Below are 55,909 nucleotides of genomic sequence, written 5' to 3'. Positions count from 1 at the left end.
TGAAGGGCACTCCGTGCAGGGGGCCGACGGACTCACCGCCGACGAGCTTCTCGTCCAGTGCGCGCGCATCGGACAGGACCTGTTCGCGATCGAAGTCGACGATCGCGTTGATCGCCGGGTTGACGCTCTCCACGCGCCCCACGAAGTGCTCCGCGACTTCGCTCGCGCTGATCTGTCCCCGGCGAACGTTGTTCGCGAGTTCGGTTGCAGTGAGCCAGGAAAGGTTGTCGGTCATGGTCGTCTCCGTGGATCGGTCCGGTCGAGGTGGCTCGACCATAGGAACCCGGTGATCCCGCCGACAATCGGTCAACTTACCGATATTTCGGACCGGCCGGTGCGCCCTACCGGCCCGGACGCCGGTGCGGCACCGGACCGGACACGATCATTCGCTGATCTTCTTCGCTCCCAGGATGTCCTGCAGCAACTCGATCGCCACGTCCTCCGGTTCCCGCCGCGTCGTCGGATCGACCGGGGTGGCGGCCTCGGCGAACATCTCCTCTTCGTCCTCGGGGGTGACGTCGGCGGGGCTGATCCGCGGCGGCTCGTAGCCGGGCTCGGGGCCGGGGTCGTCCGGATAGTCGGGCGCCTCGGGCGGTGGGATGTCGTCGACCTCGGGACGCGGCGGAGCCGGGGTGGCGGCCGGAGACGTCGCACCCGATTGCGGAGCGGGCTGGGTCTGCCGTGTCTGGCTGGGCCGGGAGAACCGCGGCTGGCCGGAGGCGCGCGACGCCGACTGTGCCGGGGTCGCTTTCGCAGCGGCGGGGGGTGTCGCAGCACCCTGGACGCAGGTCACCTCGAAGTCCACCCCGAACACCGCCCGCAGGGCGTCCGCGATCACCGCGGAGTTGCGCGGTTCGACCAGCCGCTTGACCAGCGGCGCGGAATCGTGGCCGAGGACGATGCGGCCCGCGTCCACGCTGCGGACCGTGGCACCGGACAGCATGACCTCGACGGTGCGGCTGCGCTCGCGGACCTTGCTGCGGACCTCGGACCACACCGCGCGGACGGCCGCGGCGTCGGGACCGGCGGCAGCGGCGGGCGCCGGTTCGGATTCCGGCGCCGGCTGTGGCCCAGGAGCCGGCACGGGCTGCGGTCGGGGTTCCGGCTCGCTCGGTTCCGGTTCCCGCACGACGGGGTGCGGTGCCGGCTCCGGTTCGGGTGCCGGCGCGGCGGGAACCGACGGTGGCGCCGGGACCGGCTCGGCCGCGGGCTCGGCGACAGACGCGGGCTCGGCGACAGGCGCGGACTCGGCGACAGGCGCGGACTCGGCGACGGCAGCGGGCGCGGGCGCGGCCCGTCGCTGGGAAGGACGCTGGAACCTGGCGGCCGGCTCGTCGGGCGCGATCGGCGCGGGCGCGGCCGGCGGGACCGCCCGCGGCGCGGCGCTCGGCGATGCAGCGCCCGGGGGAACGGCGCCCTGCGCAACGGCGCCCGTCGGCGCTGCCGCGATCCCGCTTTCGAGACGCTCGAGACGTTGCAGCACAGCCGATTCCGAATCGGACGCGGCCGGCAGCAGCATCCGCGCGCACATCACCTCGAGGAGCAGACGCGGCGCCGTGGCCCCGCGCATCTCGCCCAGGCCGGAGTGCACGATCTCCGCGTACCGGGTCAGAGTGGCGGGACCGATCCGGTCGGCTTCCTCCCGCATCCGCTCGAGCACGTCACCCGGCGCGTCGACGAGACCGCGTTCGGCGGCGTCGGGCACCGACCGCATCAGGATGAGATCACGGAGCCGCTCGAGCAGGTCGACCGCGAACCGCCGCGGGTCGTGACCGGCGTCCATCACCTTCTCGACGGTTCCGAACAGACCCGCCCCGTCGCCGGCGGCGAGGGCGTCCACGGCCTCGTCGATGAGAGCGACGTCGGTGACCCCGAGCAGCGCGAGTGCCCGGCCGTAGGTCACACCCTCCTCGCCGGCCCCGGCGAGCAGCTGGTCCATCACGGACAGCGAGTCGCGGGGCGAGCCCCCGCCCGCACGGATCACCAGCGGGTAGACGGCGTCCTCGACCGGCACGTTCTCCTGCGTGCAGATCTTCTCGAGCAGCCCGCGCATGACGGGGGGCGGCAGCAACCGGAACGGATAGTGGTGGGTGCGCGAGCGGATCGTCGGCAGCACCTTCTCCGGCTCGGTCGTGGCGAACACGAAGATCAGGTGCTCCGGTGGCTCCTCGACGATCTTGAGCAGGGCGTTGAAGCCCTGCGTGGTGACCATGTGCGCCTCGTCCACGATGAAGATGCGGTACCGCGACTCGGCCGGGGCGTAGAAGGCGCGGTCGCGCAGTTCGCGGGTGTCGTCGACGCCGCCGTGGCTCGCAGCGTCGAGTTCGATGACGTCGAGGTTGCCGCCACCGCCGGGACCGAGCGCCTCACAAGACCGGCACGTCCCGCACGGCGCCGACGTGGGACCCGCCGCGCAGTTCAGCGAGCGCGCCAGGATCCGGGCCGAGGAAGTCTTGCCGCAGCCGCGCGGGCCCGAGAACAGATACGCGTGATTGATGCGGCCGGCGTCGAGGGCGATGCTCAGGGGCTCGGTGACGTGCTCCTGACCCACCACCTCGGCAAAGGTCGCCGGTCGGTACTTACGGTAGAGGGCCACGCGCCGAGACTACCGGCGCCGACCGACAGACCGACCGTGTGGTTGCGACGAAGCGATGCGGGTATCCGACGGCCATGACCGAAACAAGACCGTTGGCCCTGGTGACCGGAGCGTCGAGCGGAATCGGCCTGGAACTCGCCCAACTGTTCGGCCGGGACGGCTACGACCTCATCCTGGTGGCCCACTCCGATGCGCTCGACGACGCCACCCGCACACTCGCCGCCACCGGCGCCGCCACGATTCCGGTGCGCGCCGACCTACGGACCGCGGCCGGCGTGGAGGAGGTGTGCACCGCCGTGACCGCCACCGGCCGGCCGCTGGCCGCCGCGGCGCTCAACGCCGGCACCGGACAGGGCGGCTTGTTCGTCGACACCGGCCTCGACGACCAGCTCGAGGTGGTGGACGTCAACGTGCGCTCGACCGTGCACCTGGCCAAGTACGTTCTCGACGGTATGACCGAGCGCGGCGCCGGCCGCGTGCTGATCACCTCGTCGGTGGTCTCGGAGATGCCGGGGCCGTATCAGGTGGTCTACAACGCCTCCAAGTCGTTCCTGCAGTCGTTCTCCGAGGGACTGCACGAGGAACTGCGCGGGACGGGGGTCACCGTCACCGCGCTGATGCCGGGCGCGACCGACACTCCGTTCTTCCGCAAGGCCGAGATGGCGGACGCGCCGATCGCTCGCGGGCCGAAGGACGATCCGGCGAAGGTCGCGCGCAAGGGGTACGAGGCGATGCGCGCGGGCAAGCGGAAGGTGGTGGCCAGTTCGCCCATGTCCAAGACCATGGCGGTCACGGCGGCGGTGATGCCGGATTCGGTGAAGGCCTTCCTCCACCGCTTCATGGCCAAGCCGGCGTCCGCGCCTCGGTAGGCCGTGTCGATCGAGGCGGTCTCGAACGGGGCGGTCTCGATCGGGGTTGCCGCGAGGCAGATCACGGCACGGTGGTCGCGGGCGAGCATCGCGATGCCGCGCCGCTCCCCGTCAGCTGGCGGGGTCGTACCCGAACGCGCGCACCTCCTGCGCGCAGCGGCACGCGACCGCGAGCTTCGCGGCCCATTCCAGTGCGGCCTCACGGGAAGGCAACTCCAGGACCGCGTAGCCGCCTCGGATCTGCGTCGTCTGCGGGTACGTGCCCTCGGTCACCGTGCCGTCCCCGTCGACCAGGACCGGCGGAACGCTCTCGTCGATTCCCCCGCCGAACACCCAGACGCCGGCGTCCTTCGCCTCCCCCACCACGGCGTGCGCCGCATCCGACACTGCCTGCATTTCCTCGTCGGGAACGACCATGGCGCCACTCGGGAACGAGATCAGGTACTTCGTCATCGCGTCGGCTCCTACTTCCCGGGATCGGACCCATCCTCGCCGATGCGGGCACCGCTGCGTACGAGACTCGCTCGCCCGCCCCCGTCGTGGCAGGTGTCAGAGATGGGGCAGCGCCCAGCTGAGGAACACCACGCCCGCGAGGATTCCGAAGATGCCGGTGAGCATGCCGACGAGCGCATCGAGAGACTTCGCTTCATCGGTGAACACGGTGGGCCGCCGGGTGGCGGCGATGCCGGTCCCGACGGCGGCCGCACCGAGCAGAATGCCGAAGCCGAACGTCCAGAAGGTCACGATCGAGAGGGCGCCGAGCATCAGGGCCAGATCTGCGCCCTTGTCCCCGACTGTCTCACGCAGCCTCGACAGTGCGGGGAAACCGAGACGGGAACGGTGCGGCCCGGAGCGGAAGGGAGTCTGCAGGACGGACATGGTCTTTCGAATCCTCGTCGGAGATGGCGGAACGGAATGCAGCAACCGGAGGCAGAGCCGTACGGAACCTTCTGCAGGACAAGAATTCCAAGATCTGCGACGGCACGGTGACCGACGCTCGGCGCGAGGGGACGGATACGACGCACGACATCTCGTATCGACCTCACCCCTCGGTCCGGCTGCTACGCAGCAAAGATTAGCACTCACCGACGGCGAGTGCTAACGCTGCCGACTCTGCTCGCTCCGGTCACCGATCCGGCTCCGCGCCAGTACAGTTCCTTCATGCGCTCGGGGAGGACGGCGAAGGTGTGGGCGGCGGCCCTGGTGGCCCTTGCCGCGACATTCGGCACCACCGGCACCGCCACCGCCGATCCGGATCCGGGCGCGCGGGTCACCACCGACGGCACGGCGCTGCGGCTCGACGGGCAGCCCTGGTGGCCGACCGGCTTCAACGCCTACCAGCTGGGCACGAACTGGGCGGTGAACTGGGGCTGCGGCGCCATGGTCGATCTGGATGCCTACTTCGGTGCCCTGCCACCACATTCACTCACCCGCTTCAACGCGTTCCAGGCTCTGGCCGTCGACCGGTTCACCGGCGAACTCGATTTCGGCCCGCTCGACGCCGTGTTCGCCGCGGCCGAGGCCCACGGCCAACTCGTGATCCCGGTCCTCGCCGCCCAGGACGGCGCGTGCGAGGACGAGGTGTTCAAGGACCGGCAGTGGTATCTGGACGGATGGACGGAACCGGTCGCTCACGAGCGCGCGGTCCTGAGCTTCCGGGACTGGGTGACCACGGCGGTGACGCGATGGAAGGACTCCCCTGCACTGGCCGCATGGGAACTCGTCGGCGAACCCGAGACCAGCGTGTGCACCGACGCCGCCTGCTCGTGGTGGCTGCGGCAGTGCCCTTCGGACGCGGCAGCCGTCCTGCGCGGGTTCTTCGACGTCGCGGGAGCACAGGTTCGCACCCTCGATCCGCGCACCCTGATCACCGCGGGGTTCACCGGCGGCGGGCAGTGCGGTACCCAGGGCGACGAGTACGCGACGGTCGGCTCGTCGCCGTGGGTGGACGTCGTCCAGTACCACGACTACGGCGCCGACGCGGTCCCGCTTCCGGGTGACCAGTGGAACGGTCTGGCACGCCGCATCGCCCAGGCCCAGCAGATCGGCAAACCACTCCTGGTCGCGGAGATCGGCGAGCTGGCGGGCTGGTGCGGCGCCACGGCCGACCGCGCCGAGCACATCGCCACGAAGATCGCGGGACAGAAGGCAGCCGGCACCGCCGGGGCGCTCATCTGGGCTTTCGTGCCCGACCCCCGGCCGGACTCCTGCACGTACGACGTCGGCCCCGACGACGAATTGTGGGGCGTGATCGAACAGTTCGGAACCACCGGGAACGCCGCCGGGTCGACCCCGGCCACCGGCTGACCGGCCACCGCGCGACAGCACCCCGTACGGTCGGCCGGTCTTCCCGGCTCACCGACATGGTTTGGCATCGCCCCGGCCCGGGTAAAGGAGGGCGATCACGGCCCGGCGTCGCCCTCACCGGCACCCGCCGGAAGGTGACACCGACAGGTATTCGCGGCCAGCACAGGAGGGGTCATGACACTCGACTACGACACCCGCAAAGAGCTCGACACGGACGAGCTGACCACCCCCACGCTCCCGGCGGTGACCGAGACCGTGGAACCCGACGACAGCGACATCGCCGAGTTCTTCGAACTCCCCGGCGCCGACCTGTCCGGTGAGGAGCTCACCGCCCCGGTCGTACCCCGGCGCAGCGACGAGTTCGTCTGCGACAGCTGCTTCCTCGTCCACCACCACAGTCGGCTCGCACTGTCCGACGACGGCGCGATGCGCTGCCGGGACTGCAGCTGAGGGATCTCGGCCGAAAGGACGGAACGAGAACGTTTTTCCGTTGAGGTGTATTCCTCGACCGTCCGGGGTAACAGTAGTCGTGACCACGCCGGCAACGGCGGGTGAAGACCGGAGGGGATCGGAAAGGTCCCTGAGCGAAGGGAAGTGGAGCGTGCTCGGACTCGGAATCATCGGGTGGATCATCATCGGCGGCCTCGCCGGCTGGATCGGCAGCAAGATCATGAAGACCGACGAGCAGCAGGGCATCCTGCTGAACATCGTCGTGGGTGTCATCGGCGGTCTGCTCGGTGGCTTCCTGCTCAAGCTCTTCGGCGTCGACGTCGCAGGCGGCGGACTGATCTTCAGCTTCCTCACCTGTCTCCTCGGTGCGGTGATCCTGCTGTTCGTGGTCAAGGCCGTCACCGGTCGCCGTCCGGTCACCCGCCGGTAATCTCGCAGTTCAGTCACCACACGCGCAGCGGCCTCCCGTCGTCCCAGTTCCGGGACACGGGGGGCCGCTTCGCTGCGCGAGCCGGATCCGCACCGGGCGTGTCGTGGTGTCGCACGCTGCGAAAAGAGGACTTTTCCGGCATGCTGACCGGGTGGATGGCGCGTGCGGTGAGCGCAGGGGTCACCCGGAACCGCGGCCGAGCGACGAGAGGGACACCGATGGACGACACCGCAGCAACGAAGGCACGCTCCGCTTCCGGGAGCCGCACCCCCCAGGAGACCCACGAGCTGTCCCAGGAGGATCTGGCCGCCGTCGTCGAGGCACTGACCGGGCGGCCGGCAGGCATGCCGGAGCCCACCCAGGCCCCGAAGCGACGCCGGTCGCCCCGGAAGAAGACCTGAATCGCCGGCCGACGAGCCCGCCGCTCCGGGCCGTGCGGCTCACTTCTTCTTCGCGGCCGCCTTCGAGGCCTTCTTGAACTCCCGGACCTCCTGCAGGGTCTGCGCATCGACGACGTCGGCGATGGACCGCCGCGACCCGTCCTCGCCGTACTCCCCTGCGGCTTCCCGCCACCCCGCGGGCTGCACTCCGATCTGCTTTCCCAGCAGGGCGAGGAAGATTCGGGCCTTCTGGTCGCCGTAGCCGGGCAGTGCCTTCAGGCGCTTCAGCACCTCCCGGCCGTCGGGGTCGCCGCTCGTCCACAGGGCCGCCGCGTCGCCGTCGTAGCGGTCCGCGATCTCGGCGCACAGTGCCTGGATCCGTTCGGCCATCGATCCGGGGAACCGGTGCACGGCCGGAGGCCCGGCGCAGATCGCGGCGAACTCGTCCGGATCGGCCTCGGCGATACGGTGCACGTCCAGACCGCCGAGGCGGTCGGCGAGCTTCTTCGGTCCCGCGAATGCGGTCTCCATCGGCACCTGCTGATCGAGGAGCATCCCGATGAGCAGGGCGAGCGGGTCGGCGGCGAGCAACGCATCGGCGTCGGCATCACCTACGAGGTTCAACGTCGGTGCCATGCTCACGATCCTCGCATCCGGCGGGTGAACCGCGCGACGATCAGCCGCCCAAAGCGAACGCCACCAGGAATCCGAGGGCCGTGGAGATTCCGACCCACCAGCCGCCCTCCCGGTATACCTCGGGCATCAACGAGTCGGAGACGACCGCAATCGTCGCGCCGCCGGCGAAGGCCTGGACGAGTGCGATGCCGGCCGGGGGCAGTGAGTCGGCATACACCGTCGCGAGCACCACCACGAGCACCAGCAGTGCCGCCGTGGTGCCCCAGATGAGCACGGCTCGCCGCCGATCGAAGTTCGAGCGCATCGACGCGGCACCGGCCACGGCCTCCGGCACGTTGCCGACCGCGACGGCCACCAGCAACACCAGTCCACCGCCACCGGTGCCGGCGAGCGTCACCCCCAGGGCGGCGTTCTCCGGGATGCCGTCGAGCAATGCCCCGAGCATGAGCGCCCACCCCAGGGCGGCGGCGCCGAGCCGGCGCTCGATCAGCCGATCGGCGACGACGTACATCGAGGCCCCGAGCAGCAGCGCACCGCCGGCGGACCACAGGCCCTGGTCCGCGAAGGCGGGCGCGAACAGTTCGGTGGACACCGCGGCGACCATGGCGCCCGCACCGAAGGCCATCAGCGCCGCGAGCATCGGGCGGGGCAGGTCGTACCGAAGCCCGACCAGGGCACCGGCGAACAACGGCACCGCAGTACCCAGTCCGTACCACAAAGCTGTCAGCACCGTGCCACTCTACGGCAGTGCGTACCACCCGCCCGACCGGCACCGACGGGTGCGTAGTTCACGAAATCTATTGGGCGGCAATGCGTATTCGAATATCGGGAGCGGGGGCCCCTACGTAGGGTGAACTCGCCCCGGGTCCGGCGGTCATTCTGCTTCCCCCGCGGCGATGCCCACGCGGTCCTGCCACGCAGCCTGCGCACCGGAGTCGCCCACCCGGTACACCTGAACCGTCGCGCCGACCCCGACGAGGATCGCGACAAGAGCGGTGACCACGGTCAGAGACCGCATTCGTCCGGCAGACATCGACCGACGCGAGCCTGATACGTGCAGGGCCACGACCAGTATCACCGCTACGAACAGCGCGGCGGAGACGAACGGCATGGTGTCACCGAGTTCGGCATGGGTGTGCAGCAGTGCGGTGCGATCGACCCGATCCTCCAGCGACTCGCCGGCCTCGGTCGTCAGCGGGGTCAGAACGAGCAGTGCGGTGGCCAGTACCGCAATGGGCCATACGAGCCGGATCCGGGCAGCGGGCCACAGGGCGGAGAGCACGACTCCGACCGCCACGAGCGGCACCAACACTACGATGGCGTGCACGAGAAGTATGTGCGCCGGAAGTCCGTTGATCTGGGACATGCTGCTCCTCGGGAGAGGGATGACCGGTCATCTACTACTTTCTCGATAGTAGCAAGCTGGCCTGAGAGGAGTCTGAAACCGATGGCGCGGCGCCTACGCGGCACCCTGGAGCGGGAGATCGTCGATATCCTCGCCGACACGGACGAGCCGCTCACAGTGGCAAAGGTGAACGAATTGCTGCCGGGAACACTTGCGCACACCACCGTGATGACGACGCTGGCCCGCATGCACGGCAAAGGGATCGTCGACCGGACACCGTCCGGACGAGGTTACGCGTATCGGCTCGCCGCACCGATCGAGACTCTCCCGGCTGCCCGAGCCGCCCGGGACATGCACCGGCTCCTCGACAAGTACGGCCGCCGGGCGGACGTGCTGGCTCGGTTCGTCGAGGAACTGACACCCGACGACGAGCAGATGTTGCTGAGGTTGCTCGGACGCGAAGACGACGAGCCGGACGGGAGGAGCAGCGAACCGTGATATTGCCGGTCGTCCTCGCACCACTCGCGATGGGAGCCGCGCTCGGCGTCGGCGCCGAGCGGATCGCGGCACAGGCACGCCCGGCGACGGCGGTCCGGCTCCTCCCGATTCTCTCCGCACTCTGTGCTCTGGCAGGGCTCTCGTCGGCGACTGCCGTGGCTCTGACGCTCGTCCGGTACCGGTCCGGCACGACGTCCGTCGCAGTCGCGGCAATCCTCCTCGCCGCCGCGCTGTGGGCCGTCGGCGCAGGTCTGCGGCACCTCTGGCACGTCGGGAAGAGTCTTCGCGCCGCAACCCGGTTCTGCCGAAACCTCGCCCGGCCGGACGGCTACCTCCTCGCCCGGAGCCCTGTCGCCGACGCGTACTCCGTCCCCGGGCGACGGGGCGGGATCGTCCTGACGACGGCCATGAAGTCGGCTCTCACGGAGGGTGAACTGGCCGTGTTGCTGGCACACGAGCGCGCCCACCTGAGGCACCACCATTCCCGCTGGATCCAGATCGCCGAGACGGCGGCCGTTCTCCATCCGCTGCTGCGACCGGTTCCCGACGTCGTCCGCAGGGCCGCGGAGCGATGGGCCGACGAGGAGGCCGCCACCGACGGTCGTCGCACGGCCGCCCAGGCCGTCGCCTCCGCAGCCCTTGCGAGAAGCCGCTCCCTCGAAGCTCATTCGTCCACCACCCTTTCCGTGGCGGGCGGCGACGTCGTCGAACGCGTGCGCGCACTGGTCGATCCACCGAAACTACCGTGGGCTCGCCCGATTGCCGCGATGCTGATCGTGGCGATCGCGCTGGTGTCGTTCTCCGCTCTGCGGACAACGGACGTGGTCCAGGACGTGATCGTCCCGGAACACGAGACACCCCACCTCGTTCTGCAGCGGTAACGGAGCGAACGACGCCGGTCGTTCATCCCTCACCGTTCTGCGGCATCCGCCTGCACGTCGAACCGTTCGTGATACCTCTGCTCCGCTTCCCGCAGCACCCTCGGACTGAGCCGCGCGTGCGGCTGGATGTCGATCACCAGCGGTTCCTGGTCGGGTCCACGTCCGACCATCGTTCCCTTGAGCAACCACAGGAAGCACCCGACGGCCGCGTCCCGCGTGGCGTACCTGTGCAGCCGCCGCGCCACCCAGTCCTCGACGGGTCGGCGCCACCACGGCTCAGGGGCGATGGGCAGGACAGCCCAACCCGGGAGGGTGACGTTGCCTTCAACATCGCGTGTGGGGCCGTCCGCGGCGTCCGCCGCCGGTCCTGGGGAACAGCGCAGATAGATGAGCGGATCGCCGGCGACAAGTGCAGCGAGCTGATCGAGGCTCGCGATCACCTGCATGTCGTCCGGATCCGGATACATCTCCTCCCGTGGCCTCATCGACGACCCCGGTCCGTCGGATGACCGCAGGTCCCGTCAGCGAGGATCCGGCGACCTGCGCAGGAAATCTGTACCGATACTTCGCGCGTTCCGGGTTCTGCATCCTGGCGATGGTGGCTCCCTCCGTCGACGGGTCCCTTCGCGGACGCTGTCCGGATACCCGCTTTCCTGTGCGCTGTTCCCGGTTCGTAGGCGATCGTGTCCTCCGATCAGTGTGCCCGGACAGGGTCCGACGGGGTGAATGCCGATTCCAGTGCGTCGGCGATCCGTCGGTGCCCGATCTGATTGGGATGGTCACCGTCGTCGGTGAGCAACGCCGTGGGATCCACGTCACCCGCGGGACCCTTGAAGGCCGTGAGCAGATCCACGTAGATGGCTCCCCGGTCCCGGGCCACGGCCGCGATGACGTCGTCGGCACGCCCGGTGAGCACTGCACTGTCGCCGACGAATTGCGGCCCGTAGAGCCGGCGGGCCACGTCTCCGTCGGGGAAGACGTTCCAGTAGCCCGTCACGAGCACTGTGGACCGGCCCTCGGTGAGCTCCGAGATCCTATCGAGCACAGCCGTGAGGGTGTCCTCGAGAGCGGGGAGGGAATCGGCGAAACATCCGAGCCCGTCGTCGCCACCGCACTCCCCGTCCAGATAGGTGTCGAGCACGGCGTAGAAGTTGTTGGCGCCGATCGTGACGGTGACGACATCGGCGGCACTGGTCAGGGCGGCCTCGGGACGACCGTCTGTGAGCGCGTCGAGCAGGTCCGCGCTGGTCCACCCGCCCACACCGAGATTGGTGACCTCGACGGCCGTCCCGTCGCCGCCGGTCGACAGGTGCTCTCCGAAGAGGTCGACGAACGAGGCGCACTCGTCGCAGTTGCTCGCTGCCGGGATCGAATCCCCGAGACCGACGAGCAACGCGGACGGAGCCGACGCGGCCACCGACGGTCGAACAGCCGGCACCGGCTCCGGCGTCGTACCCGGAGCATCGACCGAACCGCACGCAGCCGCGACGAGAACGCCCGCCGTCGCTGCCACGAGCGACCGGCACGCTCGTCTCGTCGCCCGGTCCACGAGTCCAGGGTAAGGACCGGTCGCGACGTCGAGGACGCTGCCTCCGGCCGAATGTGGACGCTACCTCCGGCCGAATGTGACATACGTTCGATGTGTCCGAACTGGTGTGACATTCGGCCGAGAACATCGGGACATCCGGGTCGTGACGGCGGAGGTCGCCGCCGACCCGAGTTGTCCACAGGGTTGTCCACAGGTGGTGGATATGCTCGGCCCCGGCCGTCGTGTGACAGCCGGGGCCGAGGGACAGAACTACTCGCCGGCTACTTCCCGAGGGCCTTCTCGGTCGCCGCGAGCAACACGCACGTCGCCACGCCGTCCATGGCGGTGGCGAGTTCGTCCAGCGACGGGAAGCTCGGGGCGAGCCGGATGTTCTTGTCGTCGGGGTCGTTCTTGTACGGGAACGCCGAGCCCGCCGCCGTCAGCGCGATCCCCGCGTTCTTCGCGAGGGAGATGACCCGCTTGGCGGTGCCTTCCACCACGTCGAGGCTGATGAAGTAGCCGCCCTTCGGCTCGGTCCAGGACGCCACCTTCGACGACCCGAGCCGGTCCTCGAGGATCTTCAGCACGAGCGCGAACTTCGGCGCGAGCAGGTCGCGGTGCTTGGCCATATGTGCCCGCACCCCGTCGGCGTCGCCGAAGAAGCGCAGGTGACGCAGCTGGTTCACCTTGTCCGGACCGATGGTCTTGATGCCGAGGAACTTCTCGTACCACGCCAGGTTCTCGGCCGAGCTGCCGAAGAAGCTGACGCCGGCGCCGGCGAAGGTGATCTTGGATGTCGAGGCGAGGACGAACATGCGGTTCGGATGACCGGCCTCGGCCGCCATGCTCAGGATGTCCAGGGCGGGAGCCGCTTCCTCGACCAGAGGATGCACGGCGTAGGCGTTGTCCCAGAAGATCCGGAAGTCCGGCGCGGCGGTCGGCATCGACGCCAGCTCGCGGGCGACGCGCTCGGAATACACGGCACCGGTCGGATTCGAGTAGGTGGGAACCGCCCACATGCCCTTGATCTGCGGGTCCGAGCCGACGAGCGCAGCGACCTTCGCCATGTCCGGTCCGTCGTCGCGCATGGGCACCGGGATCATCTCGATCCCGTACGACTCGGTGATCGCGAAGTGCCGGTCGTAGCCGGGCGCGGGGCACAGGAACCGGACGACAGGCTCCTGGGACCACGGGCGCGGCGAATCCACCGTGCCGTGCAGCAGCGACGCGACGATCAGGTCGTGCATGATCTCGAGGCTGGCGTTGTTGCCGGCGATCAGGTTCTCGGTGGGGATGTTCAGGAGCTCACCGAAGATGGCGCGCAGTTCGGGCAGGCCGCGCAGGCCGCCGTAGTTGCGGCAGTCGGTACCGGACGCGTCGCGGTAGTCGTCGGCCCCGGGCAGCGACAGCAACTCCGCGGAGAGGTCGAGCTGCTCGGGGGACGGCTTGCCGCGAGTCAGGTCCAGCGTCAGCTTCTCGGCTTCGAGTCGCGCGTAGTTGTGGGACTGGCGCTCGTGCTCTGCGACGAGTTCCTCATGGCTCATCAACCCAATCTGGGTTTGGGTAGGCATGCGGAAGGACCTTTCACCGCGCCCAACGGCACGGGCATCGGCATCGGAAGCTAGGGGACCCCGCGCACCCGGCAGAGCCCGTTGACCCTTGCTGCCTTCCGGCCCTGGGGGAGTTCACAGGATGCGCGCCGCGCGGGATCCATCGGCCAGTGTAGACACACATCGCCTGCGACCGTGAATCGACCCTGTTGCGCCCCTCCGAAACCCGCGGCGACCTCCCCGTTTGGCATCTACCAGGTCGTATTCGGTATGCTTCCCCACGGAGGATTCGCCTAGTGGCCTATGGCGCTCGCCTGGAACGCGGGTTGGGTTAACGCCCTCAGGGGTTCAAATCCCCTATCCTCCGCCACGGCAACGGCCCGTGATCAGTGGAAACACCGATCACGGGCCGTTGCCCGTTCGAGGGGCACACAGTTCGTCGTGCACACGGTCCGTCGGGCACACAGCCGCGCCGTCCGCAGTCGTCCGCTGCCGCAATTGCGGGTGCGGACGGCTGAACGAGGCGCGGCTGTCTACACCAGCTCACTCGCAGGCGACGCCGTCGCCGTCGCCGTCCATCTTCTCGCTGTACCCGGGCTGACCGGCGTACAGCGGCGCCGCGCCCGCGGCCCGCGCCTCGGCGCAGTTGCGGTACGCCACGGCGGGGGCCGGAGCCGGCTCCGGGGCTACCGACGGGACCGGTTCCGGGGCTACCGACGGGACCGGTTCCGGCACCGTGGTCGCGGCAGGCGCAGGTTCCGGGGCGGCGGCACCGCACCCGGCGAGGACGCGGACCATCGCGTCGTGCTCGGCCTGGGTCACCCACAACCGGTAGAGGGCCTTGACCTCGATCTGGCGCGCGACGTACGTGCACCGGTACGACCGGTTCGGCGGCAGCCAGGTCGCGGCGTCGCCGTCGCCCTTCTGCTGATTGGCAGCACCGTCGACGGCCTGCAGGTTGCGGGGATCGTTGGCGAAGTTCGCGCGGGTCTGCTCGTCGAGCTGCTGGGCACCCTTCTGCCACGCGTCCGACAGTGCGACGACGTGATCGATCTGCACGTCGGCGGAGGTGTCCTGGCCGCGACGGAAGTCGATGGTCGTGCCGGTGTAGGCGTCGTGGAGGGTGCCGAAGAGGACGACGCAGTCCCGGGTGGCGGTCTTGTAGGTGATGTCGACCAGATCGCGCCGCAGGATGTCGTTGCGGGTGTCGCAGCCGTTGTGGCCGCCGTCGACGTCGACGTCGTCGCTCCACGCCGGACCGAAGAGCTCACGGTCGTAGCCGGTCTTGGGCGCTCGGCCCTTGATCGGCAGGGTCGCGAGCGTGGCCAGCGCCGACGTGGCGGACGCGTCCGCCGGGAGGTGGGTCGGCGAGGCCGCAGGAGCCGGTGCCGGGGTGGTCGTCACCGTCGGGGTCGCGGCGACGGTGGGCGCGTGGGACCGGGTGCCGGTGTCCGTCGCCGTGGCGCATCCGGTCAGCAGCAGGGCGGCCGCAGCGAGTCCGGCGCTCCATCCCGGTGTGCGGCGATTCGGGGACGGGCGGGACGGTGAAGCGAACACGCTGGGTACTCCTGGGGACGGGATGCGGCACGGCAGCACCCTCCGCGGGGGACGGAAGGGCGTCTCCGGGAGGTCGCACCGGACATCCCTTTCGTTACCAGAGGTAACAGCACGGATTGATTACGATTCGTCCGTGGTCGGATACGGCAGACAACTCACGGCCCTCGCCGTCGCGCTGTCGGGCCTCGCCGGGTTCGTCGACGCACTCGGGTTCATCACCCTCGGCGGTGTGTTCGTGTCGTTCATGAGCGGGAACTCCACCCGGCTGAGCGTCGGCCTGGCCGAGGGCGCCTGGGGTCCGGCCGCACTCACCGCCGGTGTCATCGGACTCTTCCTCGTCGGCGTCGTCCTCGGTGGGGTGGTCGCGCAACTGTCCGACCGCAGCCGTCGCGCCCGCAAGACCGCCGTACTCGCCACGGTCTCCGCGCTCCTGCTGCTCGGTGCGCTCGCCCACACCGCGGGCTGGACGCCCGTCGCGGTGGTGGCGATGACCCTCGCCATGGGTGTGGAGAACTCGGTGTTCCAGCGCGACGGTGAGGTGAGCGTGGCCCTGACGTACATGACCGGGGCGCTCGTCAAGATCGGGCAGCGGCTCGCCGCCGCGATGTTCGGCGGCCCCCGCTGGACCTGGCTGCCGTACCTGGGCCTGTGGCTGGGACTGGTGACCGGCGCCGTCGGCGGCGCCGCGGCGCATCGGATGCTCGGACTGCACGCCCTGTGGATCGCCGCCGCGGTCGCCGTCGCGCTCACCCTCGCGGTGCGGCACCTGCCCTACCGGCCGTAGCGGAAGCCGGTTCCCCACGCGGGCAGCGGTTGTCGGTGCCGGCGCCTACGCTCGTGGGCCATGAGGTGGTATGTGCCGAGCACTCCCAGCGCGGACCTCGCCGAGCACCTGGTGTGCGTGTGGTCGGCGGTCTCCGACGGGCAGACCCATCTCCTCGTCCCGGACGGATGCATCGACGTCCTGTGGATCGCCGACGTCGGCATCCGCGTGTGCGGCCCGGAGACGTCCGCGTGGTCGTTCACGCTGCCGGCCGGTGTCGTCTCCGCCGGCGTGCGGTTCCGCCCGGGTCTCGCCTCGTTCGCGCTGCGCGCGTCGGTCGCGCAACTCCGCGACACCCGCGTCGGGTTGGACGACCTGCTCGGTTCGGCCGGAGCCAGACCGCTCGCCGACCGGCTCGACAACGCCCGGACCGCCGCCGAACGGCTCGAGGTGTTCCAGTCCGCGGTGCGGCGCTGGCTCGCGCAGGACCTCGCACCCGACCCGCTGATCGGGCACCTGCGGCGGGCGCTCTCCGGGCACTCGTGGAGCGTGGGCGCGCTCGCCGAGACCGCCGCGCTCACCGAACGTCAGCTGCAGCGCCGCTGCAACGAGGCGTTCGGGTACGGCCCGGCCACGTTGCGATCGATCCTGCGCCTGCAACGGTTCATGGCCCTGGCCGACGCCGGACCCGCGCGCGGACTGGCCGAGCTCGCCGCGGCCGCCGGCTACAGCGACCAGTCGCACCTGAACCGGGAGACGCGCAGGATCTCCTCCCTGACGCCCACCGCCCTGCTCGCCGGGGAGGCGCCGCGGTGGCACGGCACCGGCTCGGCCCTCGATGTCCGAAGTATCCAATCCCGCGGCGACCGGGCAACGGCAGAATCTGCCGCATGACCGAGACCCTCTCCCCCGCCCGTCACTACCGCGACCTCGCGGCGAAGTTCACCGCACGTGTCGAGGCCGTGCCCGCCGACCGATGGGATCACCCGTCGCCCTGCGAGGGCTGGACCGCCCGCGACGTGCTGCGGCACGTCGTGGACACACAGCGGCAGATCGTCACCGTCGTCGGCCTGGAACTGCCCGCCGGACCGTCGCCGGACACCGACCCGTCCGGAGCGTGGACCACCACCCGCGACGGCATGCAGGCGATCCTCGACGATCCGCGGCGCGCCGGACTCGAGTACGACGGCCACTTCGGCCGCACCACCCTCGCCGCGACCGTCGCGCGGTTCTACAACTTCGACCTCGTGGTGCACGCCTGGGACCTCGCCCGTGCCGCGGGTCTGGACGACACCGTCGACGCCGAGGACCTCGACTTCGTGGAGGCGACGGCGCGGGCCCTGGGTGACTCGATCCGGATGGAAGGGGTCTGCGGACCGGCGGTCGAGGTGCCGGCGGACGCCGACCGGCAGACGCGGGTGCTCGCACACCTGGGGCGTCGCGCCTGAGCGGCGGTAGCCTCGGGGCATGCGCGCTCCGGGCTGGTGGCTTCCGGTGTCGCTGCTGGCCGTGGCCGCCCTCCTGTCCGGCCCCGCCGAGGTCACCCCGCCCGTGCCCGTCACGTCCGTCGGCATCCCGGCGACGGGACTGACCACCGACGTCCCGGCGACGTCCGCGACGATGTACGCAGGCGTGACCGATTCCGCCGACCCGCCGCTCCCGCGCGCCGTCGGCGAGCGCGGCGCACCGGCGTCCGTCGGCAACGAGTTCGACGAATACCCCTATGTCCGCTACGAACTCGAATTTCCCGCCGGAACCGAGGCGGTGACGATCCGGTGGCAGGGCCGCAGCGTCAACCTCGACGACCTCGCCCTGCACGTGCGCACCGACCGTTCGTGGGGCGAGCCGCGGGCCGTCGCCCGGCCCGAGGTGCCCGGCGGGCCGATCGTGCTCGAGGCGCGGGTCACCGACGTCGCCGGCCTTCTGGAGATCATGGTGATCGACGCGCCCCGCCGCGACCGGAGCTTCCGCGACGCCACACCGGACCAGGCGTTCGCCGACCCGGCGGACTACGACTTCGCGATCCAGCACCTCACCGACACCCAGTACCTCGCCCGCGACGACGCCGCCGTCTTCCGGGACATGACCACGTGGACGGCGCAACAGGCCCGCGCCCGGAAGATCGCCTACGCCGTGCACACCGGGGACCTGATCCAGTCGTGGATCCGGCCGGGCGCCCCGGACACCCGCGCCCGCACGGAGTTCGAGGTCGCGTCGGAGGCGATGGGAATCCTCGAGGCGGCCGGCGTGCCCTACGGTGTCCTGCCCGGCAACCACGACAACCTGTGGAACGTCGCCGGCCGGCTCGTGCCGGGCGAGCACGAACGCAACCATGCGCTGTACAACGAGTACTTCGGGCCGCAGCGATTCCGGGACCGGCCGCAGTGGGGCGACTCGGTGACCGACGCCGACAATTCGGCGCACTACGACCTGTTCGAGATCGCCGGCACCCCGTTCCTCGTCCTCTACCTCGGCTACAACCCGCCGGAGCACGTGCTGAACTGGGCCGAGGAGGTGCTGGCCCGCCATCCCGACCGCAACACGATCGTCGCCGCGCACTACTACCTCGACGAGGACGGCCGTCTCCGGATGAGTGGATTCGGCGACATCGGCGGCAGTTCGGGCCAGCAGATCTGGAACCGGCTCGTCGTGCCGCACGAGTCGGTGTTCATGGTGCTGTCCGGGCACGTCGACGGGCAGACGACCGTGACCGACCGCCCGATCCCCGGCAGCGACCGGCGCGTGGTCGAGATGCTCGCCGACTACCAGTACTTCCTGGTCGACGGCCGGCGCGCGACGGGTTTCCAGCGGTTGCTGCAGTTCGATCTCGACGGCGGCACGGTCGCCGTCACCACCCACTCGCCCACCCTCGGCAGTTTCCGGGTGGAGGATCACGACCCGCGGCGCCGCTACACCCCCGAGGACGGCGATTTCGTGGTGGATGTGCAGTTGCGTGCCGGCGTGCCCCGGGCGGTGATACCCGGATGATGACCGATCACCCTGGAGCCGAGACACGTTCGGCAGGCGCCGTTCGTTCCCGTTGAGGGCCTCCCCGAGTGCGTCGGCGGTGCGGTCTGCCGTTCGCCGCGATCGCGTCACCCCGGGCGGCGGCCACACCCGGGGTCCCCGGCGGACGAGCCGACCGGTACGTCGTTCTGCACCCGGACGGTCCCGGGGAGTTCCCGCCGCCGGGGGAATGCGGGATAATCGGCCCCATCCGATCTTCCGGAGGTTCCCGTGCGACTGAGCAACGTTCCGCTCCGGCTGGCCACCGGCGCCTTCATCCTCAATTCCGGGCTCGGCAAGCGTGATCTCCCGCCCGAGGCCGCGGCAGGGCTGCAGGACATGGCGAGCAAGGCGCTCCCCCGGCTCGGGAAGATGCGGCCGGAGACGTTCGGCCAGACCCTGTCGGCCGCCGAGATCGGCGTCGGCGCCCTGCTGCTGGCCCCCTTCGTCTCCCCGGTGGTCGCCGGTTCCGCGCTGACCGCGTTCAGTTCGGGCCTGCTCGCGATGTACTGGAAGATGCCCGGCATGCACGAGGGCGGGTCCTTCCGCCCGACCCAGCAGGGCACGCCGATCGCCAAGGACGTCTGGCTCCTCGGGGCGGGCCTGTCCCTGATCATCGGCGGGATGTCCGGGTAAGGGTGCCGTCGCTGGTTCGACACGACGCGCCGTGGGTACCGCGGAAACATGAACTCACGACGCACAACCTTGATGGCAGGCGTGTCCCTGACCGCACTCGTCGTGGCCGGGTGCGGTAGCGGTGATTCCTCGACGGACGACCAGGCCACCGTCGAGCCGCCCCCCACGTCGGAGACGACGACCACCGGCATGCCCACGGCACTGCCCGGCACGGACGGGATGGCCTTCCAGCTGCCCGGCGAGGGCGGTGACGACGACAAGGCATTCACCTACGACGAAGTCGCCGTCCCGGTGGGTTCGACGGTGACCGTCGAATCCGCGGAGGAGGGTGGCCGTACGACGGTCACGCTCGAGGCGAGCGGGCTGGCACCCAGCCGTGACTTCGGCGCGCACGTCCACACCCAGCCGTGCGGGCCGCAGCCGTCGGACGCGGGTCCGCACTATCAGAACGACGTGGATCCGGCGGCCACCCCGCAGTCCCCGTCGACGGATCCCGCCTTCGCCAATCCCGGGAACGAGGTCTGGCTCGACATCACCACCGACGGCAACGGCAACGCTCAGGCGTCGACGACGGTCGACTGGGAGTTCCGCGACGGCGAGGCGAACTCCGTGGTGCTCCACGCCGAGCGCACCAAGACCGGCCCCGGGGAAGCCGGCATGGCCGGTGCTCGTCTGGCGTGCATCGACGAGGACTTCTGACCGGGGTCCGACCACGGAAGGTGGACCGGACACATCGGGCAGGTGTCGTGCGGTGCCCCATACCGGCGTATGGAGATACCTGCAGGTACGGTGCATCCATGCGCGCGCGTCCCTATGCCACCACCAGCCCCACGCGTCTCGCCGCTGCCCTGCTCGAGGTCGCGGCACGGATCGGGCTCGACGGCGCCAGCGTGCGCGAGGTGGCCAGCCATGCGGGTGTATCGATCGGCGCCGTCCAGCACCACTTCCCCACCAAGGACGAGATGCTCGCCTACTCGTTCCGTTCGCTCGCCGAGCGGGTGCTGACACGGTTGAGCACCGTCGACCCGGACATCGATCCGGCGCGCACCCTGTTCGCGGCGCTGAGCCAGTTGCTGCCGCTCGACGAGCAGCGCACCGCCGAGGCACACGTGATGGCGGCGTTCACCGTGCGCGCCGCGACGTCGCCCTCGTTGAGCAGGATCCGGCACACGACGTTGTTCACGATGCGCACCGCGGTGTCCGCCGTCCTGATCCGGATGGGCACCGCGGAGGCCGAGACCCGGGCGGCTTTGCTGCTGGCCGCGGTCAACGGTCTGGCTCTCGACGCGATCGCCAGTCCAGAACTGTATCCGCCGGAGTACCTGACCCACGCGCTGCACACCCAGATCCAGTTGTCCCTCGACGGCGCCGACGCCCACTGACTGCCTTCCACAATGCTTGTGGCCGAATGTCACACGCGTTCGATCCGATCGACGCGATGTGACATTCGGCCACACAGGCACGGGGGTGGGTCAGCGCGCGGTCCAGCCGCCGTCCATCGTGTAGGACGCGCCGGTGACCATGCCGGCGTCGTCCGAGGCCAGCCACGCGACGAGGGAGGCCACCTCCTCGGGTTCGACGAGCCGCTTGATCGCGGGTTCGGTGAGCAGCACGTCGGCGAGCACGCGTTCCTCGTCGATGCCGTGCAGCCGGGCCTGGTCACCGATCTGCTTCTCCACCAATGGCGTTCGCACGTAACCCGGGTTGACGCAGTTGCTGGTGACGCCGTGCGGCCCGCCCTCGAGGGCCGTGACCTTCGACAGTCCTTCGAGGCCGTGCTTGGCGCTGACGTACGCGGACTTGAAGGCCGACGCCCGCAGGCCGTGCACCGACGACACGTTGACGATGCGCCCGAAGCCGCGCTCGTACATGTGCGGCAGGGCCGCCTTCACGAGCAGGAACGGCGCTTCCACCATGAGCGTCTGGATGCGGCGGAAGTCGGTGAGCGCGAACTCCTCGATCGGCCGGACGACCTGGATGCCGGCGTTGTTGACGAGGACGTCCACCTCGAGCCGGAGGCCGTCGAGCTGGTCGGTGTCGAGCAGGTCCACCCCCCACGCCTGTCCCCCGATGTCGTGGGCGAGGGTCTTGGCGGCCACCTCGTCGACGTCGGCGACGGTGACGTGCATGCCGCGGGCGGCGAGCTTCCGGGCACAGGCGGCACCGATGCCGCTCGCTCCGCCGGTGACCAGTGCGGTGCGGGCACTCATGCGGGCACCGCCGTCTTCTCGGCGTCGACGGCCCGCACGTCCGCGGCGTCGACGTCGCGCAGGCTGAGCCCCTTGGTTTCCCGGGCGGCGACGACGGCGATGATCGTCACCACCGAGGCCACGGCCAGGTAGATCGCGATGGGCACGGCACTGCCGTAGCGGCTGAGCAGTGCGGTCGCGATGATCGGCGCGAGCGAGCCGGCGACGATGGAGGTCACCTGGTAGCCGAGCGAGACGCCCGCATAGCGCATCCGGGTCGGGAACATCTCGGCCATGATCGCGGGCTGGCCGGCGTACATGAACGCGTGGAACACCAGGCCGATGACGATGGCAGACATGACCAGGGCGTTGTGACCGCTGTCCATCATGGGGAAGGCGAAGAAGCCCCAGGTGCCGGCCGTGACGGCTCCGACCATGTACACGGGGCGGCGGCCGAAGGTGTCGGACAGGCGCCCGATGACGGGGATGATCGCGAAGTGCACGGCGTGCGCGGCGAGCATCCACCACAGGATGGTGGCGGTGTCCGCACCGACGACCACCTTGAGGTACGTGATCGAGAAGGTGACCACGAGGTAGTACATGACGTTCTCGGCGAAGCGCAGGCCCATGGCGGTGAACACACCGCGCGGGTAACGCTTGACGACCTCGACGACGCTGTACGAGCTGGACTTCAGCTGCTCGGCCTCACGCTGCGCCTCGAGGAAGATCGGTGCGTCGGTGACCTTGGTGCGGATGTAGTAGCCGACCAGGACGATGACCGCCGACAGCCAGAACGCGATGCGCCAGCCCCACGAGAGGAACGCCGCGTCGGACAGCGTGGTGGTCAGGATCAGCAGCACGACGGTGGCGACGAGGTTGCCCATCGGGACACCGGCCTGCGGCCACGATGCCCAGAAGCCGCGGGAACGGTCCGGGCTGTGCTCGGCGACGAGCAGCACCGCGCCACCCCACTCGCCACCCACGGCGAAGCCCTGCACGAAGCGCAGCGTGACGAGCAGCGCGGGCGCCCAGTAACCGATGGCGCCGAAGGTGGGCAGGCAGCCCATGAGGAAGGTGGCGACGCCGACGAGCACGAGGCTGGTCTGCAGCAGCTTCTTGCGGCCGAACTTGTCGCCGAAGTGCCCGAACACCACGCCGCCGAGGGGCCGTGCGACGAAGCCGACGGCGTAGGTGACGAACGCCGCGATGATGGCGTCGAGTTCGTTGCCGTTGTCGGGGAAGAAGACCTTGGAGAACACCAGGGTGGCGGCGGTGCCGTAGAGGAAGAATTCGTACCACTCGACGACGGTGCCCGCCATCGAGGCGCCGACGACCTTGCGCAGACCCGAGGTGGGGGTCTCGTCCGGTGCGCGGCCGCCGGGCCGTGACTGTTCGACACTCATGGGTTCGTCCTCCTCGGTTCGACTGTGACGGGCAACACTTCTGAAGGCATGTGCCGAGTATCGATGCACAGATCTGCATGCACAATGACGCGATCCGCAGAGCGAATCTGCAAGAATGCACACATGAGCGTGCCGTCGGCCGATGACCTGCTGGTTCTGCTGGCCGTCGGCCGCACCGGCCGCTTCACCACCGCCGCCGACGACCTCGGCGTCAACCACACCACCATCGCCCGTCGGATCGCCGCGCTGGAGAAGAGCCTCGGCGGGCGCGTGCTGGCCCGCGCGTCCGGCGGCTGGGAACTCACCGAGCTCGGCCGCTCGGCACTCGCCGCGGCCGAACGGATCGAGGCCGCCGTGGCCGGACTGGCCGGTCCCGGCGGGGACCGCGGCCTCGAGGGTGTCGTGCGGGTCTCGGCCACCGACGGCTTCAGCGCCTACATCGCGGCGCCGGCCGGCGCGCTGGTGCGGCGTCGGCACCCGGGCATCGCGGTGGAGATCGTCGCGGCCACCCGTCGCGCGTCGCAGCAGCGGTCCGGACTCGACCTCGAGGTGGTGGTGGGGCGCCCCCAGGTGCACCGCGCCGAGGCGCACCGGCTGGCCGACTACACCCTCGGCCTGTACGCGGCGCGGGCCTACGTCGACGAGCACGGTGCTCCCACGACGGTGCGCGAGCTGGGCCGTCATCCGCTGGTGTACTTCATCGACTCGATGCTGCAGGTCGACGACCTGGACCTGGCCCGTCGCATCGCCCCGGACATGCACGAGTCGGTGAGTTCGACCAACGTGTTCGTCCACGTCGAGGCCACTCGCGCCGCAGCCGGGCTCGGGTTGCTGCCGTGCTTCATGGCCGACCGGCACGCCGACCTGGTTCGGATCCTGCCCGGGGAGGTGGAGGCGCGGCTGAACTACTGGATGGTGGCGCGATCGGAGACGCTGCGCCGGCCGGAGGTCGCCGCCGTCGTCGCGGCGATCCGCGAGACCGTGCACGCCCAGCGTTCCGTCCTGCTCGGCCGCCCCGCCGCGTGACCCACCCGCCGTGCACGTGGCCGAATGTGACATCGCAGTCGATAGTCTGACCAGATGTCACATTCGGCCGGGGACGCGCGCGCAGGTGCCGGCCGGTTCGCCCCGAGCCCGTCGGGCGACCTGCACCTGGGGAACCTGCGCACGGCGGTCCTCGCGTGGCTGTTCGCCCGGAGCACCGGACGCCGGTTCCTGATCCGCGTCGAGGATCTGGACCGGGTCCGGCCGGGCGCCCAGGAACGTCAGCTCGCCGATCTCGCCGCACTGGGCCTGGACTGGGACGACGAGGTCGTCCACCAGTCGCGGCGGTTGCCGCTCTACGACGCCGCGATCGCTCGCCTCACCCGCGCAGGCCTGACCTACGAGTGCTTCTGCACCAGACGCGAGATCCAGCACGCGGCGTCTGCACCGCACGCCCCGCAGGGTGCCTATCCGGGCACGTGCCGCACGCTCACCGAGGCCGAGCGGGCAGCGAAACGGGCATCCGGACGGCCGGCCGCGATCCGCCTGCGGTCCGGTGCCGTCACCTTCACCGTGCACGACGTGGTGCACGGCGACTTCGCGGGTGTGGTCGACGATCTGGTGCTGCGCCGTGGCGACGGGATCCCCGCCTACAACCTGGCCGTCGTCGTCGACGATGCGGCCCAGGGCATCGACCAGGTGGTCCGCGGCGACGACCTGCTGACCTCCGCTCCGCGACAGGCCTACCTCGCGGCGCTGCTGGGGCTTCCGGTGCCGACGTACGCGCACGTGCCGCTGGCGCTCAACGTGCACGGCAAGCGCCTCGCCAAACGCGACGGCGCGGTGACGCTCACCGACCAGGCGGCGCTGGGCCACACCGCGGCCGACGTATTGGGCCGGATCGCGGTCTCGCTCGACCTGGCGGACAAGGACGAGCCCGTCACGTTGGAGTTGCTGCTCGGGCGCTGGGATCCGGCCCGGCTCCCGCGGGAGCCGTGGGTGTACGACGGCAGCTGGTGACACCGCCCGCGCGACCGGTGTCGGTCCGTTTCGTGCCGCTCGTCCGGCTCGCGGAAGTTCCGGTGATCGTGCAATTCGGGCGCGCCGGACGTAGTGTGCGCAGTCGACAACGCGATTGGCTCCACCCTCCCCTCGAGAAGGATCCGATGACGACCGGCGGATACGACCCCAGCAAAGAGCCCGACAACCAGGGCGGCGCACCCAACCCTCCGCAGGGCGGCTACCCGCCGCCTCCCGGGAACTACCCCCCGCCCGGGAACTACCCGCCGCCTCCCGGCAACTATCCCCCGCCCGGGAACTACCCGCCCCCGCAGGGCAACTACCCGCCCCCGCAGGGCAACTACCCACCTCCGCAGGGCAACTATCCGCCTGCCGGCGGCTACCCGCCCCCGCCGGGGAACTACCCGCCCCAGGGCGGCTACCCACCCCCGCCGGGCAACTACCCCTCGGGCAGTAGCCAGTACGGGGGGTTCGGTGGCCCCACGCAGCTCAACGTCGGCGAGGCCATCGGCTACGGCTGGAAGAAGTTCAGCCAGAACGCGGGCGTCTGGATCGCGTTCGTCGTCGCGGCGGCGTTGATCCAGTTCGTGATCAATGTGATCTTCGGCGGCTTCGACACGAACGAGCTGTCGGCGCTCAGCATCATCGGCGCGATCGTCAGCGTGTTCGTCAGCATTCTGATCCAGGCTGCCTACGTGCGCGGCGCGCTGCACGAAACCGACGGCAACCGCCCGTCGTTCGGGTCCTTCTTCCAGTTCGAGAACATCGGCGCCGTGGTGGTCGCGAGCCTGCTCGTCTCGCTCATGACCGTGGTCGGCTTCATCCTGCTGATCATCCCCGGCTTCATCGTCATCTTCCTGACCTGGTGGACGCTGCAGTTCGTCATCGACCGGAACCAGCCGCCGGTGGACGCGATCAAGTCCAGCTTCCGTGCCATCTCGTCCAACGTGGGACCGCTGCTGCTGCTGGCGCTCGCTCTCGTCGGCATCAACATCCTCGGCGCGATCCCGTGCGGGCTGGGCCTGCTCGTCACCATCCCGCTCACGATCATCGCTTCCACCTACGCCTACCGGGTGACCACCGGGCGCGGCGTCGCACCCTGACGGGTACGGCGTTCCACGAAGCGGCACGTCACGAATCACGAGGACCACGATGACCAGCGGGGGCTACGAACCCACTCCCGATCCGCAGGATCCGAACAAGTACCCGGGCGCGCAGCCGTACGGCCCGCCGCCCGGGTACGGCCCGCCCCAGGGTTACCCACCGGGCTACGGCGCACCACCGCCCGGCTACGGTCCGCCGCAGGGGCCGCCACCGCAGTACGGCGCTCCCCAGTACGGCGGGGCACCGCAGCAGCCCGGAGCACCGTACGGGCCACCGCCGGGGGGCGGCCCTGCCGGATATGGACCGCCCGGCTACGGAGCCCCCGGTGGCTACCCACCGCCCGGCTTCGGTTCGTCCCGCCCGCAGATCGACATCGGCGCCGCCCTGAGCTACGGGTGGCGCAAGTTCAGTGAGAACGTCGGCGGCTGGCTGAGCCTCGCCGGCGTGATCGTCGTGGCCGCGCTGGTGTTCGGCGCCCTGATGTTCGGGGTCGTGATGGCCTCGACCACGACGGACCGCTACGGCGACACCACCGGCATGTCGGGCGTCGGGATCGCCGTGATGATCGTGCTGATCGTCGCGTTCGTCATCGGCATGCTCGTCGTCCAGGCGGCCGGGGTGCGTGGAGCCCTGTACGAGCTGGACGGCCACAAGCCGGCGCTGAAGGACTTCTTCCGCGTCGGCAGCCTCGGTCCCATCCTGCTCGCGTCCCTGCTCATCGCGCTGGGAACACTGCTCGGTTCGCTCGTCATCGTCGGTGGCATCGTCGTCGCCTTCCTGACCGTGTGGACGCTGCACTTCGTCATCGACCAGCGGCAGGACGCGGTCACGGCGATCAAGTCGAGCGCGTCCGCGGCCGCGGCCAACGTCGGGCAGCTGATCCTGCTGTGGCTGGTGCTGTCCGCGATCAACTTCGTCGGCGCGCTGCTGTGCTACGTCGGCCTGCTGGTCACCGTGCCCGTCACCACCATCGCCTACGCGTACGCCTACCGCGTCGCCACGGGTGGGCGCGTAGCTCCCTGACAGCAGGTCGCGGGTCCCGGATCCGCCGGGCCGGAGCCCGCGTCCTGTTCGTCCGTTCTTCGCCTTCCGACCGCCCGAGTGCTTGGATGGCCGGGTGACAGAGCACGTGCAGACTCAGCAATCCGACCACACGCACTTCGCCCGCGTGGTCCGCAGCCACTACCCCGGGCTGGTGGCCCTGTTCACGGCGGTGCTCATCATCTCCAACGTCGCCGCCGGCAAGGGCGTGGCGTTCTTCGGCGACGCCGAATGGGCGCTCGGCCCGCTGCAGATCCTGCCGATCATCACCGACGGCGCGTTCTTCCTGTTTCCCCTCGCCTACATCGTCGGCGACGTCCTGAGCGAGGTCTACGGCTTCGCCGCGACCCGGCGCGCCGTGTACTACGGTTTCGGCGCGGTGGCGCTGGCCGCGCTGTGCTTCTGGATCGCCCAGCAGCTGCCGCCCGCCGACTTCTACGAGAACCAGCCCGCGTTCGAGGCGGTCCTCGGGGTGGTGCCGCGGCTGCTGCTGGCCGGTCTCGCCGGTTACCTCGTCGGGCAGCTGCTCAACTCCTACGTGCTGGTGCGCATCAAGGAGATCACCAAGGAGAAGCACCTGTGGGCCCGGCTGATCGGCTCCACCGTCGTCGGCGAGTTCGCCGACACGCTCATCTTCTGCGCGATCGCCGCCGGCGTCATCGGCATCACCACGTGGGCGGACTTCGTCAACTACGTGGTGGTCGGGTTCCTGTGGAAGACCCTCGTCGAGATCGTCGTCATGCCGGTCACCTACGCGGTCATCGCGTACGTGAAGAGGCGGGAGCCGACCTACGCCGAGTGACCGCCGGCCCGGACGTCCGCCGACGCGCAGCGCCGAACTCGCTCACCGCCGCGCGTAGAACCGGCCCAGGGTCTCGGCCTTGTGCTCCTCGAAGTACCCGCCGTCGACGGCGGCGCGGATGTCGTCGACGAGCCGCACCGTGAACCGCTCGTTGTGGATGGTGCACAACGTGGCCGCCAGCATCTCCTTGGCCTTGAACAGGTGGTGGATGTAGGCACGCGTGTAGTGGCGGCAGGTGTAGCAGTCGCAGTCCTCGTCGATCGGGGTGAAGTCGCGGCGGAACCGGCTGGTGTTGATGTTGAACCGGCCGTCCGGGTGGTAGATGGCCGCGTTGCGCGCCACCCGGGACGGGTTCACGCAGTCGAACGTGTCGACACCGTGCTCGATCGCGACGAACATGTCGTCGGGCTCGCTGATGCCGAGCAGGTGCCGCGGCTTGTGCTCGGGCAGCTCCTCGGTGCACCACCGGACGATGGTGCCGAGGTTCTGCTTCTCGAGGGCGCCGCCGATGCCGTAGCCGTCGAAGCCACGGCCCGACTCGCCGACGATCGACTCGAGACCGCGGCATGCCTGCCGGCGCAGATCCTCGTACTGCGCACCCTGCACCACACCGAACAGCGCCTGATACGGACGGTGGGCTCGTTGCGCCGTGAGCTTCTCGTGCTCGGCGATGCACCGCACCGCCCATGCCTGGGTCCGCTCGACGGACCGCTCCTGGTAGCCGCGGGTGTTCATCAGGGTGGTCAGCTCGTCGAACGCGAAGATGATGTCGGCGCCGAGCTGATGCTGGATGCGCATCGACACCTCGGGCGTGAACCGGTGCCGGGAACCGTCGAGGTGGGACTTGAAGGTGACGCCGTCGTCGTCGACGTGCGCGAGGCGCTCCTTGCCTTCGGCTATGACGTCGTCGGACTGCACGCCGACGGCGTCCATCGCCAGGACCTTCTTGAAACCGACCCCGAGGGACATCACCTGGAATCCGCCGCTGTCGGTGAAGGTGGGCCCGTCCCAGTTCATGAATCTGCCGAGCCCACCGGCCTCGTCGACGATGTCCGACCCGGGCTGCAGGTACAGGTGGTAGGCGTTGGCGAGCAGCGCCTGCACCCCGAGTTCCTTCATCGCCTCGGGCAGGACCGCCTTGACCGTCGCCTTGGTGCCCACACCGACGAACGCCGGGGTGTGGATGTCACCGTGCGGGGTGTGGATCGTGCCGGTGCGTCCGAGTCCGTTGTCGAGCCGGGTCCGGACGGTGAAGAACGGGTCGGGCGGGGTGGGCACGGCGGAAGCGGTGGTGCTGGGGTCGGTCACGTCGGTATCCAATCACGAGGTCCGGTCACGGCGCCGACGGCAACCGCACCGCGAGGGCGAGGACGGCGACACCGGCGAGCGCGAGCCCCGCGCCCACGGCGGCCGGCGCGGTGTAGCCGAAGCCCGCGGCGATCACCGCGCCCCCGATCCAGGCGCCGAACGCGTTGGCGAGGTTGAACGCCGCGTGGTTGAGCGACGCCGCCAGGGTCTGGGCGTCCTCCGCGACGTCCATGAGCCGGATCTGCAGGCCCGGTCCGACCGCGGCGCAACCCGCACCGAGGAGGAACACCATCGCCAGGGCCGTGTACGGGTTGTGCGCGGCCGCGACGAACACGGCCAGCAGCACCGCCAGCGTCGTCATGGTCGTGAAGATGCCCGGCACCAGGGCCCGGTCGGCAACGCGGCCACCGACCACGTTGCCGAGCACCATGCCGAGACCGAAGAGCATCAGCGCGACCGGGACCAGCGCCCTCGACACTCCGGCGACGTCGGTCAGGGTGGTGCTGATGTAGGTGTAGACGGCGAACACGCCGCCGAAGCCGATCATCGCGACCGCCAGCGTCATCCACACCTGCCCGCGCCGCAGCGCGCCGAGTTCGGTGCGCACGCTGGTGGTGCGGATCGCCAGGGTGGGCACCCACGCGGCGATCGCAGCGACGGTGACCGTGCCGATCACCGCCACCAACGCGAACGCCGAGCGCCAGCCCAGCGCCATGCCGAGCCACGACGCGACCGGCACCCCCACGACGTTCGCCACCGACAGGCCCATCATCACCAGCGCCACCGCCCGGGCGCGCTGCCCGCGGCCGGCCAGATGCGCGGCGACGAGCGCGGCGACCCCGAAGTACGCACCGTGCGGCAGCCCGGCGACGAACCGGGAGGCGACGAGCAGTCCGTAACTCGGCGCGAGCACCGTCGCCGCATTGCCGACGGTGAAGGCGATCATGAGCGCGATCAGCAGCGTCTTGCGTGGCAACCGGGCGGTGAGCGCCGCGATCAGCGGCGCACCGACGACGACACCGGCCGCGTACGCCGACACGACGTGCCCGGCGGTAGGTTCGGAGACCCCGAGGCCGGTCGCGATGTCGGGCAGCAGGCCCATCGCGACGAACTCGGTGGTCCCGATGCCGAATCCGCCGAGGGCGAGCGCCCACATCGCGCGGGCCCGCCGCGATCGGGCGTGCGGTGTCGTCGCGGTTTCGTGGACGGCCCCCGGCGCTGCGGAGGCAGGTGGGCATGCGGATGCCGTCGTCGTCATGAGCGGGAACCTTCGAATAGTGCGGGATGCGCTGGATCGGCGTGCGAGACCAGCCGAGTCTCCATTCTCTTGCACATGCCCATTCGACCTCGAATCGAGAGGACGTGAGTTCGGCCACCCCGGCACGAGACGCGCCCTGCGAAGGATCGGTCCACGACCCGCCGCGCCCGGGACGGGGCGCGCAGATCACGCTGCGGCCCGGCCGCCGCATCCACAGCGAAGATATCCGAAACCATTCTGCGACAAAGACTTCGAAGACCGACACGACCGGGACAGGCGACAGAATTCACCAGTTCGCGCCGGCCCGTTCGGATGCGCGCAGCCGGAGCACCACGTCGCCGATCCGGTACCGGCTCATCACCGTCGGAGCGGGCGGGTACACGACGGCCGGAGAATTCGTGTCGCTCGTCACGACAGGGGCGTGATCGACACCGAAGCTGCGGGCCGCATTAGCACGAATACTCCTGTGCAGCAATGCTATTCCGGAATCATCGAGACCCCGGCCGCTGCGGTGCAGTGAGAGGTCTCCCTCAGCACACCCTGCGCCACCGCGAAGGTGCGCGCCGTCGCCGTGATCATGGATTTCGGATTCGCTGCCCGGGCAGCCACGAACGCAGCCACACTTCGTGAGGGTCGTCCACGACCCGGCGCGGGAACCCTGCCGCTCGCCGAATCGAACGAGCGCCGTCGAGCTGGGATCGTTCGCGATTCGCAGGGCGAGGGCCGGCGCGCGACGGCAGTACGGCTCAACGGGCCTGCGCAGGCACCCTCGAGAAGAAGCGCGCCGGGTTGTCCGTCCGCAGGCGCATGCCGGCGGCACCACCGAGCACCAGGGGCCGCGCGTAGGGCCGGTCGGAGCCGAGCAGCACCCGGTCCTCGCCCAGGCGCGCGGTCACCGCAGCGACGACCTCCCGCCCGTACGACGACGTCTCCACATAGACCCCGGCCCCGGGGATGCTGCCGGGACCGCCGCGCATCGCCATCCGATCGGCATGCAACGGGGCCAGGCCGGCGAGCATCGCGAACAGCACCCGCAGCGCCGGGAACCGGCGCGACCCGAACTCGTGCCAGGCGAACCAGGCGGTGTGCATCTGGGTCACGTACGACACCATCGCCGGCCACCACGGCGGAGCGCCGGGCGCGGCGGCCGGACCGGGATGCACGAACAGCGGCTTGTGTGCCCGCTCGAGTTCTGCCAGCAGCGGCGCACACCGGTCGAAGCCCGCCGAGTCGGCCAGGGCCGTCGCCGGCAGCTGCAGACCCACGCACCCGGCCGCGAGAACCACACGCAGCGTCTCCGGGTCGGGTTCGGCGAGACCGGCTGCGGCCCACACCCCGAACCGGTCGGGCAGGCTCAACGCCCCCTCGTGATACGCGTCGAGCAGCGGCCGGGACTCCTCGGCGGGCAACTCCTCGATCCCGAGCGGGCTCGACAGCGACACCAGCGCCAGGTCGATTCCGTCCCGGACCGCGAGGGCGGTCCGCGCAGCGACCGAATGATCGGCGGGGTCGACCCGGTACGGCGGCTCCCCCGGCAGGTGCAGCACCCAGCCGTCGAGCCGGGGCGGCGCACTGCGCGCCCGGAGGGCGTCGACGAAGGACGCCGGCCACACATGTTGATGCACGTCGACGCGGGGACGTCGCCTCATGCGTCCACGTTCGCCGCCGCGCGCCCCCGTGTCAACAGTCGTTCGCATCCCGGCGACGAACCCGGCCGCCGGCCGACGCGAGGCTCGGGCGTGGCCGACCCCGCGGCGCGGACCTCCCACGCCGTACGTACCGTATGTACGGTGTCGGCCCGGACCTCGTCCGGCACGATCGACCCGCACGCCTCCGCCCGGACCCCGCCGAGGCGCTCGCGGCCCGCTCCTTCGACGCCGGACACACCACGGCACTAGCCTGGGACCGAGCGTGTTCGCCGATCGTCGGAAGGAGCACTCCGTGCCTCCCCATTGCGATTCCATGGACGGTCCAGTCGTCAAGGCCGCCGAAGCGGCCTTGGGCGACGACAACGTCGAGCTGATCCTGCCGTTCGTTCCCCTCGAAGCCGAGGACGAGGTGCGCACGGCGTTCGAACGGGCGACAGCCGCGCGCGCCGAGGGTCCGATCGCCCACGAAGTGGCCGATCTCTACTTCTTCGACACCGTGGTCCGGCTACACCGCGCGGGCGAGGGCGCCTCGTTCACCGGCGTGAAGCCTGCGGGCGGCGACGTCGGCCCGGTGATCCCGCTCGCCGAGCGCGCGATCGAGACAGGCTCGATCGAGAAGCTCTACGCCTTCCTGTCCGCCGAGCTGCACCGGCAGCTGCAGTCCCGCCTGGAACGGATCGTCGCCCTGACCGACGCCGTGACCACCGCGGAGCGCCGGGAGTACACCGAGGCGATGCTCGGCTTCCAGGTGTACAGCCACCACCTCTACAAGAGCATGCACAGGGATCCGCACGAGGGCGGGCACCCGCACGGCTGACCCGGGCGCCGCCGTCACCTCTGCATCAGGTGATGCCGTCACATCGGCATCATGTGGTGCATCGGCATTCCTGGCATCAGCATGTGGTGCATCTGCATCATCAGCATGTGCAGCATGTGCATCCAGCCCATATCCATCGTTCCCACCTCCGCGTCCTGCGGTGCTCGTCGGAGGGCGACACCACTTCCACTATGCGCCTGATCGGGCGTGCAGGTCGCCACGCCGGCGCCGCATGCTCCGCCCGGTGGCCTTGACGAGTTCGTCCACCCACAGCACCGAGGACCCGACGCCGACGGCGAGCGCCCACTGCTGCGAGGTGAGCGCGGTGGTGTCGAAGAAGCCCTGCAGGAACGCCGTCTGGACCACGCACACCTGCAGGACGACCACCACGACGAGCGCGATCCAGATGCTGTGGTTGGTGAGGGTCTGCAGCGAGAACACCGAGCCGAGCTCCGAACGGACGTTGAGCAGGTTGAACACCTGGAAGAAGACGAACGTGGTGAACGCGAGGGTGGTGGCGAACAGCGGATCGTCGGCGCTCTCGGGGAACCACTGCGGCGCGTAGTGCAGCACCGCTACGGTTCCGGCGGTCATGACGATGCCCAGTCCCAGGATGCGACGGAGTCGGTCGCGGCTGAGCAGACGCTCGCGCGCCGGCCGCGGCGGCCGGGACATGGTGCCCGGCTCCGTGGGGTCGACGCCGAGGGCGAGGGCCGGCGGGCCGTCCATGATGATGTTGACCCACAGGATCTGCAGCGCCGTGAACGGTGCGCCCCCGGCCAGTCCGAGCGCCCCGGAGACGAGGAAGATCAGCACGAACCCCCACGCCGTGGTCAGCTGGAACTTCACGAACTTGACGATGTTGGCGTAGATGCCGCGGCCTTCCTCGACCGCGGCGACGATGGTCGCGAAGTTGTCGTCGGTGAGGATCATGTCGGCCGCGCTCTTGGACACGTCGGTGCCGGTGATGCCCATGGCGACACCGATGTCGGCCTGTTCGAGAGCCGGCGCGTCGTTGACGCCGTCGCCGGTCATGGCGACGACCTCCCCGTTCGCCTGCAGCGCCTTGACGACTCGGATCTTGTGCTCCGGAGCCACCCGGGCCAGTACTCCGAAATCTGCTGCCCGGGAACGTAACTCGTAGTCGTTCAGAGCATCGAGGTCGGCGCCGGTGGCCGCGGCACCACCGATGCCCAGCCGGCCGGCGATCGCCGACGCGGTCACGAGGTGGTCGCCGGTGATCATGTGCACCTCGATGCCGGCGGCATGGGCCACCTCGATGGCCCGCTCGGCCTCCGTCCGCGGTGGATCGACGATGCCGACCACGGCGTAGAGGGTCAGGTCGGACACCGCACGCTGCAGGGCCTCCGCGTCGCCCCGCGGCACCGCGTGCAGGTCCCGGCCGGCGATCATCAGGGTGCGCAGCCCCTCGGCGGCGAGCGCCTGCACCGCGGCGCGGAGGCGGTCGCGGCGGCGGTCGTCCAGCGGGACGGGGCCGTCCCCGTCGAGCATCGCGGTGGCGCGGTCCAGCAGTGCACCGGGTGCCCCCTTGGCGAAGCACCGGTAACCACCCTCGGGCAGGGCGTGGAAGGTCGCCATGTACTTGTAGGCGGAGTCGAACGGCACCTCCGCCAGCCGCGGCACCGCGAGGCGCGCCCCCTCGACGTCGATGCCGCCCTTCTCGGCGAGCACCACCAGCGCGCCCTCGGTGGGATCGCCGACGAGCACCCCGTCGCGGACGACGGCGTCGTTGCACAGTGCCATCCCGAGCAGCGGCGCGGTCAGGTCCGGGGCCGGCAGCCCGTCGCCGACGAGGATCTTGCCGTTGGTTTCGTATCCGGTTCCGGTGACGCGGAAGCTGCGGCCGCGGGCCAGCAGCCGCTGCACCGTCATCTCGTTGAGGGTGAGGGTGCCGGTCTTGTCGGTGGCGATGTGGGTGGTGCTGCCCAGGGTCTCGACGGCCGCGAGCCGTTTGACGATGGCGCCGCGCGCGGCGAGTCGCGACGCTCCCATCGCGAGGGTGAACGCGACGACCGCGGTCAGCCCCTCGGGGATGGTGGCGACGGCGAGCGAGACCGCGGTGATCAGCAGGTCGGACCACGACTGCCCGCGCAGCAGACCGAGCACGAACACGACGGCGACGACGGTGAGGGCGACGACGGTGAGGGTCTTGGCAAGCTGGTCGATGCGGCGCTGCAGCGGGGTCTTCTCCACCCCCGCGGTACCGAGCAGGGTGGCGATCGCGCCGATCTCGGTCTGCATCCCCGTGGCCGTGACCACCATCGTGCCCCGGCCCCGGGTGATGTCGGTGTTCATGAACAGCATGTCGGCGCGGTCGCCCAGCGGGGCCTGCTCGTCGTCGACGGGTTCGACGGTCTTGTCGACGGGATGGGACTCACCGGTGAGCGCGGACTCGGCGACCTGCAACCGTGCCGCCGTGACGACCCGGCCGTCGGCGGGCACGGAGTCGCCGGCCTCGAGGAGCACGACGTCGCCGGGCACCAGTTCGGTGCGCGGCAGGTGCTGTTCGCGGCCGTCGCGGCGGACACGGGCGGTGTCGACGGCCATCTGCCGCAGCGCCTGCAGGCTGTTCTCGGCGCGTCGCTCCTGCACGTAGTTCAGGACGGTGTTGAGGGTGATGACGGCGAGGATGACCACGGGGGTCTCCCATTCGCGCGAGACCACGGCGCTGACCACGGCCGCGACGACGAGAACGAGGGTCATCCGGTCGGCGAGCAGGGCGAGCACCTTGCGCCAGCCGGGCACGGTCGGCGCCTCGACGAGGGCGTTGGGCCCGTGTTCGCGCCGGCGTTCCTCGACCGCGCCGGTGGACAACCCCACCGCGGGGTCGACGTCGAGGGCCGCCGCGACGGCGTCGGCGCCGCGGGTGTGCCACGTGGTGGCCAGGGTCATCTCGCACGCTCCTCGGTGAGGTCGGGCGGCTCCCACGCTATCGATGTGACGGATGCCGCGCGATTCGACGCACGATCCGCCTGTGCCGCGCCCGGATTCGTGATGTGCTGGAGGCGGTGATATCGAGGCGCACGCCGCCGGATCGGAGGAGCCATGAGTGAGCCGAACGTCGACGATCCCGTCGTGGTCCTGAGCGACGAGGAGAGCTGGGAACTGCTCGGCACCGAGCGGATCGGCCGGCTCGTCGTGGTCTCGGGCGGACGGCCCGACGTCTTCCCGATCAACTACGCGGTGCGCGACCGGAAGCTGTACTTCCGGACGGCCGAGGGCAGCAAACTGGTCGAACTGACGTTGAACGCCGAAGTGGCCTTCGAAGCCGACCACGTGGAGCAGGACCGGGCCTGGAGCGTGGTGCTGCACGGACGGGCTCGAAACCTGGTTCGTTACAACGAGATCCAGGAGGCCGAGGAACTGGGGCTGCAAGCCTGGGTGCCCACTCCGAAGTACAACTTCGTCGAGGTCACCGCGAGCGAGATCAGCGGCCGCCGGTTCGCGCTGGTCAAGGATTGACCGAGGATCGACGCTGCCTCGGCGTCAGCCCGCCACCATGCCGACGCCGAGACCGACCATGAGCACGGCGATGCCACCGTCGAGCACGCGCCACGAGGCGGGTTTCGCGAACACCCCGCGCAGCAGCGCGGCTCCGTAACCGAGCCCGAGGAACCACACGACGCTGGCCAGCGCCGCGCCGGCGCCGAACCACCAGCGTCCCGGGTCCCCGTGATGGTTGGCGACGGAGCCGAGCATCAGCACGGTGTCGAGGTAGACGTGCGGGTTGAGCCAGGTCAGCGCCAGGCAGGTGGCCAGTGCTGTGCCGACGGTGACGGGACCGCCGGCCGCGGCGGTCAGGGCCGCCGGACGCAGCGCCCGCCGCGCCGCGAGCAGGCCGTAGCCCACGAGGAACGCCGCGCCGGCCCAGCGGATCACCCCGAGCGCGCCGGGAACCCGGTCGAGCACCGTGGCGATGCCGGCAATGCCGGCGGCGACGAGGATCGCGTCGGACAGCGCGCAGACCGCGATCACCGGCAGCACGTGCCGCCGGGCGATCGCCAGGCGCAGCACGAATGCGTTCTGCGCACCGATCGCGACGATGAGCGACAGGCCGGTGAGGAATCCGGCGACGACGAGGTGCATGTCTCCCACGCTAGGAATCCGGCTCGATGAAGAACAGTTGATTTTTCTTCACTACCGTTAGAGTTTCTTCACGTGGATCTGGACTTCGCGCAGCTGCGGACCTTCGCCGCGGTGCTGGACGAAGGCACCTTCGACGGCGCGGCCGCGGCGCTGCGCCTCACCCCCTCCGCGGTGAGCCAGCGGATCAAGGCGCTCGAGCAGCACGTCGGCCGGGTCCTGGTGCGGCGCACCAGGCCGGTGTCCGCGACGGCCGCCGGTGAGGCCGTGATGCGACTGGCCCGTCAGGTGGCGCGCCTCGAGCAGGACACCGCCGAGGCACTCGGCCTCACCGCCGGCCGGGACGAGTACGTGTCGGTTCCCCTGGTCGTCAACGCCGACTCGATGTCGACGTGGATGCTGCGCGCCCTGGCCCGCATGCCCGAGCGCCACCGCGCCCTGTTCGAACTGCACCGGGAGGACGAGTACCACGCCCCCGCGCGGCTGCGGGACGGCACCGCGATGGCCGCCGTGACGTCGGTGCCCGAACCGGTGCAGGGATGCGTCTCCGAAAAGCTCGGCGCCATGCGGTATCACGCCATGGCGAGCATCGACTTCGCGGACCGCTGGTTTCCCGGCGGACCGGACGCCGAGGCCCTGCGGCACGCCCCGATGCTCACCTTCGACCGCAAGGACGACCTGCAGGACCGGTTCCTGCGGCGCCGCACCCGGCACCGCCTCGATCCGCCGCGGCACTACGTGCCGGGCGCCGCCGAGTTCGTCGAGGCTGCGCGGCTCGGTCTGGGCTGGGGCATGCTGCCGGAACCGATGCTCACCCACACCGACGGACTCGTGTTCCTCGCCGCGGACGATCCGTTCGACGTGCCGCTGTACTGGCAGCGCTGGCGGCTCGAGTCGCCGGTCCTCGACGCACTCACCGACGTCGTCCGGCGGACCGCCGGGGAGGTGCTGCGCTGACCGCCGGTCCGGCCCGAGCGGCCGATCGGTTAGCGTGACGGGTCGGCCCCGACGAGAGGACAGACGGATGACCGCAGCATCGGCACGACAGCTGAGCCGGGCCCTGGCCGGCGTGCTGGCCGTCCTCGTCACCACCGGATGGGCCGCGAACCACTTCGCCGCGATGATCCCCGTCCTGCGCGAGCACGAAGGACTCTCGCGCGCACTGCTCGACGCGGTGTTCGGCATCTATGCGCTCGGACTGCTGCCCGGGCTCGTCGGCGGCGGCGCTCTCTCGGACCGGGTCGGCCGAGCCGCGGTGGTGCTCCCCGGCGCGACGATCGCCCTCGCCGGTACCGTGCTGCTGCTCGTCCGGCACGACGCCGCCGGACTCGTCGCGGGCCGTCTCGTCGTCGGGATCGGCGCAGGGCTGGCCATCGGTGCGGGTACGGCGTGGGCCACGGATCTGCGCGGGAAGGTCGGCACGGTGCTCGCCGGCGTCGCCCTCAGCTCCGGATTCGCCCTGGGGCCCTTCGTGTCCGGTCTGCTCGCCGAGTTCGGTCCGCGACCGCTCTCTCTCCCCTTCGTGCTCTCGGCCGTGCTGTCGGCGGCGGCTGTCGCCGCCGCGGCGGTGTGGAGCCGGTCCGCGCACTACGCGGCGGCGGAACTGCAACCGGTCGTGCCGGGGCACGACCGGTCGGTCGCCGGCGCGCTGTCCTGGTCGTTGCCGCTGGCGCCCTGGGTGTTCGCCTGCGTCACAGTCGCATTCGTGACCTTCCCGGCCAGGATCTCGAGCGAGTACGCAGGTCCGGCCCTGACCGGCGCCGCGGCGCTGCTCGCCCTGGGCTCCGGGATCGTCGTGCAGGCGGCGGCACGGCGACGCGAGTGGGGACCGCAGGCCGGGACGGTCGGCGCCGTCCTCGCGGGGCTCGGGTTCCTCCTCGTCGGCGCCGGCGGGACGCACCCGCCGCTGTGGTTGCTGCCCGTCGCGGCACCCGTGCTCGGGGTGGCGTACGGGCTGTGCCTGCGCGAGGGCCTGCTCGACCTCGAGTCGCTCGCGCCGAAGACCTCACGTGGGACGCTGACCGGCGTCTTCTACGTCGGCACCTACCTCGGCTTCGCGCTGCCGGTGCTGCTCGTGGTGCTCGAACCCGCCACCGGCGCGAGCCTGCCGCTGTTCGCGCTCGCCGTCCCGGCGTTCGCCGTCGCGCTGGTGCGGGCCCGCCGGTTGGCCGTCGCCGAGCACCCCCGGGCCGTGGACGTGACGCGCGGGTGAAGGACGATCCGGCCTCCCCGCCGGGAATTTGCTCGCCGGTCCGGAATCCGCTCCGGCTGTGCCGGGCGCGGATCCACACTCGGCGCGGCGATCCTGCCGCCCGTCACTCCACGAGGGCGCGGAACTGCGCGTCGTACAACCGGAAGTAGGCACCGCCCGCTCGGAGGAGTTCGTCGTGCGTGCCCTGTTCCACGATGCGTCCGTGTTCCATCACCACGATCCGGTCCGCGTCGCGGATGGTCGAGAGCCGATGCGCGATCACGAAACTGGTGCGGTCCCGGCGCAGTACCGCCGTCGCGTGCTGCACGAGCAGCTCGGTGCGGGTGTCGACCGAGCTGGTGGCCTCGTCGAGGATCAGGATGGACGGTTGCGCGAGGAAGGCGCGGGCGGTGGTGATCAGCTGCCGCTCCCCCGCGCTGATGTTGCCGGCATCCTCGTCGATCACGGTGTCGTAGCCGTCGGGCAGGGACCGCACGAACCGGTCGACGTAGCTGATGCGTGCGGCCTCGAGGATCTGGTCCTCGGTGGCGTCCGGCCGGCCGTAGGCGATGTTGTCGCGGATGGTGCCGCCGAACAGCCAGGTGTCCTGCAGCACCATCCCGATGCGCGAGCGCAGCTCGTCGCGGCTCATGGTCGTGACGTCCACGCCGTCGACGAGGATCCGTCCCGAATCCAGTTCGTAGAAGCGCAGGATCAGGTTCACCAGCGTGGTCTTGCCGGCGCCGGTCGGTCCGACGATCGCGACCATCTGCCCCGGCTCGACCCGCAGGTCGAGATGCTCGATCAGCGGCTGCTCCGGCAGGTACGAGAACGAGACGTCCTCGAACTCGACCAGGCCGTACCGCCCCCACGGAGTGACGGGAGCCGGCGGATCGGGTTCCTGCTCGGGTTCGTCGAGGATCTCGAAGACCCGCTCGGCGGACGCCGCCGCGGACTGCAGCAGATTGACCATCGCGCCGATCTGACCGAGCGGCTGACCGAGCTGGCGCGAGTACTGGATCAGGGCCTGCACCTCGCCGAGACTGACGGTGCCCGACGCGACCCGCAGTCCGCCGAGCACGGCGATCGCGACGTAGCTGAGGTTGCTCATGAACATCACCAGCGGCATCACCAGTCCGGAGACGAACTGGGCCCGGAACCCGGCCCGGAACAATTCGTCGTTGGTTTCGGTGAAGCGGCGCTCGACCTCGGCGGTGCGGCCGAACGCGGTGACGAGTTCGTGGCCGGTGAAGGCCTCCTCGATCTGACCGTTGAGGTTGCCGGTGGTCTTCCACTGGGTCACGAAGTGCCGCTTCGACCGCTTCGCCACCACTGCGGTCACCACCACCGACGCCGGCACCATGAGGATGGCGACGAGTGCGAGCAGCGGCGAGATCCACACCATCATCACCACGAGGCCGATCAGGGTGAGCACCGCCAGCACCAGCTGGCTGATCGACTGCTGCAGACCCTGCGAGATGTTGTCGATGTCGTTGGTGACGCGGCTGAGCAGGTCACCGCGGGAGTGGGAGTCGAAATAACGCAGCGGCAGCGCATGCACCTTGCGTTCCACCCGCGAGCGCAGGTCGCGGATGACGCGCTGGACGATCTCGTTGAGTCCGTACGCCGCCAGCCAGATCAGGCCCGACGACAGCAGATACAGCGCGAGTACGAACACGAGGGTGCGGCCGAGGGCGGCGAAGTCGATGCCCGCGCCCGGCACGAGCGACATCGCCGACACCATCTCCGCGAACTGGTCGCGTCCCTGCGCGCGCAGCGCCTCGACGGCCTGCTCCTTCGACAGCCCGGCGGGCAGCTGCCGGCCGATCACCCCGCTGAAGATCAGGTCGGTCGCGTGACCGAGAACCCGGGGCGCCACCGACGACGCCACCACCCCGAGCACGGCCAGGACGAGCACCGCGGATGCGGCCCACCGATGCGGCCGCAACAGGCCGACGAGCCGTTTGGTGGCCGGCCACTTCTGTCGCGCCCGGTTCTCCGGTGCGCCCGGGTCCACACCCCCGAGCCGCGGTCCCGCCTCCTTGCGCTCGGTCATGCGTTCACCATGCGCTGCGACTCGACGATCTCGGCGTAGGTCGGGCAGCTCGCGAGCAGCTCCAGATGCGTGCCCGAGCCGACGACGGCCCCGCCGTCCAGAACGACGATGCGGTCGGCGTCGAGCACCGTGGACACCCGTTGCGCGACGACCACGACGCACGCATCGCGGGTCTCCGGGAACAGTGCCTCCCGCAGCCGCGCGTCGGTGGCCTGATCCAGGGCCGAGAACGCGTCGTCGAACAGGTAGATCGACGGCCGGCGGACCAGTGCCCGGGCGATGGCCAGGCGCTGGCGCTGCCCGCCCGAGACCGTCGTGCCGCCCTGGGCGACGAGGGTGTCGAGTCCCGCCGGCATCGCCCGGACGAAGTCCGCCGCCTGTGCGACCTCGAGGGCGTGCCAGAGTTCGTCGTCGGTGGCGTCGGCGCGGCCGTACCGCAGGTTCTCGGCGACGGTCCCGGAGAACAGGTACGCCCGCTGCGGTACGAGACCGATCGCGGCGCGCAGCACCTGCGGATCCAGGTCACGCACGTCGGTGCCGCCCACCAGGACCGAGCCGGCGGTGACGTCGATCAGCCGCGGGATCAGCCGGAGCAGGGTCGTCTTGCCGGAGCCGGTACCGCCGATCACGGCGGTCGTGCTGCCGGGTTCGGCCCGGAACGTCACGTCGCGCAGGACGGGCGCGTCGGCACCGGGGTACGCGAACGCCGCGCTCCGCAGCTCGAGGGTCACGGGTGAGCCGAGGGTACGGACGGGCCGGGCCGGCGTCGGCAGCGACGACTCGGTGTCGAGCACGTCGAGGATCCGCTCGGCGCACACTGCCGCGCGCGGCGCCATCATCGCCACGAACGACGTCATCATGACCGCCATGAGGATCTGCATGATGTAGCTCAGCAGCGCGGTGAGAGACCCGACCTGCATGTCGCCGGTGTCGATCCGGTGGCCGCCGAACCACAGCACGGCCACGCTCGTGGCGTTGGCGATGAGCATCACGAGCGGGAACAGCAGCGCGTTGATGCGGCCGACGTGCAGCGCGGTGTCGGTCAGTTCCGCGTTGGCGACCTCGAATCGCTCCCGCTCGGTGTGCTCGCGGACGAATGCCCGCACCACGCGGATCCCGGTGATCTGTTCGCGGAGAATCCGGTTGACGGCGTCGATGCGCACCTGCATCACGCGGAAGGCCGGCACCATCCGGGCGATCAGGACGAACATGGTGACCGCGAGAACGGGCACGGCGGCGACGAGCACCAGCGACGTGCCGACGTCCTCGCGCAGCGCCATGACGATGCCCCCGATGCCCATGATCGGGGCCATCACCACGATGGTGCAGCTCATCAGCACGAGCATCTGCACCTGCTGCACGTCGTTGGTGTTGCGGGTGATGAGCGACGGCGCACCGAACCGGCCGAACTCGCGGGCGGAGAACCCGCCGACGCGGCGGAGCACGGCCAGCCGCACGTCGCGGCCGACCGCCATGGCCGTGCGCGCCGCGAAGTACACCGAACCGATCGAGCAGCCGATCTGCACCGAGCTGATCGCCAGCATCACCGCGCCGGTGGACAGGATGTAGCCGATGTCGCCGCGGGCGACGCCGTAGTCGATCAGGTCGGCGTTGAGCGCCGGCAGGATCAGCATGGTGCCGGTGGCGACCGTCTGCAGCAGCACCACCGCGAGCAGCGCCCCGCGGTGCGGGCGCAGGAACCGCAGGAGCAACCGGACCAGCATGATCACCACGCTACCGGTGCAGCGGCCCGGTTCCCGGCACCTTTTCCGCTCCTGCGGGAGGGGAAGAGGTGCCCGGGCCCGGTCATGTGTGCGCCGGCTCGCGGGTGGGCTCGGGGGCGGTCAGCTCACGGCGGAGCTTCTCGCCCTCGACGTCCACGTTCGGCAGGATGCGGTCGAGCCACTTCGGCAGCCACCAGGCCTTGTCGCCGAGAAGCGCCATCACCGCCGGGATGATCACCATGCGCACGACGAACGCGTCGAAGAACACGGCCGCGGCGAGGGCGAAGCCGATCGACTTGATGAACGAGTTCGGCTCGGCGATGAAGGCCGCGAACACCGAGATCATGATGACCGCGGCGGCCGTGACCACCCGGGCGCCGTGGGCGAAGCCGATCCGCACGGCTTCCTTCGCGGAGGCGCCGTGGACGAATTCCTCCCGCATGCGGGTCACCAGGAAGACCTGGTAGTCCATCGCCAACCCGAACACCACACCGATGAGGAAGATCGGCATGAAGCTGACGATCGGCTGCGGGTTGGAGACGAGCCCGCCCCAGCCCTCCTGGAAGACCGCCACGGTCGCGCCGAACGTCGCCAGGACGCTGAGCAGGAACCCGAGGGTCGCGGTCAGCGGCACCAGGATCGAGCGGAAGACGAGCATCAGCAGGATGAACGCGAGCCCCACGACCACCGCGAGGTACGGCACGAGTGCGCTCTGCAGCGTCTCCGACACGTCGCCCTCGAGGGCGGTCTGTCCGGTGACGCCGTAGGAAACACCGATCTCGTCGTCGAGCTGCGCCTCCTGGTCGCGGATGCTCGACACCAGCTCCATCGTCGCCGGCTCGCTGGGGCCCGACCGCGGCGTGACCATGATCTGCGCCGTGTCACCGGCCTGGTCGACGGCGACGACCTGGACGTTGACCACCTCGTCCTGCTCGTACAGACGCTGCACGACCGCACCGAACGCCTCCTGCGGCGCGACGGTGGCCTCCCGGGCGTCGGCGACGACGAGCAGCGGACCGTTGCGGCCGGGACCGAAGCCCTCGTTCACGAGGTCGTAGGCCTGCCGGGCGCTGGTCTTCGGGTCACCGGTCGCTTCGGTGGGCAGCGCCAGCTGCAGGTTCGCGCCGGGCAGCGCGAGCAGACCGAGCAGCAGGACGCCGGCGACGAGCGGGATCAGCGGCTTGCCGGTGGACCAGCGGATGTAGCGCTGAGCGGCGCTCGGCGTGTCGGTGTCGGCCTCCGGATCGTGGTCCTTCAGGCCCGGGATACGGCCGGCGAACGCCTTGCGCCCGAACAGGCCGAGGATCGCGGGCAGCAGGGTGATCGCGATGAGCACGGCGATGAACACGGTGAAGGCGGCCGCGTATCCCATCGCGGACAGGAACGGGATCCCCACCACGCTCAGCGCCATCAGGGCGATGATCACGGTCAGGCCGGCGAACACGACGGCCGAGCCTGCGGTGCCCACGGCACGTCCGGCCGCCTCCGCCCGGTCGGCGGTGACGGTGATCTCGTGGCGGAACCGGGAGACGATGAACAGCGAGTAGTCGATCGCGACGGCGAGACCGATCATGATCGCCAGCGTCGGGGTCATCGAGCTCAGGTCGGCGAAGCCGGTGGCGACGGTGATGCCGAGGCTGCCGATGGCGATGCCGATGATGGCGGTGATCAACGGCAGGCCCGCGGCGACGAGCGAGCCGAAGGTGATGGCGAGGACGACGGCGGCGATGCCGATGCCGATGAGTTCGGTGACGCCACCGGGCATCTCGGCCTCCGCGGCGGCGGTGCCGCTGACCTGGACGTTCAGGCCCGCGTCCCGGCCGATCTCCGCGGCCGCGGCGATCTGCTCGCGCATCGTGTCGTCGACGTCGCCGAAGCCGCCCTCGAACGGGACGGTGACGAAGCCGACGGTGCGGTCCGGGCTCAGCGGCGACAGCGCGGCCGCATCGGCGAGCGCGGTCTCCTCCGGCTTGCCCTGTTGCTCCGCGGCGGCCTTCATTCGTTCGACGAGACCGGCGTTCGCGGTGACGGGGTCGACGAGGACGGCGGCCTGCTGCTCGGGGGTGGCGACGGCCGGGTCGATCTTGGCGGCGGCGGTCACCTTGTCGATGCCGCGGATCGCCGCGAGCACCTCGTTCATCGCCGCGAGGTTGTCCGGCTCGTCGAGGGTCTGCCCGTCGGGGGCGGCGAACACGTAGCGCGCGCTGAGCGCGTTCGTCGGGTCCGCGGCGTTCGGGAACCGTTCGGCGAGCAGGTCCTGCGTCTGCTGCGCGGGGGTGCCCGGGATGGAGAACGAGTCCGTCGTCGGTCCGGACAGGGTGGCCGCACCCACCCCGAAGAGGACGAGGATCGCCAGCCAGAGGGAGAGGACCGTGCCTTTTCGCCGATAGGCGAACTTGCCGATCCGATAGAGATAGGTCGCCACGGGGAACCTCGTCTTCCGGATGTGTCGTGCAGATGTCTTAGGAAAGGCCTTGTCGCAGTTGCTCGAAGGCGGCTAGGACGAGCTCCTCGGGGGACGTCGCCCCCGAGGTGCCGGCGAGCCACAGTTCGACTGCCGACTTCATGGCCGAGACCGCGGCGTAGCGGACCAGACTCGGATACAGGTCGACCCGGGGGTCGGTGCCGGTGCGCTCGGCGATGGCCTCGACGAGCAGTTGCGAGGCGCGCACTTCCATCTCGACCCGGCGCGCCAGCAGGGCGGGGCTCTGTTCGAGCAGCTCCATGGTCGTGCACAGTTCCACGAAGTCCCCGCCGGGATCCGAAACTATCTCCCGTGCAACGGCTTCCATCGATTCCCACACGGGCTCACCGGCGGGCCGCGCGTGCAGGCGCCCGACCCACGCGTGCACCAACCCCTCGAGGTGTGCGAGGACGGCCTCTTCCTTGCCGGCGAAGTAGTTGTGGAACGTGCGGGTGGACACCCCGGCCCGGGCGGCGATGGCGTCGGCGGTGACACCGTCGAGTCCCTTCTCCCGCGCAAGATCGGCCGCGGCCGCGACGAGCGCTGCTCGCGTGGCGGCCTTCTTGCGGTCGCGCAGGCCGGGCGAAGTGGTCACGTCTTCCACGGTACGCACCTTGCAGAGTCCTGCAAATTTGCAGAGTCCTGCAAAAATATGCGTTTGCCCACACCCCTCCGAGCGGTGTGGCGGCGCTCACGTGCGGCGACGCTCCCAGGCGCCCGGGTCGGCGGTCAGGTCGGATACGAACCGTGGCAGATCGTCCGCGACGACGTCGGCGAGGGTGACTTCCTCGAGGACGGCCCGCAGGTTCACCCGCACCGCGATCCACACGTCGCGCAGGCGTTCGGCCGGTCCGGTGTAGACCACATCCTCCGGCCGCTGGCCACGCACCGACGCGAGCGGGCCCTCCACCGTGCGGATGATGTCCGCGACGGAGATCTCCTCGGCCGGGCGCGCCAGCCAGTACCCGCCCTCCGGGCCACGGCGACTGTGCACCAGACCGCCCCGGCGCAGGTCGCCGAGCACCGCCTCGAGGAACTTGTGCGGGATATTCTGCGCCCGCGCCAGGTTCTCGGCCTTGGCGGGCGCCTCGCCTGCCGCCGCGAGTTCGAGCAGCGTGCGCACGGCATAGTCCACCCGGGCGGTGATGTGCACGTCGCGCTCCTCGGTTCGACCCTGCGCCGCCGGCGGTGACGGACACAGAATTCCTACCAAACCGGGGGAAAAGCGCGCGAGCCCCGTCCGGCGATCGGGGTCACGCGGCGACCGTGCGCCGGCGTGCCGAGACTGCACACAGCGCGAGCCCGACGACGACCCATGCGCTCAGCACCAGCACCGCCGTCCCACCGCCGTGCCCGTCGAAGAACGCGACCGAGCGGACCGCGGTCCCCGCGGCGCCCGGTGGCAGCAACTGGCCGAAGGCACCCCATCCCTGCGGCAACCACGCCGCGGTGGTCGCGAAGCCCGACAGCGGGTTGCCGAGAAACATCATCAGGACCGCACCGGCACCGAAGCCGGGCAGACCGAAGAGCGACTCGAGGCCCAGCAGAGGCAGCGAGACGGCGGCCAGGCTCAGCGTGAGCGCCGCCGCGGTCGCCCAGTAGTTCCCGGTCAGGCTGCCGAACCCGAACTGCAGAACGGCGGTGAGAGTCAGCCCCGCGAGCACCGCGAAGCCGATCGCGCCGAGCACTCGCAGGCCGACGCGCCCGGCGAACAACCTGACGAGAGCGATCGCCGGTACCAGACCGCCGAGGACCAGGGGCAGGGCCAGCGAGTTCAGGCCGGCCCCGGCCGGGTCGTCGGCGGGCAGTGGCACGACGTCGCGTACGGGGACGGGCCGGCCGAGCGTCTGCGACAGTCCGGCGGCCGTGGCGGTCAGCACCTGCGCGACCGGGGCTCCGCCCGCGCCGGCGACATACATCGCGGGCCCGTCCGGTTCGACGGCGAGACCGCCGACGACCTCACGCTGCTCGATCGCCGTGCGCAGCGCCTCCACGTCGGCATATCGCTGCGGCGAGAACGCGCCGGGCCGGGCATCGGCGAGACCGGCCTCGATCCGGGCGACGGCCGGATCCGGTCCGACCACCCCGATCTTCAGCCCGTGCGGACCGCTCTCGACCGCCGGGGCGGCGAAGGCGAACAGCATCAGGGCGATCACGGCGGTGAGCGCAAGCACGACGCCGACGACACGCACGGCGTCCGGCGGGGCGTGCCGGGCGGTGGTGGGGTCCGGGGCGGAGGTCGAGGCGGCCATGACGACTCCTTGAAGTGGAGGATCGCTCTCCGTTTATGTGGAGTATATTCCTCCGCTAGGAGTGGGTGTCAACCCGCCGACCACAGGAGACTGCATGCGCGCCGACGCCGCCCGCCGACGCGAGGCCCTGATCCTCGCCGCCCGCGACGTGCTCGCCGAACGGGGACACGACGCGCCCCTCGACGCCATCGCCGAGCGTGCCGGCGTCGGCATCGCCACCCTCTACCGCAACTTCCCCACGCGCGACGATCTCGCCCATGCGGTGGCCCGTCGTACCCTCACCGAGGCGGGCGCGGCCGCCGAGCACGCCCTCGCCGCGATGGCCTCGGACCCCGAACGTGCCTGGACGGAATTCGTCGGCACCGCCGTCCGGTTGCGGCTCGGCGCCCTGATCCCGGCGCTCATCGTCGAGAGCTACCGGGAACTGCCCGGTGACGTCCTCGAGGTCCGGGAGGACACCAAGGCGCGCGTCACCGAACTCGTCCACACCGCACAGCGAGCCGGCCTCGTCCGCGACGACGTCCAGCCGATCGAGGTGATCATGGCGATCGCCCGGCTCACCCGCCCCCACGTGCAGTTCGTCGACGAGGTCGTGCCCGCCCTCGTGCCCCGGATGATCGCGATCTACCTCGCCGGCCTGCGGCCGGACGGCCGGCCGCTGCCCCACTGACCGCCGGACCTCCGTAGTGACCGGAACCACATTCCGGTAGATTGGACGCCTGTTCACATCACTCCCGGAGGACCGCATGTGGGAGACCCTGACGGCATCCTGGGCGTCGCTGCTCGAGCCCCTGCACGACCCCGTCGCGCTGGCCATCCCGGCGTTCCTGCTGTTCCTCGCGCTCGAATGGGCCGCCGCGCGCGCGCTCGAGCACGTCGAACCCGGCGCCGACGGGCACACCCGCCCGCCCCGCGGAGGCTACGAGGCCCGTGACGCACGCACGAGCATCTCCATGGGACTCGTCTCCATCGGCACCAGCGCCGCCTGGAAGGTGCTGGCTCTCGTCGGCTACTCGGCGATCTGGGTGTATCTCGCGCCGTGGCACCTACCGGCGAACGCCTGGTACACGTGGGTGATCCTGCTCCTCGGTATCGACCTGCTCTACTACTGGTACCACCGGACGGCGCACCGGGTGCGGCTCGTGTGGGCCACCCACCAGGCGCACCACTCGAGCGAGTACTTCAACTTCGCCACCGCCCTGCGCCAGAAGTGGAACAACAGCGGCGAGATCCTCATGTGGCTGCCGCTGCCCTTCCTCGGCATCCCGCCGTGGATGGTGTTCGTCGGATTCTCCGTCTCGCTCGTGTACCAGTTCTTCGTGCACACCGAACGGGTGGGCACGCTGCCCCGGCCCGTCGAGTTCGTCTTCAACACCCCGTCGCACCATCGGGTGCACCACGGCTGCGACCCCGAATACCTCGACCGCAACTACGGCGGCATCCTGATCATCTGGGACCGCCTGTTCGGCACCTTCCGCCGCGAGACCCACCGCCCCACGTACGGACTCACCAAGCCCGTCGGCACCTACAACATCTGGCGGCTGCAGACGCACGAATATCAGGCCATCGCGCGTGACTGGCGGGCTGCCGCGCGGTTGCGCGACAAGCTCGGCTACACGTTCGGTCCGCCCGGCTGGGCGCCGACGCCCCCGGCCACGGTCGCGAGTGCGCAGTTGTCGTCGCGACACGCCGGGTGACCCGACGAGAACTGCGCATTCGAGAACGACAACGGCCCCGATCCGGTGAATCGGATCGGGGCCGTTGTTGGCGGTGGCGGAGGGATTTGAACCCTCGGACGGGGGTTACCCGTCACACGCTTTCGAGGCGTGCTCCTTAGGCCGCTCGGACACGCCACCGCCCACGACTTTACCGGATTCGGTCCCGGAGTTGAAATCCCCAGGTCACGAGCGTTCCGGGAGCCGCTGCGCGCGGAAGAAGTCCTCGAGCACCGCGGCACATTCCTTCTCGAGCACCCCGCCGCGCACCTGCGGACGATGGGTGAGCCGACGATCACGCACCACGTCCCACAGCGACCCCACCGCGCCCGTCTTCGGCTCCCATGCACCGAACACCACGCGATGCACCCTGGCCAGCACCAGCGCGCCCGCGCACATCGTGCACGGCTCCAGCGTCACGGCCAGCGTCGTGCCCTCGAGGCGCCAGCCGTCGCCGTGCACCTTCGCGGCCGCCCGCAACGCAAGGATCTCCGCGTGCGCCGTCGGATCGCCCGTCGCCTCCCGCGAATTCGCCGCCCGGGCCAATTCGGTCCCGTCGGCGGCGAACAGGACGGCACCCACCGGCACGTCCCCGGCCGGCGCCGCGGCGGCCGCCTCCAACGCGGCCCGGATCATCGCCTCGTCGTCGCGCAGGCCCATCTAGCGGCGCAGCTTGTCCAGCGCCGTGGCGAGCACATCGTCGAACCCGAGTCGCTGGGCGATCTCGTCGATCTGCTCGTCCGGATACAGGTCGGTCTCGGCGGCGATCACCGCCAGCACCGGCTCCGGCAGCCCCAGATCCGCCAGGATTCCCAGGTCACCCTCCTCCCACGGCTCGATGTCGTCGAGCTCGTCGGGGTCGATGTCCGGGATCTCGATGTTCAGCGCATCGAGCACGTCGGCGGCGATGTCGTAGTCGACTGCCATCGTCGCGTCCGACAGCAGCAGACGCGTGCCCGACGGGGCCGGCCGGACGATGACGAAGAACTCGTCGTCCACGTTGAGCAACCCGAAGATCGCCCCGGTGCTGCGCAACTCGCGCAGCTCCCGGTCGGCCACCTCGAGGCTCGTCAACACCGCCGCCGACAGTGTCTTGCACTTCCAGCGACCGTCCTCCCGCGTCACGGCGACCCCGAACCCGTCGAGGTCCTCAGTCGAACTCACGGAAGGGCTCTTGTTCCCCGCACGCTGCGCAGCCATGGGCGCAACGGTAGTCGGCGCGGTCCCGTGAATGAAGTCCAGCGGGCGATGTGCCAACCTGGTCGGGTGCCCACCTCCGCGTCCACCCCGCCCGTGTGTGTACTCGGCCTCGGCCTGATCGGCGGATCGTTGCTGCGTGCGGCCGTCGCCGCGGGCCGCGAGGCCTGGGGGTACAACCGCTCATCGGAGCCCGTCGAAGCCGCCCGCGCCGACGGATTCGACGCCTCCACCGACCTGCCGGCCACGTTGCGGCGCGCCGCAGAATGCGACGCCCTCGTCGTCGTCGCCGTGCCCGTGCCCGCGGTCGGCGCCGTGCTCACAGCGGTCGCCGAGCACGCCCCGCACGTTGCCCTGACCGACGTCGTCAGCGTCAAGTCGCAGGTCGCCGCCCTCGTCGCCGCCCACGGGCTCTCCGCACGCTTCGTCGGGGGCCATCCCATGGCCGGCACCGCCGAGTCCGGGTGGTCGGCGGGATTCGCGGAACTGTTCCGCGACGCGGTGTGGGTGGTCACCGTCGACGACGACACCGATCCCGACGTGTGGACGCAGGTCGCCGATCTCGCCCTCGACTGCGGTTCCGTCGTCGTACCCGCCGAATCGGGCGAGCACGACGCGGCGGTCGCCCGCGTCTCGCACCTGCCCCATCTGCTTGCCGAGGCGCTGGCACTGTCCGGGGCCGCCGGCGGCGACCTGGCGCTGGGCCTGGCGGCGGGATCGTTCCGCGACGGCACCCGGGTCGCCGGGACCACCCCCACGTTGGTCGACGCGATGTGTGAGGGCAACGCCCCGGCGCTGCTCACAGCCCTCGACGAGACCCTCGAGGTGCTGCGTGTCGCTCGCGAACAACTCGCCGACGGCAGCACCGCCGAGCTGACCGCCGCCGGTCACGCCGCCCGGCGACGGTTCGAGCAACGCAACCGCCGACCCGTCACCGGCGTCGTCCCCGGCGACGAGGACTGGCTCGCCCGGCTGCGCGAGGCGGGCCGTCGCGGCGAGGTGTGGACGCGGTGACCCTGCGCGACATCACCGCGGCACTCGCGAAAGGCGAGCTGACCGCCACCGAACACGTCCGACAGGTGCTGGCCGACCTCGACGCGCTCGACGGCACACCGTGGTCGAATCTCGTGGCCGCCCGCAACGATGCCGCGGCCCTCGAATCGGCGGCCCGCGCCGATGCCGAGCTCGCGGCCGGCAACTGGATCGGTCCGCTGCACGGCGTCGCCGTCGCCGTCAAGGACAACATCGACGTCGCGGGCATGCCGACCCGCTGCGGCAGCAACGTCCTCGCCGACGTCGCGCCGGCCGCGCAGGACGCCAGGATCGTCGAGCGGCTCCGCGAGGCCGGCGCCGTCGTGGTCGCCAAAACGCACCTGCACGAGTTCGCGTACGGGCCCAGCGGCCTGGTCAACGCGGCCGGACCGGCCCGGCACCCGCACGATCCCACCCGCATCACCGGTGGCTCGTCCTCGGGGTCGGCAGCGCTCGTCGCCAAGGGCGTCGTGCCGCTGGCACTGGGCACCGACACCGGATGCAGTGTGCGCACCCCGGCGGCGCTGTGCGGAGTCGTCGGCCTCAAGCCCACGTTCGGTGCGTTGCCGGTCGACGGGGTCTTCCCGCTGTCCACCACCTTCGATCACGTGGGTCTGCTCGCCCGCGACGTCCTCGACGCGGCACTGGCCTGGGGCGCGCTGCCCGGAATAGCGCACCTGCGAACGCCCGTCTCGGGGCTGCGGGTCGGACGGCTGCGCGGCGGCATCTGGGACGTGCCCGCTGCATTCGAGTCCGCGCTCGACGACGCCTGCCGCACCCTCAGCGATCTCGGTGCCGAGGTGCGGGACGTGACCCTGCCGGAAACCGACGACCTCCTCGGCGTCTATCCCGTCGTCACCGGCTCGGAGGCGTACGAAACCCATCAGCGCTGGTTCGAGAACGACCCGGACCTCTACCAGCCGGCCACCGCGGCGCTGCTCGCGGCTCAGCGGGACCGTCCGGCGACGGACTACGTCCGGGCCGTGCGGGCGGCCGCCCGGTTGCGCCGCGACGTCCTGCGTCGGCTACGGCGCGACGACGGGCTGGATGCGCTGATCACCGTCACGACCCCGCTACGGTCGGCCCCGCTCGACAGCGATCCCGCCGCCCTCCGCGGGCCACTGCTGCAGATGTGTATCCCGTTCAGCGTGCTGGGCGTACCGGCGGTGTCCGTCCCTGCCCCAGGAGACCGTGATCTCCCCATCGGCGTACAGGTGGTCGGGTTGACCTCCGGGACCAGCGGGCACGGCAGTCATCCCGGAGAGTCCACAGCTCTGGCACTGGCGATGGCGGTGGACGGCACCGACCTCCTGACCGACCCGTCCTAGATCCGTCCCGCCAGTCCGGGGTAGTTCACGACGAAGCCGTCGCCGTCGACCGTCACCGAGGAACTGGACACCGGGGACAGGACGTGGATGCCGTCGGCTGCGCTGCTGTAGACGAGGGTGGCCTCCTCGATGCCGAGATCGAGCAGATTCACGTAGACGACGGGCACCTCGAGTTCGTCCGCGCCGGACTGCAGCCCGTAGCGGCGGATCGGCAGAGCATTGAAGAACGGGCTGAGGATGACGTCGACGTCGAGTGCGCCGCCGAATGCCGACCGCTGGTGCTGGGTGCCGTTGTCGACCATCCAGATGCCCTCCTCGGACCGGCTGATCGACATGTGCCTCTCACCTGCGGCCAGGGTGGTGCGCACCGACAACCGGCGCGTGACACCGTTCTCGTCGGTCACGAGGTCGTACGACGCGCTGAACGCGGGATGCTCCGCGCACTGCGCGCCCACGATCCGGCCCGCCGCCTTGATGCGATCGCCGCTCAGTTGGACACGCACCGATTCCATCCGAGGAACGTCGTACGCCCGCCACGTCAGAATCGCGGGCCAGTTCGATGCTGGGCTCGCCGCAGACCGCGCGGCATCGGGGACTGGGATGCTCACGTGTCTACGTTAAGCGACGAGCCGCTCCCGAGGCGCAGGGGTGCCGCGAATCGTGCCCTTCGTGTAGCACACGACCACTCGGAACGTGTCCGACGTCACATCACGGGGACATGTCCACGACACCACGATGCGGTGACCGCACGGTGACCGACATCCTTGTGCAGCGCGTTTGAGCACGTAACCCGCTGCCCGGGAAAGACTGGCCTACAGTCGCCTCATGCGTACCGTGTGGACAGTTCCTCAGAACATCGCCCAGATCCTTCTGGAGTCCCCCGAGATCCAGATGTTCCTGACCAGCAACGAGCTGCCCGACACCGCCGCGGACCCTCGTCAGCGGCTCGCCGAGTTCACGCATGCGCTCGCCGCCCTGGCCCGCCACACCGGACGCACCTTCGCCTCCGTGGACGCAGCCAACCGTGAACTGTTCGGGGGCTCTGCCGGAACCGTGCCGGTGGCACTGCGACTGGCCGTCCTGCGCGAGATCGTCACCGACGTCGACGACCGCACCCCCACCCCGGACCCGCTGCCGGCGACGGTCGTCGAACAGCTCGGTGCCTACGTGTACGCCCTCGTCGATCCGCGCGACCATACCGTCCTGCACGTCGGACAGGGCCGCGGGAACCGGATGTTCGTCCTGACGTGGACCGCGCTCGGCGAAGATCACAAACTCGCCGCCGGCGGCGAAGCCGCTCCCGCGCAGACCCCCGAAGCCGACGCAGCCGTGCGCCGGATCCGTGCCGTCTACGACTCCGGCTACTCGGTAGGTCACTACGTCGTGGCCGACCGGGTGGCCCCGGCCGTCGACGCCGATCACGCCGCCGGCTTCACCGCCCAGGCCCTCGTCTCGGTACTGGGGTTGCTCGAACCGCACGACGGCGAATTCGTGCTGACCAATCTCGTCGGCGCCAGCGAGGAATCCGACCGGGTGGCACGTCCCGTCGAGGAGCTGATTCGTCAGTACTCCGCGGAGGCCGCACCCGAGCTGCCCACGCCGTGCGTCGTACTCCGGATCACCGAGGCGAAATCGGCTTCCGCCGAGCAGGTCCGTGGACTCGCCGACCGTCCGTGGCCGGCCGGAGCGTCGGCACGCCGGATCGACGGCCTGCCGATCCTGGTGGTCGCGGACAACATCGTCCGCGGCGCCTACCGGGCAACCGGCTGGGAAGCGGCGTCCCGCACCGAGGACAACGGCGGCACCATCCTCTACCGCTTCCTCGGGGACGCCGATCCCGAACTCGAGAAGCTCTTCGTCGACACCCGCCTGACGCCGGATCGGCTGGGGCTCAAGCGTTGGCCGTCCCACGGCTGGGCGCCGCGGCTCACCCGGGCCCTGCCCCACAGGCCGAGACCCTGAACCCTTGTCCGGGCCGTGTCGTCACGGCCCGGACTTTCCTACCGACGGCTCTCCTGGATCACCTGCCGCTCGAAGTGAGAATGGGTTCGTGCAGGTCGTAGTAGTGCACATCGCCCTGTAGCCGCATCTCCTCCTCCAGCAGTGGACGCAGATCGTCGGGAATCTCCATTCGTTCGTGGGCACGCGCCTCGTCCTCGGACGAGAAGTACACCGTCTCGACGTATCCGTCGTCGCCGTAGGTGGCGAACGTGCCGCCGATGATCTCGGGGCGCAACTGATGCACCCGTTCCTGGCCCTGCGCGAGCAGGCTCTTCATCCGCCCGAGATCGGGGCTGTGCCCCTCCATCACCTGAACGAACCCTGCGGTGTCGGAGCCACCCTCCATCCACACCTCGACGTCACGGCAGTCATGGACGACGATCTCGCCGTCGAAGCACTGCTCCGCTTCGGCCCACCACTCGCCCTGTTCCGGTCGCTCGCTGTTCCGGCGGGCCGCCTCCTCGGATTCGAACCGCGCCACCGACACGAAGGTGCCGTCGTCGCTGAATCCCGACGTGCTGCCCAGATAGCCCACCGCGCCCGGGCGCAGCTCGTCCGTCCACCGCTGCAGGCAGGCCTTCAGCCCCTGCTCGTCGCGGACCTTTCCCTGCCAGACCTGAATGAACATCTCCATCGCCTCCGCGTGCGGGACGAGCCCGCACCCAACGATTTCCGTGGCCGACCCGTCGCCGTCCACCGCCGACGTCACCCGACGGCCGGCGATCGCGACCACCGTGGAGTCAATGATTCGCCTGTGCCGGACCACGGACAAGAGCGGACGGGCCGGAACATGCGGAAATGCCGGAAGCCCCCCGACAGTGTCGGGGGGCTTCCGGTA

57 protein-coding genes, 2 tRNA genes and 1 other RNA gene (1 of these 60 cut by a window edge) are annotated in these 55,909 nt (G+C 70.4%); 29 read left to right on the top strand and 31 right to left on the bottom strand.

Annotated elements, in window-relative coordinates:
- Positions 1-235: the beginning of an amidase gene (locus QYS60_RS16470; RefSeq protein WP_054372953.1), read on the bottom strand. It extends 1,181 nt beyond the left edge of the window; 235 of the gene's 1,416 nt are visible here — the first part of the coding sequence; its start codon is at positions 233-235; the stop codon falls past the left edge of the window.
- 147 nt (positions 236-382) lie between these two features.
- Positions 383-2,596: a DNA polymerase III subunit gamma and tau gene (locus QYS60_RS16465; RefSeq protein WP_371383674.1), complete on the bottom strand. Its 2,214-nt coding sequence runs from the start codon at positions 2,594-2,596 to the stop codon at positions 383-385.
- A 74-nt stretch (positions 2,597-2,670) separates the two neighbouring features.
- On the opposite strand from QYS60_RS16465, the gene QYS60_RS16460 reads away from it, so the two are divergent.
- Positions 2,671-3,465, top strand: coding sequence for an SDR family NAD(P)-dependent oxidoreductase (locus QYS60_RS16460; RefSeq protein ID WP_371383673.1), 795 nt, complete (start codon positions 2,671-2,673; stop codon positions 3,463-3,465).
- 111 nt (positions 3,466-3,576) lie between these two features.
- Here QYS60_RS16460 and QYS60_RS16455 read toward each other — a convergent pair whose 3' ends face one another.
- Together QYS60_RS16455 and QYS60_RS16450 are read right to left on the bottom strand one after the other, a co-directional pair.
- Positions 3,577-3,918, bottom strand: coding sequence for a YciI family protein (locus QYS60_RS16455; RefSeq protein ID WP_371383672.1), 342 nt, complete (start codon positions 3,916-3,918; stop codon positions 3,577-3,579).
- A gap of 96 nt (positions 3,919-4,014) precedes the next feature.
- Positions 4,015-4,344: a hypothetical protein gene (locus QYS60_RS16450; RefSeq protein WP_371383671.1), complete on the bottom strand. Its 330-nt coding sequence runs from the start codon at positions 4,342-4,344 to the stop codon at positions 4,015-4,017.
- A gap of 306 nt (positions 4,345-4,650) precedes the next feature.
- On the opposite strand from QYS60_RS16450, the gene QYS60_RS16445 reads away from it, so the two are divergent.
- From QYS60_RS16445 to QYS60_RS16430, 4 genes are all read left to right on the top strand, one after another.
- Entirely contained in the window at positions 4,651-5,772 is a 1,122-nt protein-coding gene (locus QYS60_RS16445; RefSeq protein WP_371383720.1) for a beta-mannosidase, read from the top strand.
- 174 nt (positions 5,773-5,946) lie between these two features.
- A complete protein-coding gene (locus QYS60_RS16440) occupies positions 5,947-6,222 on the top strand; it encodes a DUF4193 family protein (RefSeq protein WP_003936870.1) in 276 nt (91 codons plus the stop codon).
- Between the two features lie 151 nt (positions 6,223-6,373).
- Entirely contained in the window at positions 6,374-6,652 is a 279-nt protein-coding gene (locus QYS60_RS16435) for a GlsB/YeaQ/YmgE family stress response membrane protein (RefSeq protein ID WP_003936871.1), read from the top strand.
- A gap of 218 nt (positions 6,653-6,870) precedes the next feature.
- The gene (locus QYS60_RS16430) at positions 6,871-7,053 is read left to right on the top strand and encodes a hypothetical protein (RefSeq protein ID WP_371383670.1); all 183 of its coding nucleotides are present in this window, start codon (positions 6,871-6,873) and stop codon (positions 7,051-7,053) included.
- Positions 7,054-7,092: 39 nt separating this feature from the next.
- Here the strand turns inward: QYS60_RS16430 and QYS60_RS16425 are convergent, their stop codons facing one another.
- From QYS60_RS16425 to QYS60_RS16415, 3 genes are all read right to left on the bottom strand, one after another.
- The gene (locus tag QYS60_RS16425) at positions 7,093-7,668 is read right to left on the bottom strand and encodes an HhH-GPD-type base excision DNA repair protein (protein WP_371383669.1); all 576 of its coding nucleotides are present in this window, start codon (positions 7,666-7,668) and stop codon (positions 7,093-7,095) included.
- A 40-nt stretch (positions 7,669-7,708) separates the two neighbouring features.
- Complete coding sequence (locus tag QYS60_RS16420; protein ID WP_371383668.1) at positions 7,709-8,398, bottom strand: ZIP family metal transporter; 690 nt, start codon at positions 8,396-8,398, stop codon at positions 7,709-7,711.
- 144 nt (positions 8,399-8,542) lie between these two features.
- Positions 8,543-9,034 carry a DUF2231 domain-containing protein gene (locus QYS60_RS16415; RefSeq protein WP_003936875.1) on the bottom strand — a complete coding sequence of 164 codons (492 nt, stop codon included), beginning with the start codon at positions 9,032-9,034 and terminating at the stop codon, positions 8,543-8,545.
- Here QYS60_RS16415 and QYS60_RS16410 point away from each other — a divergent pair.
- Together QYS60_RS16410 and QYS60_RS16405 are read left to right on the top strand one after the other, a co-directional pair.
- On the top strand, positions 8,990-9,511 hold the full coding sequence (locus QYS60_RS16410) for a BlaI/MecI/CopY family transcriptional regulator (protein ID WP_235157344.1): 522 nt from the start codon (positions 8,990-8,992) through the stop codon (positions 9,509-9,511). The genes QYS60_RS16415 and QYS60_RS16410 overlap by 45 nt on opposite strands.
- Entirely contained in the window at positions 9,508-10,392 is an 885-nt protein-coding gene (locus QYS60_RS16405; protein WP_289377979.1) for a M56 family metallopeptidase, read from the top strand. The genes QYS60_RS16410 and QYS60_RS16405 overlap by 4 nt, the downstream gene beginning before the upstream one ends.
- Positions 10,393-10,421: 29 nt before the next feature.
- Here the strand turns inward: QYS60_RS16405 and QYS60_RS16400 are convergent, their stop codons facing one another.
- The 4 genes from QYS60_RS16400 to ffs all read right to left on the bottom strand — a co-directional run bounded on the left by QYS60_RS16400 (position 10,422) and on the right by ffs (position 13,635).
- Entirely contained in the window at positions 10,422-10,877 is a 456-nt protein-coding gene (locus QYS60_RS16400) for a DUF6098 family protein (RefSeq protein WP_040782546.1), read from the bottom strand.
- A 209-nt stretch (positions 10,878-11,086) separates the two neighbouring features.
- A complete protein-coding gene (locus QYS60_RS16395; protein ID WP_371383667.1) occupies positions 11,087-11,830 on the bottom strand; it encodes an SGNH/GDSL hydrolase family protein in 744 nt (247 codons plus the stop codon).
- Positions 11,831-12,201: 371 nt separating this feature from the next.
- The gene (locus QYS60_RS16390) at positions 12,202-13,491 is read right to left on the bottom strand and encodes an aminotransferase class I/II-fold pyridoxal phosphate-dependent enzyme (RefSeq protein ID WP_371383666.1); all 1,290 of its coding nucleotides are present in this window, start codon (positions 13,489-13,491) and stop codon (positions 12,202-12,204) included.
- Between the two features lie 49 nt (positions 13,492-13,540).
- An RNA gene (gene ffs / locus QYS60_RS16385) (signal recognition particle sRNA small type) lies at positions 13,541-13,635 on the bottom strand.
- A 117-nt stretch (positions 13,636-13,752) separates the two neighbouring features.
- Between ffs and QYS60_RS16380 the strand changes: the two genes are divergently transcribed.
- Positions 13,753-13,840 (top strand) — tRNA-Ser (locus QYS60_RS16380).
- A 173-nt stretch (positions 13,841-14,013) separates the two neighbouring features.
- On the opposite strand, the gene QYS60_RS16375 is transcribed toward QYS60_RS16380, so the two are convergent.
- Positions 14,014-15,027 (bottom strand): DUF1524 domain-containing protein, encoded by a 1,014-nt coding sequence (locus tag QYS60_RS16375; RefSeq protein WP_371383665.1) that lies wholly within the window; start codon positions 15,025-15,027, stop codon positions 14,014-14,016.
- Positions 15,028-15,160: 133 nt separating this feature from the next.
- Here QYS60_RS16375 and QYS60_RS16370 point away from each other — a divergent pair, with 133 nt between their 5' ends.
- The 7 genes from QYS60_RS16370 to QYS60_RS16340 all read left to right on the top strand — a co-directional run bounded on the left by QYS60_RS16370 (position 15,161) and on the right by QYS60_RS16340 (position 20,814).
- Complete coding sequence (locus QYS60_RS16370) at positions 15,161-15,811, top strand: YoaK family protein (RefSeq protein WP_054372973.1); 651 nt, start codon at positions 15,161-15,163, stop codon at positions 15,809-15,811.
- Between the two features lie 60 nt (positions 15,812-15,871).
- Positions 15,872-16,684 carry a helix-turn-helix domain-containing protein gene (locus QYS60_RS16365; protein WP_371383664.1) on the top strand — a complete coding sequence of 271 codons (813 nt, stop codon included), beginning with the start codon at positions 15,872-15,874 and terminating at the stop codon, positions 16,682-16,684.
- The gene (locus QYS60_RS16360; protein WP_054372976.1) at positions 16,681-17,238 is read left to right on the top strand and encodes a TIGR03086 family metal-binding protein; all 558 of its coding nucleotides are present in this window, start codon (positions 16,681-16,683) and stop codon (positions 17,236-17,238) included. Before QYS60_RS16365 ends, QYS60_RS16360 begins: the two co-directional genes overlap by 4 nt.
- Before the next feature lie 19 nt (positions 17,239-17,257).
- A complete protein-coding gene (locus QYS60_RS16355; RefSeq protein ID WP_371383663.1) occupies positions 17,258-18,778 on the top strand; it encodes a metallophosphoesterase in 1,521 nt (506 codons plus the stop codon).
- Positions 18,779-19,027: 249 nt separating this feature from the next.
- Positions 19,028-19,432, top strand: a complete 405-nt coding sequence (locus QYS60_RS16350) for a hypothetical protein (protein ID WP_003936886.1) — start codon at positions 19,028-19,030, stop codon at positions 19,430-19,432.
- Positions 19,433-19,480: 48 nt separating this feature from the next.
- Positions 19,481-20,131 carry a superoxide dismutase family protein gene (locus QYS60_RS16345; RefSeq protein ID WP_371383662.1) on the top strand — a complete coding sequence of 217 codons (651 nt, stop codon included), beginning with the start codon at positions 19,481-19,483 and terminating at the stop codon, positions 20,129-20,131.
- Positions 20,132-20,229: 98 nt separating this feature from the next.
- Positions 20,230-20,814, top strand: coding sequence for a TetR/AcrR family transcriptional regulator (locus tag QYS60_RS16340; RefSeq protein ID WP_003936888.1), 585 nt, complete (start codon positions 20,230-20,232; stop codon positions 20,812-20,814).
- Positions 20,815-20,904: 90 nt separating this feature from the next.
- Here the strand turns inward: QYS60_RS16340 and QYS60_RS16335 are convergent, their stop codons facing one another.
- Positions 20,905-21,642 carry a 3-hydroxybutyrate dehydrogenase gene (locus tag QYS60_RS16335; protein WP_289377988.1) on the bottom strand — a complete coding sequence of 246 codons (738 nt, stop codon included), beginning with the start codon at positions 21,640-21,642 and terminating at the stop codon, positions 20,905-20,907.
- Positions 21,639-23,024, bottom strand: a complete 1,386-nt coding sequence (locus QYS60_RS16330; RefSeq protein WP_003936890.1) for an MFS transporter — start codon at positions 23,022-23,024, stop codon at positions 21,639-21,641. The genes QYS60_RS16335 and QYS60_RS16330 overlap by 4 nt, the downstream gene beginning before the upstream one ends.
- A 123-nt stretch (positions 23,025-23,147) precedes the next feature.
- On the opposite strand from QYS60_RS16330, the gene QYS60_RS16325 reads away from it, so the two are divergent.
- From QYS60_RS16325 to QYS60_RS16305, 5 genes are all read left to right on the top strand, one after another.
- On the top strand, positions 23,148-24,050 hold the full coding sequence (locus tag QYS60_RS16325; RefSeq protein ID WP_371383661.1) for a LysR family transcriptional regulator: 903 nt from the start codon (positions 23,148-23,150) through the stop codon (positions 24,048-24,050).
- Between the two features lie 54 nt (positions 24,051-24,104).
- Positions 24,105-25,028, top strand: coding sequence for a tRNA glutamyl-Q(34) synthetase GluQRS (gluQRS, locus tag QYS60_RS16320; RefSeq protein ID WP_289377990.1), 924 nt, complete (start codon positions 24,105-24,107; stop codon positions 25,026-25,028).
- A gap of 146 nt (positions 25,029-25,174) precedes the next feature.
- Entirely contained in the window at positions 25,175-26,131 is a 957-nt protein-coding gene (locus tag QYS60_RS16315; RefSeq protein WP_371383660.1) for a hypothetical protein, read from the top strand.
- Between the two features lie 49 nt (positions 26,132-26,180).
- Positions 26,181-27,155 carry a hypothetical protein gene (locus tag QYS60_RS16310; RefSeq protein WP_371383659.1) on the top strand — a complete coding sequence of 325 codons (975 nt, stop codon included), beginning with the start codon at positions 26,181-26,183 and terminating at the stop codon, positions 27,153-27,155.
- 94 nt (positions 27,156-27,249) lie between these two features.
- Positions 27,250-27,975 carry a queuosine precursor transporter gene (locus tag QYS60_RS16305; protein WP_289382494.1) on the top strand — a complete coding sequence of 242 codons (726 nt, stop codon included), beginning with the start codon at positions 27,250-27,252 and terminating at the stop codon, positions 27,973-27,975.
- 42 nt (positions 27,976-28,017) lie between these two features.
- Here QYS60_RS16305 and tgt read toward each other — a convergent pair whose 3' ends face one another.
- The 4 genes from tgt to QYS60_RS16285 all read right to left on the bottom strand — a co-directional run bounded on the left by tgt (position 28,018) and on the right by QYS60_RS16285 (position 32,190).
- The gene (gene tgt, locus QYS60_RS16300) at positions 28,018-29,283 is read right to left on the bottom strand and encodes a tRNA guanosine(34) transglycosylase Tgt (RefSeq protein WP_003936896.1); all 1,266 of its coding nucleotides are present in this window, start codon (positions 29,281-29,283) and stop codon (positions 28,018-28,020) included.
- Between the two features lie 25 nt (positions 29,284-29,308).
- The gene (locus tag QYS60_RS16295; protein ID WP_003936897.1) at positions 29,309-30,439 is read right to left on the bottom strand and encodes an MFS transporter; all 1,131 of its coding nucleotides are present in this window, start codon (positions 30,437-30,439) and stop codon (positions 29,309-29,311) included.
- A gap of 388 nt (positions 30,440-30,827) precedes the next feature.
- A complete protein-coding gene (locus tag QYS60_RS16290; RefSeq protein WP_371383658.1) occupies positions 30,828-30,953 on the bottom strand; it encodes a hypothetical protein in 126 nt (41 codons plus the stop codon).
- Between the two features lie 334 nt (positions 30,954-31,287).
- The gene (locus tag QYS60_RS16285) at positions 31,288-32,190 is read right to left on the bottom strand and encodes an amidohydrolase family protein (protein WP_371383657.1); all 903 of its coding nucleotides are present in this window, start codon (positions 32,188-32,190) and stop codon (positions 31,288-31,290) included.
- Between the two features lie 313 nt (positions 32,191-32,503).
- Here QYS60_RS16285 and QYS60_RS16280 point away from each other — a divergent pair, with 313 nt between their 5' ends.
- Complete coding sequence (locus QYS60_RS16280) at positions 32,504-33,007, top strand: DUF6448 family protein (protein ID WP_054375376.1); 504 nt, start codon at positions 32,504-32,506, stop codon at positions 33,005-33,007.
- Positions 33,008-33,196: 189 nt separating this feature from the next.
- Here the strand turns inward: QYS60_RS16280 and QYS60_RS16275 are convergent, their stop codons facing one another.
- Positions 33,197-35,920: a cation-translocating P-type ATPase gene (locus QYS60_RS16275; RefSeq protein ID WP_371383656.1), complete on the bottom strand. Its 2,724-nt coding sequence runs from the start codon at positions 35,918-35,920 to the stop codon at positions 33,197-33,199.
- Positions 35,921-36,073: 153 nt separating this feature from the next.
- On the opposite strand from QYS60_RS16275, the gene QYS60_RS16270 reads away from it, so the two are divergent.
- Complete coding sequence (locus QYS60_RS16270; protein WP_003936902.1) at positions 36,074-36,490, top strand: pyridoxamine 5'-phosphate oxidase family protein; 417 nt, start codon at positions 36,074-36,076, stop codon at positions 36,488-36,490.
- A 24-nt stretch (positions 36,491-36,514) separates the two neighbouring features.
- Here QYS60_RS16270 and QYS60_RS16265 read toward each other — a convergent pair whose 3' ends face one another.
- Positions 36,515-37,114, bottom strand: coding sequence for a LysE/ArgO family amino acid transporter (locus tag QYS60_RS16265; protein ID WP_371383655.1), 600 nt, complete (start codon positions 37,112-37,114; stop codon positions 36,515-36,517).
- Positions 37,115-37,186: 72 nt separating this feature from the next.
- Here QYS60_RS16265 and QYS60_RS16260 point away from each other — a divergent pair, with 72 nt between their 5' ends.
- Positions 37,187-38,068 carry a LysR family transcriptional regulator ArgP gene (locus QYS60_RS16260; RefSeq protein ID WP_054374174.1) on the top strand — a complete coding sequence of 294 codons (882 nt, stop codon included), beginning with the start codon at positions 37,187-37,189 and terminating at the stop codon, positions 38,066-38,068.
- A gap of 67 nt (positions 38,069-38,135) precedes the next feature.
- Complete coding sequence (locus tag QYS60_RS16255) at positions 38,136-39,323, top strand: MFS transporter (RefSeq protein WP_371383654.1); 1,188 nt, start codon at positions 38,136-38,138, stop codon at positions 39,321-39,323.
- A gap of 103 nt (positions 39,324-39,426) precedes the next feature.
- Here QYS60_RS16255 and QYS60_RS16250 read toward each other — a convergent pair whose 3' ends face one another.
- From QYS60_RS16250 to QYS60_RS16225, 6 genes are all read right to left on the bottom strand, one after another.
- On the bottom strand, positions 39,427-41,358 hold the full coding sequence (locus QYS60_RS16250) for an ABC transporter ATP-binding protein (protein ID WP_371383653.1): 1,932 nt from the start codon (positions 41,356-41,358) through the stop codon (positions 39,427-39,429).
- Positions 41,355-43,082 (bottom strand): ABC transporter ATP-binding protein, encoded by a 1,728-nt coding sequence (locus tag QYS60_RS16245; protein ID WP_289380980.1) that lies wholly within the window; start codon positions 43,080-43,082, stop codon positions 41,355-41,357. The genes QYS60_RS16250 and QYS60_RS16245 overlap by 4 nt, the downstream gene beginning before the upstream one ends.
- A gap of 82 nt (positions 43,083-43,164) precedes the next feature.
- Complete coding sequence (locus QYS60_RS16240) at positions 43,165-45,507, bottom strand: MMPL family transporter (RefSeq protein WP_371383652.1); 2,343 nt, start codon at positions 45,505-45,507, stop codon at positions 43,165-43,167.
- Positions 45,508-45,544: 37 nt separating this feature from the next.
- Positions 45,545-46,141 carry a TetR/AcrR family transcriptional regulator gene (locus QYS60_RS16235; RefSeq protein WP_040782579.1) on the bottom strand — a complete coding sequence of 199 codons (597 nt, stop codon included), beginning with the start codon at positions 46,139-46,141 and terminating at the stop codon, positions 45,545-45,547.
- Between the two features lie 96 nt (positions 46,142-46,237).
- Positions 46,238-46,699, bottom strand: a complete 462-nt coding sequence (locus QYS60_RS16230) for an Rrf2 family transcriptional regulator (protein WP_003936914.1) — start codon at positions 46,697-46,699, stop codon at positions 46,238-46,240.
- 100 nt (positions 46,700-46,799) lie between these two features.
- Complete coding sequence (locus tag QYS60_RS16225; RefSeq protein WP_371383651.1) at positions 46,800-47,798, bottom strand: ABC transporter permease; 999 nt, start codon at positions 47,796-47,798, stop codon at positions 46,800-46,802.
- Positions 47,799-47,892: 94 nt separating this feature from the next.
- Here QYS60_RS16225 and QYS60_RS16220 point away from each other — a divergent pair, with 94 nt between their 5' ends.
- Entirely contained in the window at positions 47,893-48,468 is a 576-nt protein-coding gene (locus QYS60_RS16220; RefSeq protein WP_289380989.1) for a TetR/AcrR family transcriptional regulator, read from the top strand.
- A 76-nt stretch (positions 48,469-48,544) separates the two neighbouring features.
- On the top strand, positions 48,545-49,495 hold the full coding sequence (locus tag QYS60_RS16215; protein ID WP_371383650.1) for a sterol desaturase family protein: 951 nt from the start codon (positions 48,545-48,547) through the stop codon (positions 49,493-49,495).
- 68 nt (positions 49,496-49,563) lie between these two features.
- Here the strand turns inward: QYS60_RS16215 and QYS60_RS16210 are convergent.
- From QYS60_RS16210 to QYS60_RS16200, 3 genes are all read right to left on the bottom strand, one after another.
- Positions 49,564-49,654, bottom strand: a tRNA-Ser gene (locus QYS60_RS16210).
- 45 nt (positions 49,655-49,699) lie between these two features.
- Complete coding sequence (locus QYS60_RS16205; protein WP_003936920.1) at positions 49,700-50,173, bottom strand: nucleoside deaminase; 474 nt, start codon at positions 50,171-50,173, stop codon at positions 49,700-49,702.
- A complete protein-coding gene (locus QYS60_RS16200) occupies positions 50,174-50,713 on the bottom strand; it encodes a tRNA adenosine deaminase-associated protein (RefSeq protein WP_054374157.1) in 540 nt (179 codons plus the stop codon).
- 48 nt (positions 50,714-50,761) lie between these two features.
- Here QYS60_RS16200 and QYS60_RS16195 point away from each other — a divergent pair, with 48 nt between their 5' ends.
- Both QYS60_RS16195 and QYS60_RS16190 read left to right on the top strand, forming a co-directional pair.
- Positions 50,762-51,724: a prephenate dehydrogenase gene (locus QYS60_RS16195; protein WP_371383649.1), complete on the top strand. Its 963-nt coding sequence runs from the start codon at positions 50,762-50,764 to the stop codon at positions 51,722-51,724.
- Positions 51,712-53,070, top strand: a complete 1,359-nt coding sequence (locus tag QYS60_RS16190; protein WP_289381102.1) for an amidase — start codon at positions 51,712-51,714, stop codon at positions 53,068-53,070. The genes QYS60_RS16195 and QYS60_RS16190 overlap by 13 nt, the downstream gene beginning before the upstream one ends.
- Here the strand turns inward: QYS60_RS16190 and QYS60_RS16185 are convergent.
- Positions 53,067-53,678: a putative glycolipid-binding domain-containing protein gene (locus tag QYS60_RS16185; protein ID WP_072786589.1), complete on the bottom strand. Its 612-nt coding sequence runs from the start codon at positions 53,676-53,678 to the stop codon at positions 53,067-53,069. The genes QYS60_RS16190 and QYS60_RS16185 overlap by 4 nt on opposite strands.
- A gap of 217 nt (positions 53,679-53,895) precedes the next feature.
- Between QYS60_RS16185 and QYS60_RS16180 the strand changes: the two genes are divergently transcribed.
- Entirely contained in the window at positions 53,896-55,032 is a 1,137-nt protein-coding gene (locus QYS60_RS16180; RefSeq protein ID WP_289381104.1) for a GIY-YIG nuclease family protein, read from the top strand.
- Between the two features lie 58 nt (positions 55,033-55,090).
- Here QYS60_RS16180 and QYS60_RS16175 read toward each other — a convergent pair whose 3' ends face one another.
- Positions 55,091-55,699: a hypothetical protein gene (locus tag QYS60_RS16175; RefSeq protein WP_371383719.1), complete on the bottom strand. Its 609-nt coding sequence runs from the start codon at positions 55,697-55,699 to the stop codon at positions 55,091-55,093.
- Between the last annotated feature and the right edge of the window lie 210 nt (positions 55,700-55,909).

The sequence above is a fragment of the Rhodococcus sp. GXMU-t2271 genome (assembly GCF_041414735.1).
Lineage (GTDB): Bacteria > Actinomycetota > Actinomycetes > Mycobacteriales > Mycobacteriaceae > Rhodococcus > Rhodococcus indonesiensis.
The sequence above is the reverse complement of the archived record's forward strand: the minus strand, read 5'-3'. Positions and strand labels throughout refer to the sequence as shown.

What these genes read in the sequence shown, in the direction of transcription:
- QYS60_RS16460 (WP_371383673.1), top strand. Translation starts at nt 2,671, where the DNA reads ATGACCGAAACAAGACCGTTGGCCCTGGTGACCGGAGCGTCGAGCGGA.
- QYS60_RS16455 (WP_371383672.1), bottom strand. Translation starts at nt 3,918, where the DNA reads ATGACGAAGTACCTGATCTCGTTCCCGAGTGGCGCCATGGTCGTTCCC.
- QYS60_RS16450 (WP_371383671.1), bottom strand. Translation starts at nt 4,344, where the DNA reads ATGTCCGTCCTGCAGACTCCCTTCCGCTCCGGGCCGCACCGTTCCCGT.
- QYS60_RS16440 (WP_003936870.1), top strand. Translation starts at nt 5,947, where the DNA reads ATGACACTCGACTACGACACCCGCAAAGAGCTCGACACGGACGAGCTG.
- QYS60_RS16430 (WP_371383670.1), top strand. Translation starts at nt 6,871, where the DNA reads ATGGACGACACCGCAGCAACGAAGGCACGCTCCGCTTCCGGGAGCCGC.
- QYS60_RS16425 (WP_371383669.1), bottom strand. Translation starts at nt 7,668, where the DNA reads ATGGCACCGACGTTGAACCTCGTAGGTGATGCCGACGCCGATGCGTTG.
- QYS60_RS16415 (WP_003936875.1), bottom strand. Translation starts at nt 9,034, where the DNA reads ATGTCCCAGATCAACGGACTTCCGGCGCACATACTTCTCGTGCACGCC.
- QYS60_RS16400 (WP_040782546.1), bottom strand. Translation starts at nt 10,877, where the DNA reads ATGAGGCCACGGGAGGAGATGTATCCGGATCCGGACGACATGCAGGTG.
- QYS60_RS16390 (WP_371383666.1), bottom strand. Translation starts at nt 13,491, where the DNA reads ATGCCTACCCAAACCCAGATTGGGTTGATGAGCCATGAGGAACTCGTC.
- QYS60_RS16365 (WP_371383664.1), top strand. Translation starts at nt 15,872, where the DNA reads ATGAGGTGGTATGTGCCGAGCACTCCCAGCGCGGACCTCGCCGAGCAC.
- QYS60_RS16360 (WP_054372976.1), top strand. Translation starts at nt 16,681, where the DNA reads ATGACCGAGACCCTCTCCCCCGCCCGTCACTACCGCGACCTCGCGGCG.
- QYS60_RS16355 (WP_371383663.1), top strand. Translation starts at nt 17,258, where the DNA reads ATGCGCGCTCCGGGCTGGTGGCTTCCGGTGTCGCTGCTGGCCGTGGCC.
- QYS60_RS16345 (WP_371383662.1), top strand. Translation starts at nt 19,481, where the DNA reads ATGAACTCACGACGCACAACCTTGATGGCAGGCGTGTCCCTGACCGCA.
- QYS60_RS16340 (WP_003936888.1), top strand. Translation starts at nt 20,230, where the DNA reads ATGCGCGCGCGTCCCTATGCCACCACCAGCCCCACGCGTCTCGCCGCT.
- QYS60_RS16335 (WP_289377988.1), bottom strand. Translation starts at nt 21,642, where the DNA reads ATGAGTGCCCGCACCGCACTGGTCACCGGCGGAGCGAGCGGCATCGGT.
- QYS60_RS16330 (WP_003936890.1), bottom strand. Translation starts at nt 23,024, where the DNA reads ATGAGTGTCGAACAGTCACGGCCCGGCGGCCGCGCACCGGACGAGACC.
- QYS60_RS16325 (WP_371383661.1), top strand. Translation starts at nt 23,148, where the DNA reads ATGAGCGTGCCGTCGGCCGATGACCTGCTGGTTCTGCTGGCCGTCGGC.
- gluQRS (WP_289377990.1), top strand. Translation starts at nt 24,105, where the DNA reads ATGTCACATTCGGCCGGGGACGCGCGCGCAGGTGCCGGCCGGTTCGCC.
- QYS60_RS16315 (WP_371383660.1), top strand. Translation starts at nt 25,175, where the DNA reads ATGACGACCGGCGGATACGACCCCAGCAAAGAGCCCGACAACCAGGGC.
- QYS60_RS16310 (WP_371383659.1), top strand. Translation starts at nt 26,181, where the DNA reads ATGACCAGCGGGGGCTACGAACCCACTCCCGATCCGCAGGATCCGAAC.
- QYS60_RS16295 (WP_003936897.1), bottom strand. Translation starts at nt 30,439, where the DNA reads ATGTGGGCGCTCGCCCTCGGCGGATTCGGCATCGGGACCACCGAGTTC.
- QYS60_RS16285 (WP_371383657.1), bottom strand. Translation starts at nt 32,190, where the DNA reads ATGAGGCGACGTCCCCGCGTCGACGTGCATCAACATGTGTGGCCGGCG.
- QYS60_RS16280 (WP_054375376.1), top strand. Translation starts at nt 32,504, where the DNA reads ATGGACGGTCCAGTCGTCAAGGCCGCCGAAGCGGCCTTGGGCGACGAC.
- QYS60_RS16275 (WP_371383656.1), bottom strand. Translation starts at nt 35,920, where the DNA reads ATGACCCTGGCCACCACGTGGCACACCCGCGGCGCCGACGCCGTCGCG.
- QYS60_RS16270 (WP_003936902.1), top strand. Translation starts at nt 36,074, where the DNA reads ATGAGTGAGCCGAACGTCGACGATCCCGTCGTGGTCCTGAGCGACGAG.
- QYS60_RS16265 (WP_371383655.1), bottom strand. Translation starts at nt 37,114, where the DNA reads ATGCACCTCGTCGTCGCCGGATTCCTCACCGGCCTGTCGCTCATCGTC.
- QYS60_RS16255 (WP_371383654.1), top strand. Translation starts at nt 38,136, where the DNA reads ATGACCGCAGCATCGGCACGACAGCTGAGCCGGGCCCTGGCCGGCGTG.
- QYS60_RS16250 (WP_371383653.1), bottom strand. Translation starts at nt 41,358, where the DNA reads ATGACCGAGCGCAAGGAGGCGGGACCGCGGCTCGGGGGTGTGGACCCG.
- QYS60_RS16245 (WP_289380980.1), bottom strand. Translation starts at nt 43,082, where the DNA reads ATGCTGGTCCGGTTGCTCCTGCGGTTCCTGCGCCCGCACCGCGGGGCG.
- QYS60_RS16225 (WP_371383651.1), bottom strand. Translation starts at nt 47,798, where the DNA reads ATGGCCGCCTCGACCTCCGCCCCGGACCCCACCACCGCCCGGCACGCC.
- QYS60_RS16220 (WP_289380989.1), top strand. Translation starts at nt 47,893, where the DNA reads ATGCGCGCCGACGCCGCCCGCCGACGCGAGGCCCTGATCCTCGCCGCC.
- QYS60_RS16215 (WP_371383650.1), top strand. Translation starts at nt 48,545, where the DNA reads ATGTGGGAGACCCTGACGGCATCCTGGGCGTCGCTGCTCGAGCCCCTG.
- QYS60_RS16205 (WP_003936920.1), bottom strand. Translation starts at nt 50,173, where the DNA reads ATGGGCCTGCGCGACGACGAGGCGATGATCCGGGCCGCGTTGGAGGCG.
- QYS60_RS16200 (WP_054374157.1), bottom strand. Translation starts at nt 50,713, where the DNA reads ATGGCTGCGCAGCGTGCGGGGAACAAGAGCCCTTCCGTGAGTTCGACT.
- QYS60_RS16195 (WP_371383649.1), top strand. Translation starts at nt 50,762, where the DNA reads ATGTGCCAACCTGGTCGGGTGCCCACCTCCGCGTCCACCCCGCCCGTG.
- QYS60_RS16180 (WP_289381104.1), top strand. Translation starts at nt 53,896, where the DNA reads ATGCGTACCGTGTGGACAGTTCCTCAGAACATCGCCCAGATCCTTCTG.
- QYS60_RS16175 (WP_371383719.1), bottom strand. Translation starts at nt 55,699, where the DNA reads ATGTTCATTCAGGTCTGGCAGGGAAAGGTCCGCGACGAGCAGGGGCTG.